General features: G+C 69.3%; 47 protein-coding genes (1 of these 47 running past the window's edge). 25 read left to right on the top strand and 22 right to left on the bottom strand.

What is annotated here, in order from left to right:
* Positions 1–306: 306 nt before the first annotated feature.
* The 3 genes from JIX56_RS15985 (at position 307) to hutH (ending at position 5,130) form a co-directional block, all read left to right on the top strand.
* Positions 307–1,146: an enoyl-CoA hydratase/isomerase family protein gene (locus tag JIX56_RS15985; protein WP_257541280.1), complete on the top strand. Its 840-nt coding sequence runs from the start codon at positions 307–309 to the stop codon at positions 1,144–1,146.
* A gap of 851 nt (positions 1,147–1,997) precedes the next feature.
* On the top strand, positions 1,998–3,167 hold the full coding sequence (locus tag JIX56_RS15980; protein ID WP_257541278.1) for a GGDEF domain-containing protein: 1,170 nt from the start codon (positions 1,998–2,000) through the stop codon (positions 3,165–3,167).
* A 388-nt stretch (positions 3,168–3,555) separates the two neighbouring features.
* Entirely contained in the window at positions 3,556–5,130 is a 1,575-nt protein-coding gene (hutH, locus tag JIX56_RS15975; RefSeq protein WP_443032042.1) for a histidine ammonia-lyase, read from the top strand.
* A gap of 29 nt (positions 5,131–5,159) precedes the next feature.
* Here hutH and JIX56_RS15970 read toward each other — a convergent pair whose 3' ends face one another.
* A complete protein-coding gene (locus JIX56_RS15970; protein WP_257541276.1) occupies positions 5,160–5,477 on the bottom strand; it encodes an LPXTG cell wall anchor domain-containing protein in 318 nt (105 codons plus the stop codon).
* A gap of 110 nt (positions 5,478–5,587) precedes the next feature.
* On the opposite strand from JIX56_RS15970, the gene JIX56_RS15965 reads away from it, so the two are divergent.
* The 5 genes from JIX56_RS15965 (at position 5,588) to JIX56_RS15945 (ending at position 13,615) form a co-directional block, all read left to right on the top strand.
* Positions 5,588–5,941 carry a hypothetical protein gene (locus tag JIX56_RS15965; RefSeq protein ID WP_257541274.1) on the top strand — a complete coding sequence of 118 codons (354 nt, stop codon included), beginning with the start codon at positions 5,588–5,590 and terminating at the stop codon, positions 5,939–5,941.
* 234 nt (positions 5,942–6,175) lie between these two features.
* Entirely contained in the window at positions 6,176–7,426 is a 1,251-nt protein-coding gene (locus JIX56_RS15960) for a L,D-transpeptidase (protein WP_257541272.1), read from the top strand.
* A gap of 184 nt (positions 7,427–7,610) precedes the next feature.
* Positions 7,611–9,107 (top strand): ABC transporter permease, encoded by a 1,497-nt coding sequence (locus JIX56_RS15955; protein ID WP_257541270.1) that lies wholly within the window; start codon positions 7,611–7,613, stop codon positions 9,105–9,107.
* A 197-nt stretch (positions 9,108–9,304) separates the two neighbouring features.
* Positions 9,305–9,988 (top strand): ABC transporter ATP-binding protein, encoded by a 684-nt coding sequence (locus tag JIX56_RS15950; RefSeq protein ID WP_257541268.1) that lies wholly within the window; start codon positions 9,305–9,307, stop codon positions 9,986–9,988.
* A 258-nt stretch (positions 9,989–10,246) separates the two neighbouring features.
* The gene (locus JIX56_RS15945; RefSeq protein ID WP_257550901.1) at positions 10,247–13,615 is read left to right on the top strand and encodes a S8 family peptidase; all 3,369 of its coding nucleotides are present in this window, start codon (positions 10,247–10,249) and stop codon (positions 13,613–13,615) included.
* A gap of 93 nt (positions 13,616–13,708) precedes the next feature.
* Here the strand turns inward: JIX56_RS15945 and JIX56_RS15940 are convergent, their stop codons facing one another.
* Complete coding sequence (locus tag JIX56_RS15940) at positions 13,709–14,647, bottom strand: helix-turn-helix domain-containing protein (protein ID WP_257541267.1); 939 nt, start codon at positions 14,645–14,647, stop codon at positions 13,709–13,711.
* 172 nt (positions 14,648–14,819) lie between these two features.
* Between JIX56_RS15940 and JIX56_RS15935 the strand changes: the two genes are divergently transcribed.
* Positions 14,820–15,863: an NAD(P)-dependent alcohol dehydrogenase gene (locus tag JIX56_RS15935; protein ID WP_257541265.1), complete on the top strand. Its 1,044-nt coding sequence runs from the start codon at positions 14,820–14,822 to the stop codon at positions 15,861–15,863.
* Between the two features lie 240 nt (positions 15,864–16,103).
* On the opposite strand, the gene JIX56_RS15930 is transcribed toward JIX56_RS15935, so the two are convergent.
* The 3 genes from JIX56_RS15930 to JIX56_RS15920 all read right to left on the bottom strand — a co-directional run bounded on the left by JIX56_RS15930 (position 16,104) and on the right by JIX56_RS15920 (position 19,401).
* Positions 16,104–17,156: a FecCD family ABC transporter permease gene (locus JIX56_RS15930; RefSeq protein ID WP_257541263.1), complete on the bottom strand. Its 1,053-nt coding sequence runs from the start codon at positions 17,154–17,156 to the stop codon at positions 16,104–16,106.
* Positions 17,157–17,245: 89 nt separating this feature from the next.
* Positions 17,246–18,223 (bottom strand): FecCD family ABC transporter permease, encoded by a 978-nt coding sequence (locus JIX56_RS15925; RefSeq protein WP_257550899.1) that lies wholly within the window; start codon positions 18,221–18,223, stop codon positions 17,246–17,248.
* A gap of 113 nt (positions 18,224–18,336) precedes the next feature.
* On the bottom strand, positions 18,337–19,401 hold the full coding sequence (locus JIX56_RS15920) for an ABC transporter substrate-binding protein (protein ID WP_257541261.1): 1,065 nt from the start codon (positions 19,399–19,401) through the stop codon (positions 18,337–18,339).
* Between the two features lie 121 nt (positions 19,402–19,522).
* Between JIX56_RS15920 and JIX56_RS15915 the strand changes: the two genes are divergently transcribed.
* On the top strand, positions 19,523–19,906 hold the full coding sequence (locus JIX56_RS15915) for a VOC family protein (RefSeq protein WP_257541259.1): 384 nt from the start codon (positions 19,523–19,525) through the stop codon (positions 19,904–19,906).
* Positions 19,907–19,913: 7 nt separating this feature from the next.
* Here JIX56_RS15915 and JIX56_RS15910 read toward each other — a convergent pair whose 3' ends face one another.
* The gene (locus JIX56_RS15910) at positions 19,914–20,738 is read right to left on the bottom strand and encodes a hypothetical protein (RefSeq protein ID WP_257541257.1); all 825 of its coding nucleotides are present in this window, start codon (positions 20,736–20,738) and stop codon (positions 19,914–19,916) included.
* A 171-nt stretch (positions 20,739–20,909) separates the two neighbouring features.
* On the opposite strand from JIX56_RS15910, the gene JIX56_RS15905 reads away from it, so the two are divergent.
* Positions 20,910–21,746 carry an MBL fold metallo-hydrolase gene (locus JIX56_RS15905; RefSeq protein ID WP_257541255.1) on the top strand — a complete coding sequence of 279 codons (837 nt, stop codon included), beginning with the start codon at positions 20,910–20,912 and terminating at the stop codon, positions 21,744–21,746.
* A gap of 131 nt (positions 21,747–21,877) precedes the next feature.
* Here JIX56_RS15905 and msrA read toward each other — a convergent pair whose 3' ends face one another.
* The 4 genes from msrA to JIX56_RS15885 form a co-directional block, all read right to left on the bottom strand.
* Positions 21,878–22,543: a peptide-methionine (S)-S-oxide reductase MsrA gene (gene msrA, locus JIX56_RS15900; RefSeq protein ID WP_257541253.1), complete on the bottom strand. Its 666-nt coding sequence runs from the start codon at positions 22,541–22,543 to the stop codon at positions 21,878–21,880.
* A 105-nt stretch (positions 22,544–22,648) separates the two neighbouring features.
* A complete protein-coding gene (locus tag JIX56_RS15895) occupies positions 22,649–23,746 on the bottom strand; it encodes a hypothetical protein (protein WP_257541251.1) in 1,098 nt (365 codons plus the stop codon).
* Positions 23,743–25,383, bottom strand: coding sequence for a M48 family metallopeptidase (locus JIX56_RS15890; RefSeq protein WP_257541249.1), 1,641 nt, complete (start codon positions 25,381–25,383; stop codon positions 23,743–23,745). Before JIX56_RS15890 ends, JIX56_RS15895 begins: the two co-directional genes overlap by 4 nt.
* A 281-nt stretch (positions 25,384–25,664) precedes the next feature.
* Positions 25,665–26,783, bottom strand: a complete 1,119-nt coding sequence (locus JIX56_RS15885) for a hypothetical protein (protein ID WP_257541247.1) — start codon at positions 26,781–26,783, stop codon at positions 25,665–25,667.
* Positions 26,784–27,031: 248 nt separating this feature from the next.
* On the opposite strand from JIX56_RS15885, the gene JIX56_RS15880 reads away from it, so the two are divergent.
* On the top strand, positions 27,032–28,186 hold the full coding sequence (locus tag JIX56_RS15880) for a cystathionine gamma-synthase (protein WP_257541245.1): 1,155 nt from the start codon (positions 27,032–27,034) through the stop codon (positions 28,184–28,186).
* A gap of 218 nt (positions 28,187–28,404) precedes the next feature.
* Here the strand turns inward: JIX56_RS15880 and JIX56_RS15875 are convergent, their stop codons facing one another.
* The 3 genes from JIX56_RS15875 to JIX56_RS15865 form a co-directional block, all read right to left on the bottom strand.
* Entirely contained in the window at positions 28,405–28,653 is a 249-nt protein-coding gene (locus JIX56_RS15875) for a hypothetical protein (protein ID WP_257541244.1), read from the bottom strand.
* Complete coding sequence (locus tag JIX56_RS15870; RefSeq protein ID WP_257541242.1) at positions 28,650–29,138, bottom strand: sigma factor-like helix-turn-helix DNA-binding protein; 489 nt, start codon at positions 29,136–29,138, stop codon at positions 28,650–28,652. Before JIX56_RS15870 ends, JIX56_RS15875 begins: the two co-directional genes overlap by 4 nt.
* A 126-nt stretch (positions 29,139–29,264) precedes the next feature.
* Complete coding sequence (locus JIX56_RS15865; RefSeq protein ID WP_257550897.1) at positions 29,265–29,759, bottom strand: MarR family winged helix-turn-helix transcriptional regulator; 495 nt, start codon at positions 29,757–29,759, stop codon at positions 29,265–29,267.
* Positions 29,760–29,923: 164 nt separating this feature from the next.
* Between JIX56_RS15865 and ilvA the strand changes: the two genes are divergently transcribed.
* From ilvA to JIX56_RS15850, 3 genes are all read left to right on the top strand, one after another.
* Positions 29,924–31,153, top strand: a complete 1,230-nt coding sequence (gene ilvA, locus JIX56_RS15860) for a threonine ammonia-lyase (protein ID WP_257541240.1) — start codon at positions 29,924–29,926, stop codon at positions 31,151–31,153.
* 172 nt (positions 31,154–31,325) lie between these two features.
* The gene (locus JIX56_RS15855; RefSeq protein ID WP_257541238.1) at positions 31,326–32,342 is read left to right on the top strand and encodes an ATP-binding cassette domain-containing protein; all 1,017 of its coding nucleotides are present in this window, start codon (positions 31,326–31,328) and stop codon (positions 32,340–32,342) included.
* Positions 32,339–33,184 carry an ABC transporter permease gene (locus tag JIX56_RS15850; RefSeq protein WP_257541236.1) on the top strand — a complete coding sequence of 282 codons (846 nt, stop codon included), beginning with the start codon at positions 32,339–32,341 and terminating at the stop codon, positions 33,182–33,184. Before JIX56_RS15855 ends, JIX56_RS15850 begins: the two co-directional genes overlap by 4 nt.
* Before the next feature lie 62 nt (positions 33,185–33,246).
* Here JIX56_RS15850 and greA read toward each other — a convergent pair whose 3' ends face one another.
* Positions 33,247–33,747, bottom strand: coding sequence for a transcription elongation factor GreA (gene greA / locus JIX56_RS15845; protein ID WP_257541234.1), 501 nt, complete (start codon positions 33,745–33,747; stop codon positions 33,247–33,249).
* Positions 33,748–33,943: 196 nt separating this feature from the next.
* Positions 33,944–34,342, bottom strand: coding sequence for a DUF4307 domain-containing protein (locus JIX56_RS15840; RefSeq protein WP_257541232.1), 399 nt, complete (start codon positions 34,340–34,342; stop codon positions 33,944–33,946).
* Between the two features lie 248 nt (positions 34,343–34,590).
* Between JIX56_RS15840 and mca the strand changes: the two genes are divergently transcribed.
* Complete coding sequence (gene mca / locus JIX56_RS15835) at positions 34,591–35,445, top strand: mycothiol conjugate amidase Mca (protein WP_257550895.1); 855 nt, start codon at positions 34,591–34,593, stop codon at positions 35,443–35,445.
* 21 nt (positions 35,446–35,466) lie between these two features.
* Positions 35,467–35,718, top strand: a complete 252-nt coding sequence (locus JIX56_RS15830; RefSeq protein WP_257541230.1) for a hypothetical protein — start codon at positions 35,467–35,469, stop codon at positions 35,716–35,718.
* A gap of 292 nt (positions 35,719–36,010) precedes the next feature.
* Here the strand turns inward: JIX56_RS15830 and JIX56_RS15825 are convergent, their stop codons facing one another.
* Positions 36,011–39,325, bottom strand: coding sequence for a tetratricopeptide repeat protein (locus JIX56_RS15825; protein ID WP_257541228.1), 3,315 nt, complete (start codon positions 39,323–39,325; stop codon positions 36,011–36,013).
* Between the two features lie 267 nt (positions 39,326–39,592).
* Here JIX56_RS15825 and JIX56_RS15820 point away from each other — a divergent pair, with 267 nt between their 5' ends.
* The 5 genes from JIX56_RS15820 to JIX56_RS15800 all read left to right on the top strand — a co-directional run bounded on the left by JIX56_RS15820 (position 39,593) and on the right by JIX56_RS15800 (position 48,542).
* A complete protein-coding gene (locus JIX56_RS15820) occupies positions 39,593–41,635 on the top strand; it encodes a thioredoxin domain-containing protein (RefSeq protein ID WP_257541226.1) in 2,043 nt (680 codons plus the stop codon).
* A 214-nt stretch (positions 41,636–41,849) separates the two neighbouring features.
* Positions 41,850–43,118 (top strand): glycosyltransferase, encoded by a 1,269-nt coding sequence (locus JIX56_RS15815; protein WP_257541224.1) that lies wholly within the window; start codon positions 41,850–41,852, stop codon positions 43,116–43,118.
* Complete coding sequence (locus JIX56_RS15810) at positions 43,115–44,857, top strand: ArnT family glycosyltransferase (protein ID WP_257541222.1); 1,743 nt, start codon at positions 43,115–43,117, stop codon at positions 44,855–44,857. The genes JIX56_RS15815 and JIX56_RS15810 overlap by 4 nt, the downstream gene beginning before the upstream one ends.
* Positions 44,854–46,080, top strand: a complete 1,227-nt coding sequence (locus JIX56_RS15805) for a glycosyltransferase (protein ID WP_257541220.1) — start codon at positions 44,854–44,856, stop codon at positions 46,078–46,080. The genes JIX56_RS15810 and JIX56_RS15805 overlap by 4 nt, the downstream gene beginning before the upstream one ends.
* A gap of 83 nt (positions 46,081–46,163) precedes the next feature.
* Positions 46,164–48,542, top strand: a complete 2,379-nt coding sequence (locus tag JIX56_RS15800; RefSeq protein ID WP_443032040.1) for a galactose oxidase-like domain-containing protein — start codon at positions 46,164–46,166, stop codon at positions 48,540–48,542.
* 174 nt (positions 48,543–48,716) lie between these two features.
* On the opposite strand, the gene JIX56_RS15795 is transcribed toward JIX56_RS15800, so the two are convergent.
* From JIX56_RS15795 to JIX56_RS15775, 5 genes are all read right to left on the bottom strand, one after another.
* On the bottom strand, positions 48,717–49,130 hold the full coding sequence (locus tag JIX56_RS15795; RefSeq protein ID WP_257541218.1) for a hypothetical protein: 414 nt from the start codon (positions 49,128–49,130) through the stop codon (positions 48,717–48,719).
* Positions 49,131–49,246: 116 nt separating this feature from the next.
* Positions 49,247–49,513, bottom strand: coding sequence for a hypothetical protein (locus tag JIX56_RS15790; RefSeq protein WP_257541216.1), 267 nt, complete (start codon positions 49,511–49,513; stop codon positions 49,247–49,249).
* Positions 49,510–49,713 carry a hypothetical protein gene (locus JIX56_RS15785; RefSeq protein WP_257541214.1) on the bottom strand — a complete coding sequence of 68 codons (204 nt, stop codon included), beginning with the start codon at positions 49,711–49,713 and terminating at the stop codon, positions 49,510–49,512. Before JIX56_RS15785 ends, JIX56_RS15790 begins: the two co-directional genes overlap by 4 nt.
* Positions 49,713–50,000 (bottom strand): hypothetical protein, encoded by a 288-nt coding sequence (locus JIX56_RS15780; protein ID WP_257541212.1) that lies wholly within the window; start codon positions 49,998–50,000, stop codon positions 49,713–49,715. Before JIX56_RS15780 ends, JIX56_RS15785 begins: the two co-directional genes overlap by 1 nt.
* 210 nt (positions 50,001–50,210) lie before the next feature.
* The gene (locus tag JIX56_RS15775; RefSeq protein ID WP_257541210.1) at positions 50,211–50,930 is read right to left on the bottom strand and encodes a GntR family transcriptional regulator; all 720 of its coding nucleotides are present in this window, start codon (positions 50,928–50,930) and stop codon (positions 50,211–50,213) included.
* A 60-nt stretch (positions 50,931–50,990) separates the two neighbouring features.
* Here JIX56_RS15775 and JIX56_RS15770 point away from each other — a divergent pair, with 60 nt between their 5' ends.
* The 3 genes from JIX56_RS15770 to JIX56_RS15755 all read left to right on the top strand — a co-directional run bounded on the left by JIX56_RS15770 (position 50,991) and on the right by JIX56_RS15755 (position 56,766).
* Positions 50,991–51,806, top strand: a complete 816-nt coding sequence (locus JIX56_RS15770) for a class I SAM-dependent methyltransferase (protein ID WP_257541208.1) — start codon at positions 50,991–50,993, stop codon at positions 51,804–51,806.
* A 319-nt stretch (positions 51,807–52,125) separates the two neighbouring features.
* Positions 52,126–52,596 (top strand): NUDIX domain-containing protein, encoded by a 471-nt coding sequence (locus JIX56_RS15760; protein ID WP_257541207.1) that lies wholly within the window; start codon positions 52,126–52,128, stop codon positions 52,594–52,596.
* Positions 52,597–53,403: 807 nt separating this feature from the next.
* The gene (locus tag JIX56_RS15755; RefSeq protein WP_257541205.1) at positions 53,404–56,766 is read left to right on the top strand and encodes a dsDNA nuclease domain-containing protein; all 3,363 of its coding nucleotides are present in this window, start codon (positions 53,404–53,406) and stop codon (positions 56,764–56,766) included.
* Between the two features lie 400 nt (positions 56,767–57,166).
* On the opposite strand, the gene JIX56_RS15750 is transcribed toward JIX56_RS15755, so the two are convergent.
* Positions 57,167–57,671, bottom strand: the 3' portion of a protein-coding gene (locus tag JIX56_RS15750) for a Mut7-C ubiquitin/RNAse domain-containing protein (RefSeq protein ID WP_257541203.1). 221 nt of this gene lie beyond the right edge of the window; only the last 505 of its 726 coding nucleotides appear in the window; the start codon falls outside the window, past its right edge — the gene reads right to left on this strand; its stop codon occupies positions 57,167–57,169.

The raw sequence follows: 57,671 nt of genomic DNA, 5'->3' as shown, positions 1-57,671 counted from the left end.
GTGTCGGCATGGTCGCCGTGTTCGTCGTCATGGTCCGTCCCTCCCCTGCGCGCCCGTGTCCCCCGGTGCGCCTGTGGCGGAGCGCAGGTTATGCGGCGTGATGGGCGGCGTGGCCGGACAAGGGGTGGATGTCACTCGAACGAGAAAACGGCCGCCGGGGTTGCCGTGGGGCCGTGCCCGCGATGTCACCGGCGAGTTGCTGCCCGTGAGATCACCGGGCACGTCCCCGCCCGGGCTTTCCCCGGAGGGGCCCGGCTGCGATGATCGGGACGACGGTAGTTAACCCGCGTTAACCGGGAGGGTGTCATGGGCGACGGCGCGGCAGTGGAGCGGGCGGCTGGGGCGGGGCAGGGGGACGAGCGGCGCTACGGCGAGTTCGTCGTCGTACGGCGGCACGCGTATGTCGCCGAGCTCGTCCTCGACCGGCCCAAGGCCATGAACGCGGTGTCGACCGAGATGGCCCGTTCCATCGCGGCGGCGTGCGAGGCGCTGGCCGCCGACCGGGACGTACGCGTGGTCGTGGTGACGTCGACGCATGAGCGGGCGTTCTGCGTGGGGGCGGATCTGAAGGAGCGGAACTCGTTCAGCGACGCCGATCTGGTGCGGCAGCGGCCCGTCGCTCGGGCGGCGTACACCGGTGTACTGGCGTTGCCGATGCCCACCGTCGCCGCCGTGCACGGCTTCGCGCTGGGCGGCGGCTTCGAACTCGCTCTGTCCTGCGACCTGATCGTGGCCGACCGTACGGCGGTGGTGGGGCTGCCCGAGGTGTCGGTGGGGGTGATTCCGGGCGGCGGGGGTACGCAGTTGCTGCCGCGTCGGGTGGGGGCCGCGCGTGCGGCCGAGCTGATCTTCACGGCGCGGCGGCTGGAGGCCGTGGAGGCGCTGGAGTCGGGGCTCGTGGACCAGTTGGTGGAGGAGGGGCGGGACCGGGACGAGGCGTTGGCGCTGGCCGCGCGGATCGCCGCGAACTCGCCCGTCGGGCTGCGCGCGGCCAAGCGGGCGCTGCGGCTCGGCCATGGGCTCGACCTGCGGGCCGGGCTGGAGATCGAGGACGCGGCATGGCGTTCGGTGGCGTTCTCGGGGGACCGGGCGGAGGGCGTCGCCGCCTTCAACGAGAAGCGGAAGCCAGACTGGCCGGGGGAGTGACCCACGCGGCTCGTGTGCGGCGTGGCCGGCCGGGGGAGTGACGCGCGGGGACATCGGCCTGTTCGGCCGGGAGTGACCCGCCGGGCCCCGTGCCCGATCTGGCGGGGGAGTGGCCCACGGGCTCGCCTGCGGCGTGACTGGCCGGGGGAGGGATGCGCGGGGACACCGGTTTGTTCGGCCGGGAGCGACCCAGCGGGCTCCCGTGCCGCAACTGGCCGGAGTAGTGACCTGTGGGGCACCAAGACTTGACCGGTCGGGTGTGACCCGCCGGCCCCCGAGGGCCGACTGGGTGTCCGACTGACCCCGGGGGGTGACCCGCGAGCTCGCCCACTGCCCCGGCTGGTCAGGCGCGACACGCGGGTCGCCTCGGAGCACGCCTGGCCAGGGGCGCCCTGCGGGCCTACCCGGAGTCCGACGACCTGCGGCACCCGGAGCCAGGCCGGCCGGACGTGACGCGGGGGCCCGCTCGGAGCCCGGCTGGCCGGGGGGTGCCCCAGGGGGCCCGCCCGGGAGTCCGACCGGCCGGGGGTGATCCATGCGCCCCCGGAGGCCGACGGCTTGCGGCACCCGGAGCCCGACGATCCGTGGACCTACCCGGAGTCCGACGACCCGCAGCGCCTGGAGCCAGGCCGGCCGGACGTGACGCGGGGGCCCGCCCGGACCCGGCTGGCCGAGGGGTGCCCCGGGGGACCCGCCCGGGAGTCCGACCGGCCGGGGGTGATCCATGCGCCCGCCCGGAGCGCGGTGGGTCGGCGCGCGGGCAGGGGCCGCACTCGCCGCTGCTCTCAACCCGTACCCCTGTTCGCCCCACCAACGTCCCAAATCGCCTCAAAGCTCCCTAGCCTGGGGTGATGGGAGAGGACAGACGGCTGAGGGCTGTGGTGGCGCTGGCGCGTGGGATGGCCGGGGCGCACACGCCGCGTGAGACGTGGTGGGCGGCCGCTGACGGCTCGTGCCGGGCCTTGTCGGGCAGTTTCGCCGCGCTGTCCGTGTGGGAGCGGGAGCGTGGGCTGCTGCGGGTGCTCGTCAATGTGGGGAAGCGGGCGGCGGACGAGGAGGAGTTCCCCGAGGACGAGACGTACCCGGTGCACGAGTTCCCGGAGATCGCGGAGTTTCTGCACGAGCGGTGGCTGGAGGGCGGCGAGCCCAACGCCTGGGTGGAGACGGCGGCCGGGCCGGTCGCCGGGCGGCGCCCCGGCGGCTACTGCCATCAGCGGGTCGCGGCGCTGCGCCGACGCGGGCGCGGCTGCTGCGTGGTGGCGCCCATCGTGCTGAACGGCAGGGCGTGGGGCGAGCTGTATGTGGCCCGACCCGCCGGGGAGCCCGTCTTCCACGGCGACGACGCCGCGTTCGCCACCGTGCTCGCCTCGGTCGTGGCGGCCGGGATCGCGCAGTCCGAGCGGCTGGAGGAGGCCCGGCGGCTCGCCTTCACCGACCCCCTCACCGGGCTCGGCAACCGGCGCGCGGTCGACCTCCGGCTCGACGAGGCGATGGAGGCGCACCGGCGCGACGGCACGGTGATCAGCCTCGTCGTCTGCGACCTCAACGGTCTGAAGAAGGTCAACGACTCCTTCGGGCACGCGGTGGGGGACCAACTGCTGGAGCGCTTCGGCTCCGTGCTCTCGCGTTGCGCGGCCGCCCTGCCCGAGGTGCTGGCCGCACGGCTCGGGGGTGACGAGTTCTGTCTGCTCGCGGTGGGGCCGTCGGCGGACGAGGTGGTACGGGTCGCCGGTGACCTCTGCGTACGGGCGCGGGAGCTGGAGCCGGGCGAGGGGGTCGCCTGCGGAGTGGCCTCCACCGGGGACCCGATCGGGCCGCTGCGCTCGGCCCGGCGGCTCTTCCGGCTCGCCGACGCCGCGCAGTACCGGGCCAAGGCCGCCGGTTCCGTGGAGCCGGTCGTGGCGGGCCGTGAGGGTGACGGGGGAGAGGACCCGGTGGTCAGCCTCGCCGACCGTCCGCCCGCTCCGGTCGATCCCGCTCACCCGGGGGACCGGCGCCGCATTCGAGGGCGCCGGTCCTAGGGCGGTCCGCGCGACGGGTCGAGTCGGCGCACGGTCCTGGCCGCCCACGGCCAAGGGGGGAGTGGGCCGTGGGCCGGTCCGGGGGTGAGGGAAAGTGCGGCGGAGGGGGCTCCGGCCGCGCGTCATCGCGTGCTTCGACCTTATGGGGAAGGGGCGCCAAAAGGGCTCTGACCTGCCGGATTCTGATCAACCTCGGAGGGTTCTCTGATTGTTCTCCGATGCGTTTCTGATCTACGCGGATAGCCTCGCCGTCGGGTGTCCGTGGCTGTTGGTGGCTGTCCGTGGCCACCGGAAGCGGCCCGCGGCCCGAGGTAAGGGCCTCTTCTGCCGTGCGGTCGTGACATTCGGCGATTCAGTCCCTACGATCCTGAATATGGATATGCACTCTGTGGGCACGGTGGTGCTCGGGACGTCCGGGGTCACCGCGGACGACGTCCTCGCCGTGGCGCGCGCCGGCGCCCGGGTCGAGCTCTCCGACGAGGCGGTGGCGGCCCTCGCCGCGGCCCGCGAGATCGTGGACGCGCTGGCGGCCAAGCCGGACCCCGTCTACGGGGTCTCCACCGGCTTCGGCGCCCTCGCGACCCGGCACATCAGCCAGGAACTGCGCGCCCGGCTCCAGCGCAACATCGTCCGCTCGCACGCCGCCGGCATGGGACCGCGGGTGGAGCGCGAGGTCGTACGGGCGCTGATGTTCCTGCGGCTGAAGACCGTCTGCTCCGGCCGCACCGGTGTACGGCCCGAGGTCGCGCAGGCCATGGCCGACATCCTCAACGCCAAGATCACCCCCGTCGTGCACGAATACGGCTCCCTCGGCTGCTCCGGCGATCTGGCGCCGCTGTCCCACTGCGCGCTCACGCTCATGGGCGAGGGTGACGCCGAAGGTCCTGACGGTGTCGTACGGCCGGCCGGTGAGCTGCTCGCCGAGCACGGCCTCGCGCCGGTCGAGCTGCGCGAGAAGGAGGGGCTGGCCCTCCTCAACGGCACCGACGGCATGCTCGGCATGCTGGTCATGGCGCTGGCCGACCTGGAGAAGCTGTACACGTCGGCCGACATCACCGCCGCGATCTCCCTGGAGGCGCTGCTCGGCAGCGACAAGGTCCTCGCGCCCGAGCTGCACGCCATCCGCCCGCACCCCGGGCAGGCGGCCTCCGCGGCCAACATGCTCGCCGTGCTGAAGGGTTCGGGGCTCACCGGGCACCATCAGGACGACGCGCCGCGTGTGCAGGACGCGTACTCCGTGCGGTGCGCTCCGCAGGTGGCCGGGGCCGGGCGCGACACGGTCGCGCACGCGCGGCTCGTCGCCGAGCGGGAGCTGGCGGCGGCGGTCGACAACCCCGTCGTCCTGCCTGGGGGCACCTCCCGCTCGAGCGAAGCCGAGAGTGGGGGAGGGCGGGTCGAGTCCAACGGCAACTTCCATGGCGCGCCGGTCGCGTACGTCCTCGACTTCCTGGCGATCGCGGTGGCGGATCTCGCGTCGATCGCGGAGCGGCGTACGGATCGGTTGCTCGACAAGAACCGGTCGCACGGGTTGCCGCCGTTCCTCGCGGACGACGCGGGGGTGGACTCCGGGCTGATGATCGCGCAGTACACGCAGGCGGCTCTGGTGAGCGAGTTGAAGCGGCTTGCCGTGCCGGCTTCCGCGGACTCGATTCCGTCCTCCGCGATGCAGGAGGATCATGTGTCGATGGGGTGGGCGGCGGCGCGGAAGCTGCGGACGGCGGTGGACAATCTCACGCGGGTGCTGGCCGTCGAGTTGTACGCCGGGACGCGTGCCGTCGAGTTGCGTGAGGGGTTGGCGCCCGCGCCGGCGACCCGGGCGGTTGTCGATGCCGTGCGTGAGGCCGGGGTGGAGGGGGCTGGGCCCGATCGGTTTCTCGCGCCCGATCTGGCGTTGGCCGATGCGTTCGTTCGGGATGGGCGGTTGGTGGCGGCCGCGGAGTCTGTTACCGGGGCGCTTGCCTGATCAAAAAGCAGGGGTGCGGGGAACTGCGACTACGCGCCGCCCAGTGGGCCGTAGTCCTCGCGTTCGCGGCGGATCGAGTAGGCGAGGAAACCCGCGCCCAGGCCCAGCATGGCCGTGCCGCCGATGACGTAGGGCGTGGTGTTGGGGCTGCCGGTGTCGGCCAGTTCGGTGTCCTTGCCGGTCTCCACGCCGGAGGCGCTCGTGGGCGTCTGCTGTCGTATGGCCGCCTCGTCCTGGGTCGCGTTGGCGGACGGCACGAACCAGAGGACACCCAGGAGGGTGCCCGCGGCGGTGGCGGTCAGCAGCGACCGGCGGGCGGTGGACGACGCGCGACGTGCGACGGACACGGAATATCGATCCCCTTGTGGCGCTGGCGAATTGGCCGTAGGGAGCGATGCTAATGAAAGGCGCGGGTCGTGGGAAAGTCGCGTGACCTGTGAGCCGTACGCTCCGGAGCATGAGTACAACTGAGACATCGCAGTTTGTCCGGCTTCGCGTCGAATTGGTGGTGGAGGTCGAGAACGTAGAGGCCATCACCGGGGCCGCTTTGGGACGGATCGCCGCCGACGCCGATATGCCTGCCGATGAGCGGGTACACGCCGAGAGCGCCGTGGCCGAGGACACGGCGGAGGCCCTCGCCTATCTGATCGACCCGTTCGACCTGGTCGGAGAGGTGCCGGGGGTCGAACTCGCCCAGGCCTCCTGGAGCAGTGAAGGTATCGACTACGACCCCGATTCGCCGGAATGGGGTCTCGACGAGGATGATGACCGCGAGGACGAAGAGGAAGACGGGGAAGACAGGGTCGGCTGAGCGGCCGGGGAGATTGATGGCCCCGGGCGGCAACCGCCGCCCGGGGTTTTCTCGTCTCATTGGTTCGCACGAGTCACTTGTGCACCGCCGCCGGGTCGCCGTCGATCCGATGCGGGTGGAGTGGCGTATCCCACATATCCGCGATCAGTGGAACGGCCCAGTGTCGTAGTGGTGTTTAAGTGCTTACGGGGATCTTCGGGGTTTGGGGATTCGGCAACGATGGAGAAGCGTGTGATGACGAACAGTAAGCGGCGCAAGGGCCTGTCGGTCGCGTCCGCACTGCTCGGCGGGGTGCTGGTGCTCTCTGCGTGCAGCGGAGGCGACAGTGACAGCGGGTCCGGGAACGGCGGGGACTCCTCGCAGGCCAAGGTCGACGAGGCGGCAGCCGAGAAGACCTCGGAGGCCGACATCGAGATCACGCCGAAGGACGGCTCCGACAACGCCTCCATCAACAACTCGGCCAAGGTCACCGTGAGCAAGGGCACGCTCACGGAGGTGACGATGACCACCGCGGAGGGCACCGCCGTCGAGGGCGAGATATCCGCCGACAAGAAGAGCTGGGCGCCCAGCGTGCAGCTGGAGCGGTCCACCAGCTACAAGATCACCGCCGCCGCTCAGGACTCCGAGGGGCGCGAGGCCCACGAGAACGCGGCGTTCACCACGGTCTCGCCCGCCAACAGCTTCATCGGCAACTTCACGCCGGAGGACGGCTCCACCGTCGGCGTCGGCATGCCGGTCTCGATCAACTTCGACAAGGCGATCACCAACAAGGCCGCCGTCCAGAAGGGGATCACCGTCTCCAGCACCTCCGGCCAGGAGGTCGTCGGGCACTGGTTCAACGCCAACCGCATCGACTTCCGCCCCGAGGACTACTGGCAGGAGGGCTCCACCGTCACCCTGAAGCTCGCGCTCGACGGGGTCGAGGGCGCCGAGGGTGTCTACGGTGTGCAGCAGAAGACGGTGACCTTCAAGATCGGCCGCAACCAGGTCTCGATCGTCGACGCCAAGACCAAGACGATGAAGGTCACGCAGGACGGCAAGGTCGTCAAGACCATCCCGATCTCCGCCGGTTCGCCCGAGAACAAGACGTACCAGGGCGTCATGGTGATGTCGGAGAAGTTCAAGGAGACGCGCATGAACGGCGCGACCGTGGGCTTCACCGACGACGACGGCAAGGGTGAGTACGACATCAAGGACGTGCCGCACGCCATCCGTCTCACCACCTCCGGGACGTTCCTCCACGGCAACTACTGGGGTGCCGACTCGATCTTCGGCAACGTCAACACCAGCCACGGCTGTGTCGGTCTGAACGACACCAAGGGTGCGAACGACCCCAACACCGAGGCCGCCTGGTTCTACAACAACTCGATCATCGGTGACGTCGTGGACATCAGGAACACCGGCGACAAGACGGTCGCCCCTGACAACGGCCTCAACGGCTGGAACCTGAGCTGGGCCGACTGGACGGCCGGCTCGGAGGCCTGATCCGCCGTGGTCTGATCCGCCGTGGTCTGATCCGCCGTCAGTTGGAGAACACCGATGTGACGCCGATGCCGTCCCCAAGGCTCTTGGGGACGGCATCGGTGTTTCCGGGGCTCCGCACAGGGTTCTCATCCGCCTCTTATCAAGGGCTTATCCCTTCATCACACGGCGTACCTAGCTTTCGGCCATGTTCTTCACCTACCTGAGGCGCGAACTGCGCCGCCGCAGAAAGGCGGCGCTCGTCGTCGCCTCCGGTCTCGCCCTGGGCATCGCGCTGGTGATCGTGGTCAGTTCCGTGTCGTCGGGCATGGAGAAGGCACAGGGAAAGGTGCTCGAATCCCTGTACGGCCTGGGCACGGACATGACCGTCACCAAGGCCGCCGCCGCGCCCGGCGAGAACGGCGGCGACCGCCCGCGGTTCGAGTTCGACGCCCAGGACAACGACTCCGACGAGGAGCAGAGCAGCGACCTCGTCCGGGTCCAGGGCTTCCAGACTCTCGCGAGCTCGACCGTCGCCAAGGTCGGTGAGCAGGACGGCGTTTCACAGGCCGTCGGCGGTCTCAGCCTCCAAGTCATCAAAGTGAACGGGCAGTTCCGGCAGGGGCAGTTCCAGCAGGAGGAAGGGGCCGACGGCCGGCAGCAGGGCGCGCCCGGCGGTCAGAACGGCGGGACCGGGCAGCCCGAGGGCCGTGTCGAGGGCGGCGGCGCCGAGTTCGACGTCGACAACTACTCCGTCTACGGCACGGATGTCACCCAGCCCGCCCTCGGCCCGCTGACCTCCTCGAAGATCACCAGCGGTCGTACCTTCAAGACGTCCGAGACGGACGCCGAGGTGGTCGTCGCGGACGCGTCGTACGCCAAGGAGAAGGAGCTGAAGGTCGGTGACAGCGTCACCGTCAACAGCGTCAAGTACAAGGTCATCGGGATCGCGACGCCCGACAGCGGGGATGCGGCGGCCAACCTCTACATGCCGCTGAAGCAGGCGCAGACGCTCAGCGACTCCAAGGACAAGGTCACCACGATCTACGTCAAGGCGAGCGACTCGCAGCGGATCGACAGCGTCAAGGCGGCCATCCAGAAGAACATCGACGGGACGACCGTCACGACCTCCGCCGACCTCGCCGAGACGGTCTCCGGGTCTCTCTCCACGGCCTCCGACCTCGCCTCCAACGTCGGCAAGTGGCTGTCGATCGCGGTGCTCGTCGCCGCGTTCCTGGTGGCCGGGCTGCTCACCTCTTCGGCCGTGTCCCGCCGGGTACGGGAGTTCGGCACGCTCAAGGCGCTCGGCTGGAAGTCCGGGCGGGTGACCCGGCAGGTCGTCGGTGAGGCCGTCGTCAACGGGCTTGTGGGGGGTGCGCTCGGTATCGCGCTGGGGCTCGGTGGGGCGTACCTCGTGACGGCGATCAGTCCTTCGCTGCAGGCGGAGATCGGTGCGGCCGGGGGTGGGTTCGGTGGTGGGCCGGGTGGTGGTGGTCCCGGTGGCTTCCCCGGTGGGGGCGGGGCCGGTGGCGGGCAGCAGGTGGCCTCGGATGCGCTGGAAGTGGCTCTCACGGCGCCTGTCAGTGTCAGCACGATCGCCGTCGCGGTGGGGCTTGCTGTCGCGGGTGGGCTGATCGCGGGGGCGTTCGGTGGGTGGCGGGCGTCCCGGCTGCGGCCGGCTGATGCGTTGCGGCGCGTGGAGTAGCCCTGCCGTGTCAGGCACCCGGGGCTGGGGCTGGGCGGGGGTGGGTCGCGCTTACCGGCGCCGGCAGGGTGCCGCCTGCGCCCACCCTCCTCCATCGCCCCAGCGGCACGACTGCCCGCAACCAGGGCAGGCCTGTCATGGCCGCTGCCCGCAGCTGAGTCCTTCATCAACGTCCTTACATCTCCCAGGAGTTGCACATGTACGTACTCGCCGGCGTGACCAAGCGCTACTCGCGTGGCAAGGACACCGTCACCGCGCTCGACGGGGTCGATCTCACCATCGCCGATGGTGACCGGCTGGTCATTCAGGGGCCGACCGGTGGGGGGAAGTCGACGTTGCTTCAGATGCTCGGGGGGCTGGACAAGCCGTCGGACGGGAGCATCGAGCTCGACGGTACGGATCTGGCGAAGTTGTCGGAGGCGAAGCTCACGACGGTGCGGAGCGAGAACATCGGGTTCGTGTTCCAGAGCTTCAATCTGATCCCGACGCTCACCGCTCAGGAGAACGTCGAGACGGCTCTCGTACCCCTCGGGGTGAAGGCGAAGGAGCGGCGGGAACGGGCCGCGGAGGCGTTGGAGTCGGTCGGGCTGGGGGAGCGGCTGGGGCATCTGCCGGCCGAGCTGTCGGGTGGTCAGCAGCAGCGTGTCGCCATCGCCCGGGCCCTGGTGAAGCGGCCGAAGGTGCTGCTCGCGGACGAGCCGACCGGCAACCTCGACGAGTCGATGCGCGACGAGATCATGGAGGTCCTGGAGACGCTGTGGAAGGAGCACGGGCTCACTTTCATCATGGTCACCCATGACTCGACGCTGGCGAAGAAGGCCCCTCGGGTCGCGACGATCCGCAAGGGGCGCATCACGGTGAAGGAGAACGCCGGGGCGTGAGGCGGCCCATGGTGGGGGCCGGCGTGGGGCGCCCATGGCATGGGGCGTGTGGGAGTGGAATCCGGGGCGCGTGTGGGTCGCGCGTCGCCCCGGGTTCGCCGCTTTGCGCCAGTCGCGAGGTATGTGGCCTGAGTTGACCCCCGGTCATACTGCGTAGACCGGGGGAATTGACGCGTATGTGTGCGGAAGGTCCCCCGGCCGGATCAAGGGGGGAACTTGCGCAGACACGTGAGAAGTGCGTGCACGGCCACCATCGCCATGGTGTCCGCCCTGGCACTGACGGCCGGACCGACCAGCCCGGCGTCCGCGATATCCGACCGCGCGACCGGCATGACCGGCGCGACCGGCGCGACCGGCATGACCGTGGCGGATTTCAACGCCGTGGCGGACCTCAAGGCCGGTGGCGCCGCCGGCACCAGGGCGAGCCATCGCATCACCCTCGTCACCGGCGACCGGGTCCTCGTCGACGCCGAAGGCCGGGTCCTCGGCCTGGAGCGGGCGAAGGGCCGGGAGGGCGTCCCGGTCCAGCTCCGCGAGGCCGACGGCCACACGTATGTCATACCCGCCGACGCGGCCCGGCTCCTCTCCACCGGAAGGGTCGACAAGCGGCTCTTCGACGTCACCGTGCTGAACCGGTCGGTGACCCGCACCTCCCAGAAGCAGGGCCTGAAGCTGATCGTCGGCTACTCGGGCACCGCCGCCGACGCCAAGGCCGACGTACGGGACGCGGGCGACACCAAGGTCCGCCGCACCCTTCGGACGCTGAACGCCGACGCGGTCCTCACCCCCAGGGACGACGCCGCCGAGCTGTGGAAGGCGGTGACCGACGCCGACGGCACCACCGCCACCGGGGTCGCGCACCTCTGGCTGGACGGCGTCCGCAAGGTCAGCCTCGACCGGTCCGTCCGGCGGATCGGCGCCCCGAAGGCATGGAAGGCCGGCTACGACGGCAAGGGCGTCACCATCGCCGTACTGGACACGGGGATCGACGCCACCCACCCGGATCTCAAGGGCCAGGTGACGGCCGACAAGAACTTCTCCACCTCGCCCGACACCACGGACAAGTTCGGCCACGGCACGCACGTCGCCTCCATCGCGGCGGGCACCGGGGCGCGGTCCAAGGGCAAGTACAAGGGCGTCGCGCCCGGCGCCGAGCTGCTCAACGCCAAGGTGCTGAGCGACGAGGGCTACGGCGACGACTCCGGGATCATCGCCGGCATGGAGTGGGCCGCCGAGCAGGGCGCCGACGTGGTCAACCTCAGCCTCGGCGGCCCCGACACCCCCGAGACCGACCCGATGGAGGCGGAGATCGACAAGCTCTCCGCCGAGAAGGGCATCCTCTTCGCGGTCGCCGCCGGCAACGAGGGCGAAGGGGGCGAGCGGACGGTCGGCTCACCGGGCAGCGCGGCCGCCGCGCTCACCGTCGGCGCGGTCGACGACAAGGACAAGCTCGCCTCGTTCTCCAGCCGGGGCCCCGGCCTCGACGGCCGGATCAAGCCCGACGTGACCGCGCCCGGTGTCGCCATCACCGCCGCCGCGGCCCCGGGCAGCGTCATCGAGCAGGAGGTCGGCCAGAAGCCCGAGGGCTACCTGACCATCTCCGGTACGTCGATGGCGACCCCGCATGTCGCGGGCGCCGCCGCCCTCCTCAAGCAACAGCACCCGGACTGGACGTACGCCGAACTGAAGGCCGCCCTCGTCGCGTCCGCCAAGGGCGGCACGTACACGCCGTTCGAGCAGGGTGCGGGCCGTATCCGGGTCGACAAGGCCGTCGAGCAGACCGTCGTCGCCGACCCGGTCTCGGTCGACTTCGGGGTCCAGGCGTGGCCGCACACCGACGACAAGCCGGTGTCCAGGAAACTCACCTACCGGAACCTCGGCACCAAGGCCGTCACCCTCGACCTCGCGGTGACCGCCACCGCCCCGAACGGCAAGCCCGCCCCGGCCGGCTTCTTCAAGCTCGCCGCCAAGAAGGTCACCGTCCCGGCGGGCGGCGAGGCCACGGTGAAGGTGATCGTCGACACCCGGCTCGGCGGCGGCCTCCATGGCGCCTACACCGCGTACGTGACCGCCACCGGCGGCGGCCAGAGCGTACGCACGGCGGCGGCCGTGCAGCGCGAGGTGGAGTCGTACGACGTCACGCTCAGGATGGTCGACGGGGACGGCAAGCCGGCCGTGAACCACATGCTCGACCTGACCGGTGTCTCCGGGCTCGCCGAGGGTGAATGGTTCACGCCGTACGACAAGGACGGCACGGTCGAGCTGCGGGTGCCGGAGGGGAACTACATCTTCAACGCCGGGATCGTCGTGGACCCGAAGGACTACGGCAAGGGTGCGGCCTGGCTGGCCCGGCCGACGCTCACCGTCGACCGGAAGATCTCCCTCACGCTGGACGCCCGCAAGACGAAACCCGTGGACATCACCGTGCCCGACTCCGGCCTCCCCGGCGTCCAATCGGCTTTCGCCGCACCGGACTTCACTCTCCGGACAGGCGGGAACAGCTACACCTTCGGCTGGCTGCTCGACACCTACGAAGGGTTCCGTACCGCCCACCTCGGCCCCCGGATCACCGGCGGCAGGCTCAGCCAGAGCTGGGCGGGCCAGTGGACCAAGGGCGACACCGCGCAGTACGCCGTCGCCACCGGAAGCAAGGTCGAGAAGCTCGCCACGGGCTACACCAAGCGCTGGAAGAAGGGCGAACTGGCCGCCGTGAAGACCGGTCTCGGCGCCTCCGCCGCCGGCAAGAAGGGGGCTGTCGTCCCCTGGGCCTGGCTCCCCGGCAGCTCCGGCTCACCCGCCGTCGGCGTCCCGCTGCCGCTGCCCGGCACCCGCACGCTGTACCTGTCCGCCACGGACGGGGTGAAGTGGACCCTCGACTTCGAGCAGTACGGCGGGGAGGACGCACAGGGGTTCCCGGTCCTGGACGCGTACTACACCATCGGCGACAGCCGGACCTTCAAGGCGGGCAAGACGTACGAACAGACCTTCAACGTCGGTGTCTTCGGCCCGAAGATCGCCGGGTTCCACGGCATCCGGCGTGACGGAAACCACCTCTACGGCCTGCTGCCGTTGTTCGCCGACGGGCAGGGGCACGCCGGGTCGTCCTTCTACGAGAAGGTCACGACCACCCTGTACCGCAACGGCAAGAAGTTCGCCTCGGGCGAGGACGCGCTGGACGGATCGGGCCAGTTCAAGGTCCCGGCGGGCCTCGCCACGTACCGGCTGACGACCTCCGTCTCGCGGTCCGCCGACCTGGCCACGGCCTCCTCCCGGATCGACGCGAGCTGGACCTTCACGTCGCGGAAGACCACGAGCGACACGAAATTGCCGGTCTCCACGGTCCGCTTCGGCGCCCCGTTCCTGGGCCTCGACAGCACGGCTCCGGCCGGAAAGAAGGCCGGCGTCTCTGTCACCGTGCAGGGTGCGGCCGCCGGCAAGAACCTCAAGTCGCTCGCGGTGTACGTATCGGACGACGGCAAGAAGTGGACCAAGGTCGCCGTCAAGAACGGCGAGTTCACCCACAGGACTCCGGCGGCGGGGAAGAGCGTGTCGCTGCGCGCCGAGGTGACCGACAAGAAGGGGAACGAGTCGAGGGTGACGATCCACGACGCGTATACCGGCAGGTGAGACACGCGTCTCGTTCCGGTGGGCGGTGCCGTGGCATCCGGCTACGGCGCCGCCCACCGGTGCTCGGTCATGGCGGCGCCCACCGGTCCTCGGCTACGGCGTCGTCGCCGGGGCCCGGGTCGCGTCCGTGCCCCAGCTGGCCAGCAGGCGGAGGGCGTCGGCCGAGGGGGAGCCCGGTTCGGCGTGGTAGGTGATCAGGGTCTGCTCGTGGTCGTCGGGGAGGTGGAACGTCTCGAAGGAGAGAGTGAGATCACCGACCAGGGGGTGGCGCATGCGCTTCACCCCGTGGCTCTTCTCCTTCACGTCGTGCGTCGCCCACAGCCGCCGGAACTCCTCGCTCTTCACCGACAACTCGCCCACCAGCGCCGACAGCAGCGGATCGTCCGGATGGCAGCCCGCGTCCATCCGCAGATAGCTGACCATGTCGGCCGCCTTCTGATCCCAGTCGACGTACAGATCACGGTAGTCGGGCCGCAGGAACACCATCCGCGCCCAGTTCCGCTCCTGCGCGGGCAGCGCCGACCAGTCGCCGAAGACCGCCGCCGCCATCCGGTTCCAGACGAGGATGTCCGAACGCCGGCCCGTGACGTACGCGGGAATGCCGTCCAGCGTGTCGACCAGCTGCCGCAGCGCACCGCGTACCTGCTGCGGACGGGCCGACCGCTTCTTCTTGTGCGCCTTCGGCTTGGCGAGGTGCGTGAGGTGCGCGTGCTCGGCGTCGTTCAGCTGAAGGGCGCGCGCGATGGCGTCGAGCACCTCCGCCGACACATTGCGCCCGTTGCCCTGCTCCAGCCGCGTGTAGTACGCCACCGACACACCCGCGAGCTGGGCCAGCTCCTCCCGGCGCAGCCCGGGCACCCGCCGGTGCCGCCCGAAGGCCGGCAGCCCCACGTCCTCCGGCTTCAGCCGGGCCCGCCGGGAGCGCAGGAACTCGCTGAGCTCGGCACGCCGGTCCAGGGCGCCGACGCCACCGGCGGCTCCCGTGGCCCCGTCGGCTCGCGGTTCCTGTACTGCTTCGGGCTGTTCGTCCATACGGGTAAGTATTCACGGTCGTACGTCTGCGAGCCTGACCCCGCCAGTGGTAGGACCAGCGGACGTACGCAAAGCCGTGACCTGGGTGACGTGAGGGATCTGGGGCAGGCTGGTATCCGCAGCCGGCCGGAAGGCAGGCCGGGTGCGGGACGACGATCAGGAGAATCCCGGCATGACCACCTCTGTTGCCGCCTACGCGGCACCCGCCGCCAAGGCTCCGCTGGAGCGCACCACCATCGAGCGCCGCGAAGTCGGTGAGTTCGACGTTCTGATCGACATCAAGTACGCCGGTATCTGTCACTCGGACATCCACCAGGCCCGCGAGGGCTGGGGCGAGGCGATCTTCCCGATGGTCCCGGGCCACGAGATCGCCGGTGTCGTCGAGGCCGTCGGCTCCGGCGTCACCAAGTTCGCCGTCGGCGACAAGGTCGGTGTCGGCTGCATGGTCGACTCCTGCCGCGAGTGCGAGAACTGCCAGGCGGGCCTGGAGCAGTACTGCCTCAAGGGCAACGTCGGCACGTACAACGCCGTCGGCAAGGACGGCGAGCCGACCTACGGCGGCTACTCGGAGAAGATCGTCGTCGACGAGGCCTTCACCGTGCGCATCCCCGACGGCATCTCCCTCGACGAGGCCGCGCCCCTGCTGTGCGCCGGCATCACCCTGTACTCCCCGCTCAAGCACTGGAACGCCGGCCCCGGCAAGAAGGTCGCCGTCGTCGGTCTCGGCGGCCTCGGCCACATGGGCGTCAAGATCGCGCACGCGCTCGGTGCCGAGGTGACCGTGCTGTCGCAGTCCCTCCGCAAGAGGGACGACGGGCTGAAGCTGGGCGCCGACCACTACTACGCGACCAGCGACGAGGCCACCTTCAAGGAGCTCGCCGGCACGTTCGACCTCATCGTGTCGACGGTCTCGGCTCCGCTGAGCCTCGACGCGTACCTGTCCCTGCTGAAGACCGACGGCGCCTTCGTGAACGTCGGCGCGCCCGAGGAGCCCGTCGCCCTCAACCTCTTCTCGGTCATCATGGGCCGCAAGACCCTCGCGGGTTCCGGTATCGGCGGCATCCAGGAGACCCAGGAAATGCTCGACTTCTGCGCCGAGCACGGCCTCGGCGCCGAGATCGAGCTGATCCGCGCGGACCAGATCAACGAGGCGTACGAGCGGGTGCTGGCGAGCGACGTCCGCTACCGGTTCGTGATCGACACGGCCACGATCTGACGACCGGGGGCTTTCTTCGCCCCCGCCGCCCCTACCCGTCCCATCCCCCAGGGGCGCTGCCCCTTCGACCCCGAGGGGTTCGTTGTCGGGTGCGGGTGGGTGGGGGCTTGTCGCGCAGTTCCCCGCGCCCCTGAAGGGGCGCGGGGAACTGCGCGAGCAACCACGACGGACCCGCGGTTGGGGGGCGAAGGGGCGCAGCCCCTGGGGATGGGAATGGGAAGGGGCGGCGGGGGCGAGGAGTCAGCCGGTGCGCCCGCCCCGCGCCCGGCCCAGCAGCCACAGCAAGTACGGCCCCCCGACCAGCGACGTCAGTGCCCCCACCGGGATCTCCAGTGGGGGCACCAGCGTGCGGGCCACGAGGTCGGCGGTGACGATGACGACCGCCCCGGTCAAGGCCGAGGAGATCAGCGGCAGTTGGGTCGTACGGGTGAGGCGCCGCGCCAACTGCGGGCTGGTCAGCGCCACGAACCCGATCGGCCCGCCCGCCCCCGTGGCGACGGCGGCGAGCACCACCCCCAGCGCCGTGAGCACCAACTGCACCCGATGCACCCGTACACCGAGCGCCGCAGCCGTGTCGGGGTCCAGCCCCAGCGGCTTCTGCACCCGGCCCGCCCAGACGAGCGCGGGCAGGGCGAGCAGAAGCACCACACCGAGCGGACCCGCCTGCTCCCACCCCCGCCCGTTCAGACTCCCGGTCAGCCACAGCTTGACCTGCTCGGCGGCGGCCAGCTCGCTCTCGGTCAGATAGAGCTGCACGACCGCTGACAGCGCGACCCCGATGCCCACCCCGGTCAGCACGAACCGGCTCGGCTGCATCCCGTGCCGCCAGGCCAGCACATACACGAGCGCGGCGGCCACCAGCCCGCCCGCCACGGAGACCGCCGGCAGCGCGGCGGGCGAGGCCGCCATCCCCATGGACAGCGCCAGCACCGTCGCCGCCGCGGCCCCGTGCCCGACGCCGATCACATCCGGGCTCGCCAGCGGATTCCGCGTCACGGTCTGCACGAGCGCCCCCGACACCCCGAGCGCCGCCCCCACCAACGCCCCGAGAGCGATCCGTGGCACCCGCAACTCCCCGACGATGAGCGCGTACGGCCCCGACCGGCCCCCCGACACCACCTCCCACACCTCCCCGGGCGACACGAACGTCTGCCCGACACACGCCGACAGCAGCATCAGCGCGGCGAGGAGGGGAAGCAGAAGCGCGGCGACCACGGCTGAGCGGCGATGGAGGAGAACCGAGTGGTTCCGGCCACGGAGGGCGGAGAGGCCGGCGGAGTGCGGATAGGACATGGTGGGGCGGCGGGCGGAGTGGGGGACAGGCCCGGCCTCAGAACCCCGCCCCGCACCCACCCCCGACGGTGTCCGTGTCCCTGCCCTCATCACCCGCTCACCCTCCTCCGCCGTACGAGCACCACCAGCACCGGCACCCCGACCAGCGCGGTCATCACGCCGGCCGGTATCTCCGCCGGGGCCCGCACCACCCGGCCCGCGACGTCGGCGGCGAGGAGGAGCGCGGCGCCGAGGAGGGCCGAGAGGGGGAGGGTCCAGCGGTGGCCGCCGGAGACGAGGCGGCGGGCGAGGTGAGGAACGGCGAGGCCGACGAAGGCGATGGGACCCGCGGCGGCGACGGCGGCCGCGGTCAGCAGGGTCGCGCCGAGCGCCGCGGCGGCCCGTACGAGAGGCACCCGGTGCCCCAGCGCGCGGGCCGTGTCGTCGCCGAGGGCGAGCGCGTCCAGCCCTCGGGCGCACAGGAACACCAGCACCGCGCCCACCGCCAGGAACGGCAGCATCCGCCCGACCGTCCCCGCGTCCCGCCCGCTGAGCGCCCCCACCTGCCAGAACCGGAACTGGTCCAGCGTCGCCGAACTCGACGTCAGCACCACGGTGTTGGCCCCCGCCGTCATCGCCCCGAACGCCGTCCCCGCCAGCGCCAGCTTCACCGGCGAGGCCCCGCCCCGCCCACGCGCCGCGATCGCGTACACCACGCACGCGGCGACGACGGCACCGCCGAACGCGTACCAGACGTACCCCGCGAAGCCGTGTCCGAGCCCGAGGGCGATGGCGAGGACGACACCCGCCGCCGCGCCCTGGCTCAGGCCGAGGATGCCCGGGTCGGCGAGCGGGTTGCGGGTGACCGCCTGCAACGCCGCGCCCGACAGCCCGAGCGCGGCCCCCGCCGCCAGTCCGACGGCGGTACGAGGGACCCGGAGCGACCGTACGACCAGGGCGTCCGGCGCATCCCCGCCGTGCAGGAGGGCATCGACGACGGTCGCCAACGGCACCGGACGCGTCCCCACGGCGAGGCTGAGGGCGACTGCGGTCCCGGTGAGGAGCAGAGCGAGGATCAGCAGGCCGATACGGACCCCGCCACCCCGCCGGCCGACGGACTTCACATCGGCCTCGGCCGCTTTCACCGCCTCTGCCCGGGCGCCCTTCGAAGCCTCGGCCGCCGCCCCCGCGCTCGTACCGCTCACCTGCCGATGTTCTCGGCGAGCTGCTCGATGACGAGGCGGGCGGCGGTCGGGCCGGCGTTGAGGTACCAGGGGTCGTCGTCGACCTCGACGGCGTGTCCTGCCTCGACGGCCTTCATCGACTTCCACAGGGGCCCGGCGAGCACGCTCGCGGCGTCGGTCTCGGCGGGGTCGCCCTGCACGGAGTAGAAGATCCAGTCGCCGTCGGCGGTGTCGACGCTCTCCGCGCCGATGTCCTCCGAGATGGCGTTGAACCGCTGCGACTTCGGCCGGCCGAGCCCCATGTCGACGGCGAGGGAGCCGGTGAAGGAGGAGACGCCGAACATCCGCGTACGGTCCGGGGTGAACCGCACCATCGAGACCTCGGTGCCCTCGCCGAGGCCCGCGCCCTTCTCCTCCGCCTCGCCGACGATGTCGTCGAGGAGCTGCCGCGCCTGCTGCCCCTTGCCGACGGCGTCGCCGACGAGCAGCAGGTCGCGCTTCCAGTTGACACCGTTGCCGGCGGTGATGACGGTGGGTGCGATCTTCGACAGCTTGGGGTAGAGGTCACCGAGCGAGTCGTTGGCGAGGATCAGGTCGGGCTCTGCCGTGGCCAGCGACTCCAGGTTGGGCGCCTGCCGCGTACCGGCGTCCGTCAGGTCCGCGAGCTTCGACTTCTCCTTGGGGAAGGCGTCCGCGAGGTAGTCCGGCACGAGCCCCGCGTTGTCGCCGCGCGTGGCGGCCGTGGGGACGAGGCCCAGCGACAGCAGGTCGTCCAGCTGCCCGGTGCTGAGCACCGCGATCCGCTGCGGCTCGCTCTTGATCTCGGTCGTGCCCTGGAAGTGCGTGACGCTCCGCGGGAACGCCCCGTCCGTGTCCTCGTCCGAGCCCATCCCCTCCGCAAGCTCGCTCGGCGCGGCGGACGGCCCCGCCGAGGCGCCCAGGACCGGGCTGCGCGACCCGTCGGAGGAGCCGCCGCTCTCCGCCGTACCGCCGCCGGAGGAACACCCGGCGACGAGCCCACCGACCACGACCACGGCCAGCACGGCCTTCGAACCCCACGTACGCACCGCTACTCCGATCATTTGCTTAGGTAAGGCTTACCTTAACCTTCGTTTCGGTGGGGGGACGTTCGGGGCCCGAGTAGCGTGGAAAAACACACGGACGTACGGGGAAACGACACGGACGTACGGGGAGGAGATCGCGATGTCCGTCGCGCTGAACCACACGATCGTCGCCGCTCACGACAAGCAGAGCTCGGCCCGGTTCCTGGCCGACATCCTGGGGCTGGAGGTGAGCCCGCCGTTCGGCCCGTTCATCCCCGTCGAGATCCCCAACGGGGTGACCCTCGACTACATGGACTCGCCCGACCCCATCACGCCCCAGCACTACGCCTTCCTGGTCACGGAGGACGAGTTCGACGAGATCTTCGCCCGCATCAAGCAGGCCGGCCTCACCTACTGGGCCGACCCCTTCCACCGTCGGACCATGGAGATCAACACCAACGACGGCGGCCGCGGCACGTACTTCGACGACCCGAACGGCCACAACCTGGAGATCATCACCAGGCCGTACGGGAGCGGGGCCTGAGCGCGCGCTACAGCTGGGGCCGGACCCTGGTCACACGCTCCGGGTCCCCGCTCAGCAGGTCGTCGTGGCTGATCGCGAAGTCGCCGTTGGGGAGGGTGCCGTCGAAGTGCCACCCGATGACCGTGCCGGGGAGGTAGTCGCGCAGACCGTGACGCATGGCGGGGTCGTACGCGACCGGCGCGCCCCAGTCGGCCGGGGCCTCGTCGCTGCCGAGGATCACCCAATGATCCACGGGGACGGGGGAGTCGAGGTCGGGCACGCCCCCGGTGTGGCAGTCGAGCGCGGGCAGGGTGAGCAGTTCGGGGTCGAGCGGCGGGTACCACATGAGCAGCGGTTTCGCCTGCGCCGCCTGCGCGTTGTCGAAGCAGCAGACGGCGATGGCGTGGCCGGGGTAGCGCTCGGCGTAGAACGTGAACAACTCCGGGTCGAGCGCGGGCCGTTGGCGCTCCGGCACCTCGGTGAGCGCCGCCGGTACGGCGCGCGGATCCCGGGCGAGGACGACGGTGTACACATCGTGCTCGAACACCTCGACGGCCGGCGGGGGGTCCCCTCCCATCCAGTCCATCGAGTCCTGGACCACCCCCGCGGACACCGGTCGTACGGCGTCCACCATCCGCTTCAGCAGATCGGAACTCCGCCCCACGGAAAGGAAGTGGCGACGGCTCATGCGCTGTGCCGGCAGGTGCAGCAGCATGGCGTTCGGGCCGTCGGCGAGGTTCGTTGCGGTGTTCTGGTAGCCGAGGACATGGATCAGCCCGTGGTCGGCGTGGTGCAGCCGCCCGCAGTACAGGGTCGTGCCGGAGAACTCGGCGGGAGCGAGGGAAACGCACATGCCGAGACGTTATCCCTCGGGTCGTGGGCCCGGGGCAGGGGGCTCGGGGCACGCGCTCGGGCCATGGGCTGCCCGGATGCGGGGCCGCCGGTACGGCCGGACGATGGAGGAGGGAGAGACAGGCGGCCGCGGCACGATCACCACCCGGGGGGCTTCAGAGATGTGATCGACATGCCCCTTCAAAAGGTCCGACCGGGCACGGTCCACAGGCTTCGCCCGGACATCAGCGTGCTGGCCGACAGCCTGGAGGTCCCCGGGATCGGACACATCCCGGTCAACGCCTTCGTCCTGCTGGCCGACCAGCCGGTCGTGGTCGACAGCGGCCTGGGCCTGCCCGACCGGAACTTCCTCGAGACGCTCGGCACGGTGCTGGACCCGGCGGACGTGCGCTGGATCTGGCTCACCCACCCCGACCGCGACCACACGGGCGGCATCTTCGACCTGCTGGCGGCGGCACCCGACGCGCGCGTCGTGACGACCTTCATCGGCGCGGGGATCCTGTCCTGCGAACGCCCACTGCCCCTCGACCGCTGCTATCTCCTCAACCCCGGCGAGACGATGGACATAGGCGACCGCACCCTCACCGGCTTCCGCCCGCCCCTGTTCGACAACCCCGCCACCGTCGGTTTCTTCGACGACCACTCCGGCGTCTGCTTCAGCTCCGACTGCTTCGGCGCACCCCTTCCCACGGCCGAACTCGCCCAGGCCGACGACGTCCGCGACGTCGCCATCGAGGACCTGCGCACCGCCCAGCTCCTCTGGGCCACGGTGGACAGCCCCTGGGTGAAGACGGTCGACATGGAGAAGTACCTGGCGACCTTCCAGCCCCTGAAGGACCGCAAGCCCGACCTGGTCCTCTCCACCCACCTCCCCCCGGCCGCCGGCATCAGCGGCTCCCTCCTGGACACCCTCACCTTCGCCCCGGACGCCCCACCTTTCATGGGGCCGGACCAGGAGGCGCTGGAACAGCTGCTGGCGGGGTTCGAGCCGGAGGGAGGCGGGCGCTGAAGCCGGTTCGCCCTCCGACGAAGCGGGGATGTGCACGACACATGTGGGCGAAGCGGGGATGTGCACGACACATGTGGGTCGCGGCGCAGCCGAGCGGGCAGGAGTGCCGTTCCGAGGCCCGCCCGGTGATGTCAGCCTTCGGCCTTGGCCACGCCGATCGGGCAGGACACCCCCGTGCCGCCGATGCCGCAGTAACCCGCCGGGTTCTTGTCCAGGTACTGCTGGTGGTAGCCCTCGGCGGGGTAGAAGGTGCGGCCCTCCGCCGGGAGGATCTCCGTGGTGATCTCGCCGTGGCCGGCGTCGGTGAGCACCTTCTGGTAGGCCTCGCGGGAGCCTTCGGCGGTCGCGGCCTGGGCCGGGGTGTGGGTGTAGACGGCGGAGCGGTACTGGGTGCCGACGTCGTTGCCCTGGCGGAAGCCCTGCGTGGGGTTGTGGGACTCCCAGAAGACCTGGAGGAGTCGCTCGTAGGAGATGAGGGCGGGGTCGTACACGACGCGGACGGCCTCGGTGTGGCCGGTCAGGCCGGAGCAGACCTCTTCGTAGGTGGGGTTCTCCGTGAAGCCGCCCTGGTAGCCGACGAGGGTGGTCCACACACCCGCCGGGAGCTGCCAGAACTTCCGCTCGGCGCCCCAGAAGCAGCCCAGGCCGAAGTCGGCGGTCTCCAGGTGCTCGGGGTAGGGGCCGAGGAGCGGGGTGCCGAGCACGGTGTGGCGGTCGGGCACGGTGAAGGGCAGCTCGGCGCGGCCACGCAGAGCCTGCTCGGGGGTGGGCAGCTGGGGCGTGCGGCCGAAGAGCATGGGGACTCCTACTGCTGTGGGTGCTTGGGGCGCCCGAAACGAGTGGGCGGTACCTGGAGAACGTTCCAGGTACCGCCCAACATTCCGTAGGGCGACCCCGCCGGCTCAGTCTGTCGGGGACGCCGCCGCCACCGCCTGTGCCGACGAGTTCCGGATACGGCAGTAGAACGCCGCCATCGCTTCGCCGTCGCCCTGATAGCGCCACGGCAGGGCGTCGACGTACCCGTCGACCAGCTTGAACTGTTCCAGCGCGGCGTCGTCGCGGTCCTGGAGGGAGAGGTAGTACGCGAGGAGGTGCCGCAGCTCGGGGAGGCGCGGGTGGGTCGGATCGGCCGCGGCGGCGTCGGCGAGACCGGCGTCCACGCGGCCGATCATCCTCGGCGTACGGTCGACGCTGTTGTCGTCCGACGTGTCGTGCTCGAAGTGCGCGATGAGCGGCAGGACCGTGAGCAGGCTGCCCAGCGGTGCCTGCGCCGCCGCGCGCTCGGCGAACTCCGTCGCCAGCTTCTCCGAGCCCCGCCATTTCGCACACCAGTACTGCAACGCCGAGAAGTGGGCCTCGTAGTGGTGCGGGTCCCGGGCGGTGATCTCCGCCCACAGCCGGTCCATCTCGGAGTGCGGATAGCCGAGCCCGAGCGCGACCCAGATCTCGGTGATGTACGGCGTGGGGTCGTCGGGGTTGAGTGCCGCCGCCCGGCCGATCTCCTCGCGGGAACGTTCCAGCATGCGGTGGAAGCCCCCGAACTGCTCACCGGTCGTGTGCTTCGCCAGCTTCGCCCCGCGCAGGTCCCAGGCCAGGATCACCGTGCTGCGGGCCCGGACGACGGCCGCGTCCGGGTCGTCGGGCCGGTCCGACTCCCAGGCGAGCAGCCAGTCGTCCTCCTTGGCCGCGATCTCGGCCAGCAGATACGCGGCCGAGGAGCGACGCTCCCAGTCCCGGCCGGTGTCCTGCATCAGCTTGGCGGCCGCCTTCCAGTCGCCGCCGCGCACGGCGGCGAGCGCCGACTCCAGGCCGGCCGGGAGCGGGCCCGCGAGCTGGGTGTTCTGCCGTTCCGCGGGCAGCAGCCCCATCGCCTCGGCGATGTCCGTGCCTTCATCGGCGCTGGGGGAGAAGAACTCCTTGAGGAAGACCCAGGCCATCCAGAGGCCGAAGAGCAGCGTCGGCACCGCCAGGACGGCCAGTATCCACAGCAGTACGGTCATCGCGGTGCGTCCGTTTCTCGGGCGGCGGGTCCTTGGGGAGCGGGCAGCAGCGCGCGCAGCGGCCCGGTGTCGGGGTGGTCGGCGACCGCCGCGTCGATCGCGGCGCCGAGGTCGGTCTCCGAGCCGTCCGGCGCGGGCGGCAGCCGCACCGAGGCCGGCTCCGACCAGGAGAACTCCCAGCGCAGCCGGGAGCGGGCGCTCAGCTCGGCCAGCACCATGCCCTGCAGCGCGTCCGCCAGCGCGGGCCGGACGAACTCGCGGAAGGCCCGGCCCTGCGCCTCGGCCGCCCGGTCCGACAGCGGCAGCCGCCGCGCCAGCTGCCACAGCTGACCGTCGTCGATCACCTTGAGCAGCGCGGGCAGGGACGGGTGGTCCTTGGTGTACATCGCCAGCGCCCGGTGCAGCGCGGTGTCGAGGCCGGCGAAGTTCGCGGCCATCGCACCGTCGAGCAGCTCCTGCCAGTCGCCGGTGCGCCGGAACCGCAGCACGTCCTCGTTGAGGACCGCGTCCTCCAACGCCTCCAGGGTCCGGTCCGGGTCGGCCAGCAGTCCGATCGCCGCGCCCTTGGCCTCGTCCGCCCGGCCGTCGGCGGGCAGCTCCTCGATGCGCCGGACCCGGTCGGCGATGGGCGGATGCGAGTCGTACGGCGACGAGGGCACGGTGGGCAACTCGGTGCGCAGGCCGATCAGTTCGAGCTGGCGGGCGGAGAGCATCCGACCGTAGCCGCCGAAGAACTCACCGCGCGGCGGCAACAGCCGCGCCTCGGCGCCGAGCGTGGCGTAGCTGTTCATGTAGAAGCCGAACGCGGCGTCCAGCGCCGGTATCTCGCGCAGCGCGGACGAGGTCGCCTCCCGCCCGGCGATCCGGGCGGCCGCCGCGTCGGCGGCGTACTCCTGGCGGCGCGATCCGGAGAGCGTGGCGCGGATGTACAGCTTGGCGTAGCCGATGTAGATCTTCGCCATCACGCGGTACGTGATGCCCGCGTGCCCGGTGTCGATCTCCTTGGTCTCCTTGCCCTTGGCCGCGGCCTTGGCGTTCTTCTTCTCCTGCCGCGCCCGCTCGCGCCCGGCGGTCCTGTCGGCCCGCTCCTCGAAGTGCCGGATGGTGCGCAGCACCTGCGCCCGGCCGCGCACGGTGATCGCGGCGAGCCGGGTGTCGGCGTTCGAGTAGTGGCCCAGCTCATGGGCGAGAACCGCGCGCAACTGCGCCTCGGTCAGGCCCTGCAGCAGCGGTACGCCGAGGTAGAGGCGGCGCGGGCCGGCCAGCAGGCCGAGCAGCCGGGCGTCCTCGCTGACGGCGGCGTTGACGTCGGCCGTCAGGACGATCCGGGACGGCGCCCGGGTGCCGACCTCGTCGGCCAGCTCCCGTACGGTCCGCCACAGTTCGGGCTCGTCGGCCTCCGTCACCGGCAGGCCCGGCAGTTCCTCGCCCTTCGGCGTCCGCAGCATGAACAGACCGCGGACCAGCGGGATCGCCAGCAGTACGGAGACCACGTACAGCTTGGCCGCCAGGCTGGTCGGGGCGTGCAGGTGGAGCAGGTAGTCGGCGCCGGCGAGCGCCGCGAGCAGGATCACGCCGAGCAGATAGAAGCCGGCGAGCAGCACGAGGGCGCGCAGTGCGCGCAGGGTCGCGCCCATTGGGCAGAGTTCCCCCCACGGGAAAGATCGCGAACGATCATTTAAGCGGTGAAATTGGGCGGTCTGGGACGTGTCCATGACCAAAAGGTGTGAGAGGCGGAGTATTTCTCACGGGTGTGGGGGGTTGCAAGGGCTTACCGGGGGACTGGGTCGCCCAATGGGGTGGGGGCATGGGTGGGTGTGGCGGCTGCCGGTCCGTGGTGGCTGCCGGTCCGTGGTGGCTTGTCGCGCCCCGCGGCGGAGCCGCATATGTCACGGCCCCGCGCCCCTTACCGGGCGCTTCAGTGCAGCAGCGTCGCCGGGTTTCCCCCGTTCGCCTCATAACCCGCCACCGCCAACGCCCGGTATATCGCGTAGTCCGCGGCCGGGTCGGAGGTGAGGGTCCAGGGGAGGGCGCCTACGTGGCCGTCGACGTGGACGAGCTGGTTCATGGCCTCGGACCAGCGCTCGGCACGGACCAGGAAGAAGATCAGCAGGTGGCGGACATGGGCCAGCATCGGGTCGTCGGGACGTGCCGCGTGCACCGCGAAGAGGGCGCCGTGGATCGCCTTGGTGACGACCTCGCTCTCGTAGAAGCCCTGCACCAGGTTCACCTCGGGCAGGTGCTCGAACACCGCGAAGAGCGGCATGGCCGCGAGGAGCGAGCCCTGCGGGGCGCGGGCCGCGGCCGCCTCGGCGAAGGACGACGCCAGGTCCCGCGAGCCGTGCCACTTCTCGCACCAGTAGTGCAGGGCCGCGAGATGCGCGCCCATGTGCGCCGGGGCCCGGTCCAGGATCTTCAGCCAGAGCTGCTCGAACTCCTCGCGGGAGTACGCCAGCCCGCGTGCCACCGACAGCTCGATGACGTACGGGATCGGGTCACCGGGGGCCAGCAGCGCCGCGTCGCCGCACGCCGACCTGGCCTCCTCCATGATGATCCGGAAGTCGTCCGTGCCCGGCGTCGACGTCCGCCACGCCTGCTGCACCAGGAACTCGGCGTGCACCGCCGCGCCGCCCGGGTCCTTGGGCGCCTCCGCGCGCCACACCCGCAGCCACTGCCCGCCCGGCGTCTCGCCCACCCCGCCGGGCCGCTGCGCCAGCTCCAGCGCCGCCGCGCCCGCGAACGCCTGCACCCGCTGCCACCGGACCTCGCCGTCCGCGTCCGTACCGGCCAGCAGCTGCTTCGCCGCCCGGTAGTCCTGCGAGCGCTGCACCACGTCCAGCACGTCCAGCAGATCCTGGTCCGGCCCCGGCATCCGTACGTCCAGCAGCTCCTGCCGCACGAACCCGTAGTTCGCCGGGTCCGCCGCGTCCGGATGCCCTGCCTCCACCTGCTGAATACCGGCCCGCCGACGCGCCACGATCGGCCACACCACGAACCCGACCATGAGCATCGCCATCAGGACCCAGAGAATCTCCATGCCACAAGGGTTCCAGACGCCGCCGACAATTGCCCAACCCGGTGGAGGCCCTGTGGACAACTCCGGGGACTGCAGCGCCGAAAGGGGCGCGGGGCTGTATCGATATGAGGCTCCGCCGCGTGGGCGCGACCAGCCACAGCCAACCCGCAGCCGCCCCCTCACAGATCCCCCCGAGCCGTAAGGCGCCCCGGCACTCGGTGGAGCCACAAGGCGCCCGGCACGCCCCGAACCGCTTACGCTCGACAACCATGAGCGACACGCACACCAGCCAACACTTCGAGACCCTCGCCATCCACGCGGGCAACACCGCGGATCCCCTCACCGGGGCTGTCGTCCCGCCGATCTACCAGGTCTCGACCTACAAGCAGGACGGCGTAGGAGGCCTGCGCGGCGGCTACGAGTACAGCCGCAGCGCCAACCCCACCCGCACCGCGCTGGAGGAGAACCTCGCCGCCCTGGAGGGCGGCCGCCGAGGCCTCGCGTTCGCGTCCGGGCTGGCCGCCGAGGACTGCCTGCTGCGTACGCTGCTCAGCCCCGGCGACCACGTGGTCATCCCCAACGACGCGTACGGCGGCACGTTCCGCCTCTTCGCGAAGGTCGTCTCCCGGTGGGGCGTGGACTGGTCCGTCGCCGACACCAGCGACCCCACGGCCGTCCGGGCCGCCATCACCCCCAAGACGAAGGTCGTCTGGGTGGAGACCCCCTCCAATCCACTGCTCGGCATCACCGACATCGCGGCCGTCGCCCAGGTCGCCCGTGAGGCCGGCGCGAAGCTGGTCGTCGACAACACCTTCGCCACCCCCTACCTCCAGCAGCCGCTCGCGCTCGGCGCGGACGTCGTCGTGCACTCGCTCACCAAGTACATGGGCGGTCACTCGGACGTCGTCGGCGGCGCCCTGATCGTCGGCGACCAGGACCTGGGCGAGGAGCTGGCGTACCACCAGAACGCGATGGGCGCGGTCGCCGGGCCGTTCGACGCCTGGCTGGTGCTGCGCGGCACCAAGACGCTCGCCGTCCGCATGGACCGGCACAGCGAGAACGCCACCAAGGTCGCCGACATGCTCACCCGGCACGCGCGCGTGTCCCGCGTCCTCTACCCGGGCCTGCCCGAGCACCCCGGGCACGAGGTCGCCGCCAAGCAGATGAAGGCGTTCGGCGGGATGGTGTCGTTCCAGGTCACCGGCGGCGAAGAAGCGGCGGTCGGGGTCTGCGACCGCGCCAAGGTGTTCACCCTCGGCGAGTCGCTGGGCGGCGTCGAGTCCCTGATCGAGCACCCGGGACGTATGACGCACGCCTCCGCGGCCGGCTCCGCCCTGGAGGTCCCCGCCGACCTCGTACGCCTCTCCGTGGGCATCGAGAACGTGGACGACCTCCTGGAGGACCTCCAGCAGGCCCTGGGCTAAAGCGGCGCCGGGGAAGTGGAGACACGCCCCCACGCCGCCCGGCACGCACTCTCGCCGCACCGGCCAAAGGCCCAAGTAGCTCCTCCCCCACTCTCGGCTTCGCTCGAGTGGGAGGTGCCCCCATCGAGGCCCTTCGTCCGGCACGCCGAGAGCACGCACCGAACGACGCGGGAACGCACCTCCACTTCCCCGGCGCCGCTAGGCCCTTGCCCGGGCGCTCACCAAACCGTCAGCGGTGGGGTCGTCTGCGACGGCGGCTCCACCCAGGGGCGGGCCGTCAGGGCCCACACGAAGAACGCGACCACGGCGGCCAGCAGCACCAGCCACATCAGATGCCGGGCCGCCGTCCGGCGCCGCAGCATGCGCCCGCCGCGCCGCACCGCGGCCGCGCACAGGTCGGGCGGCACCTGGGGCGGCGTCCGGTCCAGGATCCGCCGTACGGCCGCCTCGCGCTCCCGCAGACTCATGACGGCGCCACCTCCGCCACCCTGCGGGCGGCCTCGCGCGGGGGATGCAGGACGGTCGCCATCGCGCGCAGACAGATCGCCCGTACACGTTCGACGGGCAGCCCGAGGAGCGCCGCCGTCTGTTCCTCGGCGACGCCCTCGTAGAGCCTGAGGACGAGGATCAGCCGCTCCTGGGGGCTGAGCATGCCCAGGACGCCGCCGGGCGCGGGGCGGAAGAGGCCGTGGTGGTGCCAGGCCCCGCGCGCGAAACGGAGGGCCAGCTGCTGACGGGCCCGGTCGTAGGGGTCCTCGCCGCGCAGCCGGTCCCAGGTCGCGTACGTGTGGGCGAGGGCATGGGTCAGCAGCCGCCGCGCGCGCGGGTTGTCGTTCGGCGGTTCCGCCGTGAGCAGGGTGGCGGTCTGCGACAGCCGCCCCGCCGCACCCGCGACGAACGCCTCGAACTCCCGGGCCCGGCGGGCTCCTTGGGCCACACGCCGTTCTCGCACCGCGCCTCCCGCCTGAGGCCGACCCTGAGGAAACGGGACCCGGTCGCGTACGGACGCGTCTTCGTCCGCTATGTACGACGAGGGCCCGGTCTCATATGAGGCCAGGAGCGGGCGCCCGGTCAAGGGTCAGGACGCCGACGGTGCCTCCGGGGCTGCCGCCATGCGGGCGGAGAGCTCGGTGTTGAAACGGGTGAGGAGGGTGCAGAAGGCCTCGCGCTCCTCGGGGGCCCAGTCCTGGGTCAGCTCGGCCATCAACTGGCGCCTGGAGGAACGTACCTCCTCGAGCCGGGAGAGCCCGCGCGGCGACAACTGGAGCACGACCGCGCGGCCGTCCTCCGGGTGCGAGGTGCGCTTGACGAGACCGGTGTCCACGAGCGGCGCCACCTGACGGGTGACCGTCGAGGAGTCGATCCCCATGCTCGCCGCGAGCGCCTTGACGCCCATCGGGCCTTCCTTGTCGAGGCGGTTGAGCAGCAGATACGCGGCACGGTCCATGGAGTTGCGCACCTGCCCGACGCCGCCGAGCCGGGTCTGCTCGGCGCGGCGTGCGAACACCGCGACCTCGTGCTGCAGCGTGTCGAGAAGACCGTGGTCACCGACGGTCGTCATGTCCATCGACATTTCAGGTGTTGTGGGCATGGCCAAAGGCTCAATTCATGCGTGAGGCGCTGGGTTGGGGGACAGAGTACGCGGACCGGGCGTGAGGTGTGCGGGCCCCGCTGAAACCAGGTCCCGCCCCTTGGTCACACCCGCGTTCGGCCCCTGTGAACTGCGAGACTGTGGTCATGAGCTACAGCACGGCTGACTCCTTTCCGCGGGTGACGCTCGACGACGTGCGAGGCGCGCAGAAGATGCTTACGGGCATTTCACGTGTCACCGCCATGGAGGGCAGCAGGCATTTGACGCAGCTCGTCGGCGCGCCCGTGCACTTCAAGTGCGAGAACCTCCAGCGGACGGGCTCGTTCAAACTGCGCGGCGCGTATGTCCGTATAGCGGGTCTGCTGCCCGAGGAGCGTGCCGCCGGCGTCGTCGCCGCGAGCGCGGGCAACCACGCCCAGGGAGTCGCCCTCGCCTCCTCGCTGCTCGGCGTGCGCTCCACGGTCTTCATGCCGAAGGGCGCCCCCCTGCCGAAGATCAGCGCGACCGAGGAGTACGGCGCCGAGGTGCGCCTGCACGGCACGGTGGTCGACGAGACGCTGGCCGCCGCCCAGGAGTACGCGGACGAGACGGGCGCGGTGTTCATCCACCCGTTCGACCACCACGACATCATCGCAGGTCAGGGCACGGTCGGCCTGGAGATCCTGGAGCAGTGCCCCGAGGTGCGCACGATCGTCGTCGGCATCGGCGGGGGCGGGCTCGCGGCGGGCATCGCGGTCGCGGTGAAGTCGCTGCGGCCCGATGTGCGCGTCATCGGTGTCCAGGCGGAGGGCGCGGCCGCGTATCCGCCGTCGCTCGCCGCCGGGCTGCCCGTGGCCGTGGCGAACCCGGCGACGATGGCCGACGGCATCAAGGTCGGCCGGCCCGGGGACGTGCCGTTCGCGATCGTCGCGGACCTGGTGGACGAGGTCCGTACGGTCTCGGAGTACAACCTCTCCAGCGCCCTGCTGCTCTGCCTGGAGCGGGCCAAGCTGGTCGTGGAGCCGGCCGGCGCCAGCCCCGTCGCAGCCCTGTTGCGCGACCCGGAGTCCTTCGAGGGCCCGGTCGTCGCGGTGCTCTCCGGCGGCAACGTCGACCCGCTGCTGATGCAGCGCATCCTGCGGCACGGCATGGCCGCCGGTGGCCGCTACCTGCAGGTTCGTCTCCGCCTGACCGACCGCCCGGGCGCCCTCGCGACGCTTCTCGGGGTGTTGTCAGTGGTCGACGCTAATGTCCTCGACGTGAGCCATGTGCGGACGGACCCCCGGCTCGGGCTCACGGAGGTGGAGGTCGAACTGCACCTGGAGACAAGGGGACCGAAGCACTGCGCCGAGGTCAACCACGCCCTCCGCGAGGCGGGCTACACCGTCATCGACTGAGGTCGGCGCGGCTCTTGTCACCCGTTCGGGTAAGTCCATTGAGAGACGCGATACATCGCGTTATGGTGTGTCTCGTATCCGCTCGGCGGTGTGGCCCACGCCACTCGTCAGGCAGAGCGAAAAGTACAAACCCAAGCTTTGTGAAGGAACCCCAACGACGTGGAGAAATCACATGCCAGGCGCCATCCATGCCGAAGGCCTGGTGAAGACCTTCGGTGACGTAAAAGCCCTGGACGGCGTCGACCTCGATGTCCCCGAGGGCACCGTCCTGGGTCTGCTCGGGCCGAACGGCGCGGGTAAGACGACCACCGTCCGATGCCTCACCACCCTGCTGCGGCCCGACTCCGGCAAGGCCGTCGTCGCGGGCATCGACGTCCTGAAAGACCCCGACGCGGTACGCCGCTCGGTCGGCCTCTCCGGCCAGTTCGCCGCGGTCGACGAGTACCTGACGGGCCGTGAGAACCTGCAGATGGTCGGCCAGCTCTACCAGATGCGGGCCAAGGACGCGAAGGTGCGTGCGGGCGAGCTGCTGGAGCAGTTCCATCTCGCCGACGCCGCCGACCGGCCCGCCAAGACCTACTCCGGCGGTATGCGCCGCCGCCTCGACCTCGCTGCCGCGCTGGTGGTCTCGCCGCCGGTGATGTTCATGGACGAGCCGACCACCGGCCTCGATCCGCGCAACCGCCAGCAGCTGTGGGAGGTCATCAAACAGCTGGTCTCCGGCGGTACGACCCTGCTGCTCACCACCCAGTACCTCGAAGAGGCCGACCACCTCGCCCACGACATCGCCGTGGTCGACCACGGCCGCGTCATCGCCCGCGGCACCTCCGACCAGCTCAAGGCCCGCACAGGCGGCGAGCGCGTCGAGGTCGTCGTGCACGAGCGCGCGCACATTCCGACCGCCGTCGAGGTGCTGACCGGCTTCGGCAAGGGCGAGACCACCGTCGAGGAGCACACCCGCCGGCTCACCGTGCCCGTGGCCGGCGGCGCCAAGCTCCTCGCCGAGGTCATCCGCGAGCTGGACACCCGCGGCATCGAGATCGACGACATCGGCCTGCGCCGCCCCACCCTGGACGACGTGTTCCTCTCCCTGACGGGACACATCGCCGAGGCGAAGGACGAGGCCGAGGGGAACGGCGAGGCTGCCGACGCCAAGGGGCGGGGCCGCGGAAAGGAGACCGCGAGGTGAGCATCGTCAGCGGCACCGTGCGGGTCGCACCGCCCGGCAATCCGATCATCCGGTCCATCAGGGACTCCCTGGTCGTCGCCAAGCGGAATCTGATCCGCATGTCCCGGATCCCGGAAATGGTGATCTTCGGGCTCATCCAACCCGTCATGTTCGTGGTGCTGTTCAGCTACGTGTTCGGCGGCTCCATGAACGTCGGCGGTACCACGGACCCCGCCGTCTACCGCGAGTTCCTGATGGCCGGCATCTTCGCGCAGACCGTCACCTTCGCCACCGCCGGCGCCGGAGCGGGCATCGCCGACGACATGCACAAGGGGCTCATCGACCGCTTCCGCTCGCTGCCCATGGCGCGCGGGGCCGTGCTGACCGGACGAACACTCGCCGACCTGGTCCAGACGGCGCTCACCCTGGCCGTGCTGGCCGTGGTCGCCCTTCTGGTCGGCTGGCGCACCCACACCAGCATCGGCGAGGTCCTCGGCGCCTTCGGCCTGCTGCTCCTGCTCGGCTATGCGTTCACCTGGGTCGGCGCCCTCATCGGCCTCTCCGTGCGCACCCCCGAGGCGGCCACCTCAGGCGGGCTGATCTGGCTCTTCCCGGTCACGTTCATCTCGAACGCGTTCGTGGACTCCAGCCGTATGACGCCCTGGCTGCGGCATGTCGCCGACTGGAACCCGTTCAGCGCCACCGTCCAGGCCTGCCGCGTGCTGTTCGGCAACCCGGGGGTGTCGCCGTCGGACGCCTGGCCCATGCAGCACCCGGTCTGGGCCTCACTGATCTACTCGGTCCTGATCATCGTCATATTCCGGACCCTGTCCGTGCGGAAGTACCGCTCGGCGGCGGTATGACGAAGCCCCCGGCGCCGAGGGGCGCCGGGGGCTGGGCCGAGACAAGGGTGCGGCCGTGCGGCTCAGCTCTGATAGGGCACGGCCTTGAGGATCTTCACCGAGGCGAACTTGCCGTTCGGCAGCTCGTACTGGGCGTCCTCACCGACCTTCTTGCCGGTCACGCCCGAGCCCAGGGGGGACTGGGGGGAGTAGGTCTCGATATCGGAGCTCGCATACTCGCGGGAAGCGAGCAGGAACGTCAGGGTGTCGTCCTCGTCACCGTCGAAGGCGATCGTCACGACCATGCCCGGCGCCACCGCGCCGTCCGCCGACGCCGGCGCCTCGCCGACCTTGGCGTTCTCCAGGAGCTGGGTCAGCTGGCGCACACGGAGCTCCTGCTTGCCCTGCTCCTCCTTGGCCGCGTGGTACCCGCCGTTCTCGCGCAGGTCGCCCTCCTCGCGCGCGGCCGCGATCTTGGCGGCGATCTCCGTGCGCGCAGGACCAGACAGGTACTCCAGCTCGGCCTTGAGCTGGTTGTACGCCTCCTGGGTCAGCCAGGTGACGTTCTCGCTGGTCTGGGTCACAGGTGCTCCTCGTAGGTACTGGGAATACAAAGCATCGCCCTACCCAGAAGAATGTTCCTTCACGAGTGGGCGAAACCACGAGCCTAACAATTCAGCGGCGGAAGGGGGAGGACATAAAGCATAAGCGTTACGTCGCCGCAGGTCAGCGCAGTGATGCGGAGAGCCGGGGGTCCCCCGGGCGCCTCGGGGCCGGGGTTCAGCCGGCGTGACAGCCGAGCAGTTCGGCCGTGGTGCCGCGCGCGGTCGTCCTGAGGGTGACGACCTCGTCGATGTCCGTGGTGCCGGCGTCGAAGCGGAAGTCGGCGCGGCCGACCTCGGCGCCGTCCTCGGACTGGGAGCGCACGGTGCAGTAGCCCTCCACACCGGCGTCCTTGTCGCCCCTGAGGTGCACCTTCACCGAGGAGGCCGAGGTATCGAAGGTGTAGATCTCGACGCTGATCTTGTTTCCGGCGACGTAGTGGTAGGCGAACCAGCCGATGAGGACGAGGAGGGCGGCGCCCAGGACGGTGCCGATGACCTTGAGCTTGCGGTCGGCGCGCTCGTCCGCGGAGCGGCCGTAACGGCCCTCGGGCAGCTGAGTGCTCGCCGTGCTCATGGTCGTCCTCTCGGAAAGGGACCGGGAGCTTGCTCCCGGAAGGGGCGTCCAGGCTCTGGACCGGGAATATCCCGCCCCCCGATTCCGTCACTATAGAAGCCTCCGCCCAGCCCCTGACGGCCGCCCCACACGGGTGTCCTGGCGGGACGGCAGTATGGACTCTCCGGATCGCGCCGGACCGAGTCACCGAAGTACAGGCCGGGCGCCGACTTACGAGGGAATGAGTCTTGACTGACCAGCTGCGACTGATGGCCGTGCACGCGCACCCCGACGACGAGTCGAGCAAGGGTGCGGCCACCATGGCGAAGTATGTGTCCGAGGGGGTGGACGTGCTGGTTGTGACCTGCACGGGCGGCGAGCGCGGCTCCATCCTCAATCCCAAGCTGCAAGGCGACAAGTACATCGAGGAGCACATTCACGAGGTACGCAAGAAGGAGATGGACGAGGCCCGAGAGATCCTCGGGGTCGAGCAGGAGTGGCTCGGCTTCGTCGACTCCGGCCTCCCGGAGGGCGACCCCCTCCCGCCTCTTCCCGACGGCTGCTTCGCCCTGGAGGACATCGACAAGGCGGCCGGTGAGCTGGTCAGGAAGATCCGCGCGTTCCGTCCCCAGGTGATCACCACCTACGACGAGAACGGCGGGTACCCGCACCCCGACCACATCATGACCCACAAGATCTCCATGGTGGCGTTCGAGGGCGCGGCGGACACCGAGAAGTACCCCGAGGGCGAGTACGGCCCGGCGTACCAGCCGCAGAAGCTGTACTACAACCAGGGCTTCAACCGCCCCCGCACCGAGGCGCTGCACAACGCGCTGCTGGCGCGCGGCCTGGAGTCCCCGTACGGCGACTGGCTCAAGCGCTGGGACGAGTCCGGCATGGGAAGGGACCGCACCCTCACCACGCATGTGCCCTGCGCCGAGTTCTACGAGATCCGTGACAAGGCTCTCATCGCCCACGCCACGCAGATCGACCCCGACGGCGGCTGGTTCCGCGTTCCGATGGAGATCCAGAAGGAGGTCTGGCCCACCGAGGAGTACGAGCTCGCGAAGTCCCTCGTGGACACCTCCCTCCCCGAGGACGACCTCTTTGCGGGCATCCGCTAGCCCTGGGGGACAATGCCAGGCATGAGCGTAAGCCTGGCAGTCAGCACGCACCTCGGACCCCTCGTCCCTCTCGCCAAGGAGCTGGACAAGGACAAGGTCACCCCCGGCGTCCTCGGCTTCATCGTCTTCGCGGTGATGGCCCTGGCCGTCTGGGGTCTGATGAAGTCGATGAACAAGCACATGGGCAAGGTCGACTTCACGGAGACACCGGACGCCTCCGTCGAGGAGACGACGACGGACGCGGGCGGGAAGACGACGCCGGCGAAGGGCTGAGCGCCGACGCGATGGCTCGACGGTATGACTCCGTGACACCGGTCAGGTGTCACGGAGTCATACCGCGCCGCCGTGAGCGGCGGTCGCCGTAGAGGATCGGTCATGGTGAAGACCGGTCATGGTGAAGACCGGTCATGGTGAAGACCGGTCATGGTGAAGACCGGTCATGGTGAAGACCGGTCATGGTGAAGACCGGTCATGGTGAAGACCGGTCACGGTGAAGACCGGTCACGGTGAAGACCGGTCACGGTGGAGGTCGACCACGGTGGAGGTCGACCACCGAGACCTCCGCTCACCCCTGCCCGCCCGTCACCGGCACCCCCATCACCTCCCGCGCATGCCGGTTCGGCACCATTCCGAGGGTCCAGGCGCGCCAGCCGCCCTCCAGGTTCACGCCCCGCTCCAGCAGCAGCTGATACGCCTCGACGTATTCGGCGAGTTTCTCGTCGCGCAGGGGGTGGTCGGTGCGGGAGAGGTGGGCCAGTTCCTCCTCGGCGACGGCTGTGCCGATCTCGACTCCGCCGGGCGCCGCGTACGGCAGCAGCGTGCACCTCAGGAAGCGGGCCCAGTCCTCGCCCCGGCGGTCGCCGTACGACGTGAACAGCCTCGCCGCCTCGTCGCACAGGGCCAGCGCCTGTGGGGTGCGGGTGTTGCCCGCGTCCACCACGGCCAGCTCCAGGCAGGTCCAGGCCTCGCCGTGGGCCACGCCGATGCGCTGGAAGTCGGCGCGGGCGTCGACGAGGAGCTGGCGGGCGAAGCCGGAGTTCCGGAGCGAGCCGGTCTGGACGGCACGTTGGTCACGGGTGACCCGGGCCGAGTGGTGGCGGGCGCAGGCCAGGCCGTAGACGTCGCGCATGCGGGAGAACGCCGTGCGGGAGCGTTCCAGCTCGCGTACCGCCTGGTCGAGGTTGCCCGTCTCCTCCAGGGCCTGGCCCAGGTAGTAGCCGGTCCAGGCCTCGCCGCGGGCGTCCTCGTTGTCGCGGTGGTGGGAGAGGGCCTGGCGGAGGCCGTCGACGGCGGCGGAGGGATCGCCGGCGACGAGGCGGGCACGGGCGAGCTGGGTCATGGACCAGGCCTGGCCGCGGGCGTCGCGGGTGCGGCCGAACAGGTCCAGGGCGGTCCGCAGCTCACTCTCGGCGCGCGGGATCTCGCCCATGCGCAGCAGCAGCTGGCCGAGCTGGAAGTACGCCCAGCCCTCGCCGTGCAGGGACTCCTGCTGGCGGTGGATGACCAGGGCGCGGGTCAGCAGGTCCAGCGCGTCGGCCAGGTGGGCGCGGTCGCGTTCCACCGCCGCCAGGGCGTGCATCGTCCAGGCGCGGTCCGCCGCCAGTTCGGGGACCGACTGGAGCTGGAGGGCCTCCAGGAGCTTCGCCGCCGCCTCGGTCAGGTTGCCCTGGTGGTGGAGGGTGATGCCCAGGGAGCACAGGGCACGGGCGGCACCCGCGTCGTGGTTCGTCTCCCTGTAGAGGCCGACCACCGACGTCAGCGTCGTACGGGCCTTGTCCAGCTCGCCCAGCTGGCGGGCCGCGATACCCGTACGCCACTGGACCGAGCGGGTCAGCATGCCCTGGCCCACCGACTGGGCCAGCTCGTTCAGCTCACCGAGACGGTAGAGGTCGCCGCGCAGGAGGCAGTAGTCGCACAGGGCGCCGAGGAGGCTGAGGACCGCCGCCTCGTTCACGCCCTCCGCGTGCCGGAGCGTGGAGGTGATGAAGCTCGTCTCGTCGTCCAGCCAGCGCAGTGCCTCGTCCAGGGAGACGAAGCCGTGCTGGCCGAAGCGGTCCGAGCGGGTCGACATGTTGCCGTCGACCAGGCGGAGGACGGAGTCGGCGAGGTCCGCGTAGGTGACGATCAGGCGTTCCTGCGCGGCCGTGCGCTCGCTCGGCTCCTCCTCGTCGAGCAGGCGGGCCTGGGCGAAGGCGCGGACCAGGTCGTGCAGGCGGTAGCGGTTGCCGTGGACATGGTCGATCAGGCCGGCGCGGGCCAGCGCGGTGAGGTGGCGGGTCGCCTCCGTCTCGTCCGTGGCGAGGAGGGAGGCGGCGGCCGCCGCGCCCAGGGACGCGCGGCCCGCCAGCGCCAGGCGGCGCAGCAGACGGCGGGACGGGTCCGACTGGTCGGTGTAGCGCAGCCAGAGGGCGCGTTCGATCGGCTCGACCGGGCCGTACGCGCCGAGGTCGGCGGCGAGTTGGCCCGGCGTACGCGGCCCCAGGGACGAGCCCGCGATGCGTAAGGCGAGGGGCAGACCGCCGCACAACTGCTGGATCCGAGCGACGGATTCGGCGTCGTACGAGGGGGGCGACGACGCCCCCGGGGGCGTGACGGCCGCTGCCCCCGCGGATGCGCCCGCCGCTGCCCCGGCGGGCGCCCGGCCGGCCGACGCCCCCGCCGAGAGCACCGCGCCGTCCTGCGCCGCCGTGCTCAGCAGTTCGTGCGCGCCGTCGCCGTCGAGGGACTCGACGGGGAGCTGGTGGACCCAGGCGGGCAGGTCGGCGGGGAGGGCGAGCGGGGTGCGGGCGGTGACCAGGACGAGGCTGTCGGAGCGTTCGGGGACGAGGACGCGGACCTGCTCGGGGTCGGAGGCGTCGTCGAGGACGATCGTCACCGGCAGGGCGGTCAGATGCTGGTGGTACAGCTCGCTCAGCCGTTTGACCTGCTGGTCCTGGGAGGTGCGCTCACGGAAGAGGAGCTGGTCGCGAGGTGCGCCGAGACGATTCAGCAGATGCATCAGCGCGTCCCGCGTGGACAGCGGGGTCTCCTCCGGGCTGTCGGCGCGCAGGTCGACCACGCAGGCGCCACGGAAGTAGTCCCGAAGCTCGTGCGTCGCGCGGACGGCGAGGGCGGTACGGCCGGAGCCGGGCACGCCGTGCAGCACGACGACCGTCGGCCGGGTCTCGGTCTCGGCGCGGGCCGCCTGCACCCACTGGCGGATCTTCCCCATCTCCGCCCGCCGCCCCGCGAACCGGTCGTCCGTCTCCGGGAGTTGGGCGAACGACTGCTCCAGCACATTGCGGCGCCGCGCCGCCGCGCTCTTGTCGGCGCCGCGCAGCTGGACCGCCTTCTTCTTCGCTGTCGCGGTCGCCGTCGACGCGGCGAGTACGCGCTGCTGGTCCAGGAACGGCCGTATCCCGCGCACCTCCAGCGCCGTCAGCCACTGCAGCCGCAGCTGTTCGGGGCCGCCGGGCTGGCCGAGGGCGCCCGCGTGGTGGTGGTTCGCGGGGAGGTGGGAGGCGGTGACCTTCAGGACCGTGGCCACGGCGCTCGCGATGCCGACGATCACGCCGGTGCTGACGGCGGTGCCGGCGTCGACGCCGAAGGAGAGGTCGGCCACGACCGCCGTGCCGGCGGCCACGGCCGCGACCAGCAGGGGAGTTCCGGAGCCTTCCTTGGCGTAGCGCTGGCCGAAGGTGAGGCGGCCGGCCTCCGACTCGTCCAGTGCGCGGGTGTACGCCTCGTACTCCTCGGCCGCGTTCTGGGCCATCGTGTCCAGGGCGGCGCGGGCGCGGCCCAGGAGGACCACGCCGTCGGTACGGCCGCCGGACCTGCGGACCTCCTCCTCGACCGCCCGGACCAAGATCCGTTCGGCCTCCCCCCGGTGGCTGTCCCGCATCACAACGTCCCCCTTCGCCGAAACGGTTGCCTCCGGCCAGTGTGCGGCGAATAGTCGGACTAGGCGATAGGGCGTGATCCTCTGCCGGGGACGAGGTTCGGGGTTTCGCCGTGGGTGGTGGGGTTGTTCGCCGACCGCAGGTTTGCCGTGGTTGCTCGCGCAGTTCCCCGCGTCCCTTTCGGGGAGCGCCCGGTGACCCGGTGCCGAGAACGGGACGCGCCCCCGTGCTGAACTGCGATTCCCGGGTACTGGGGAATGATGGTGCCCATGGCGAATCGACTGGCCCACGAGACCTCCCCCTATCTCCTCCAGCACGCCGACAACCCGGTGGACTGGTGGCCCTGGTCGGCCGAGGCGTTCGAGGAGGCGCGGCGGCGGGGGGTGCCCGTGCTGCTCAGCGTGGGGTACAGCTCGTGTCACTGGTGTCATGTGATGGCGCACGAGTCGTTCGAGGACCGGGAGACCGCCGAGTACCTCAACGCCCACTTCGTCAGCGTGAAGGTCGATAGGGAGGAGCGGCCCGACGTCGACGCCGTCTATATGGAGGCCGTGCAGGCGGCCACCGGGCAGGGCGGCTGGCCCATGACCGTGTTTCTGACGCCGGAGGGGGAGCCGTTCTACTTCGGTACGTACTTCCCGCCGGCGCCGCGCCACGGGATGCCCTCCTTCCGGCAGGTGCTGGAGGGCGTACGGGCGGCCTGGGTGGACCGGCGGGACGAGGTCGCCGAGGTGGCCGAGAAGATCGTGCGGGATCTGGCCGGGCGGGAGCTGAAGTTCGCGGCCATGGACGTGCCCAGCGAGGAGGAGCTCGCGCAGGCGCTGCTGGGGCTCACCCGGGAGTACGACGCGGCGCGGGGCGGGTTCGGCAGGGCGCCGAAGTTCCCGCCGTCGATGGTGATCGAGTTCCTGCTGCGGCACGCGGCGCGCACGGGCTCCGAGGGCGCGCTGCAGATGGCGCGGGACACCTGTGAACGCATGGCCCGCGGGGGCATCTACGACCAGCTCGGCGGCGGCTTCGCCCGGTACTCCGTCGACCGTGAGTGGGTCGTGCCGCACTTCGAGAAGATGCTGTACGACAACGCCCTGCTCTGCCGGGTCTACGCCCACCTGTGGCGGGCCACCGGCTCCGACCATGCCCGGCGGGTGGCGCTGGAGACGGCCGACTTCATGGTCCGCGAACTCCGTACCACCGAGGGCGGGTTCGCCTCCGCGCTGGACGCCGACAGCGACGACGGGACCGGGAAGCACGTGGAGGGGGCGTACTACGTCTGGACTCCGGAGCAGCTGACCGAGGTCCTTGGGGAGGAGGACGCCCGGCTCGCCATGCAGTACTTCGGGGTCACGGAGGAGGGCACCTTCGAGGAGGGGGCGTCCGTACTGCAACTCCCGCAGCAGGAGGGCGTCTTCGATGCCGAAAGGATCGAGTCGGTCAAGGACCGGCTGAATGAGGCCCGTTCGCGGCGCCCCGCGCCCGGTCGCGACGACAAGGTGGTCGCCGCCTGGAACGGGCTCGCGATCGCCGCGCTCGCCGAGACCGGCGCCTACTTCGACCGCCCCGACCTGGTGGAGGCCGCGATCGCCGCCGCCGACCTCCTCGTACGACTGCACCTGGACGAGAAGGCGCGGCTCGCGCGGACCAGCAAGGACGGGCAGGTCGGCGCCAACGCGGGGGTGCTGGAGGACTACGCGGATGTCGCGGAGGGGTTCCTCGCGCTGGCGTCGGTCACGGGGGAGGGGGTGTGGCTGGAGTTCGCGGGGTTCCTGCTCGACCATGTGCTCGTACGGTTCGTCGATGAGGAGTCGGGGGCGCTGTACGACACCGCGGTCGACGCGGAGAAGCTGATCCGGCGGCCCCAGGATCCGACCGACAACGCCGTGCCGTCCGGGTGGAGCGCGGCCGCGGGAGCGCTGCTCAGCTATGCCGCGCACACCGGTTCCGAGCCCCATCGGGCCGCCGCCGAGCGGGCGTTGGGCGTGGTGAAGGCGTTGGGGCCGCGGGCGCCCCGGTTCATCGGATGGGGGCTCGCCACGGCGGAGGCGTTGCTCGACGGGCCGCGTGAGGTGGCGGTCGTCGGGCCGGAGGGACATCCGGGGACGAAGGAACTGCACCGGACGGCGTTGCTGGGGACCGCGCCGGGTGCCGTGGTGGCCGTGGGGACCACGGACAGTGACGAACTGCCGTTGCTGGCCGACCGTCCGCTCGTGGGCGGTGAACCGACCGCGTACGTCTGCCGTAACTTCACCTGTGACGCTCCCACGACCGATGTCGACCGGTTGCGTACGGTTCTCGAAACGGCGTCAAGCGGCTGAAACACGTCGGATCAGGGCCGGGAGAAGCTGAACAACTGTCATGAATTGGGCTTGTGTTCGGACACGTCCGCTTACATGTTCCCCCGAACGGAAACACGGTTTTTATCGGAAGGGTCCCCGAGGTTCACAGTTTCCCCCTACTCTCCTCACAGTGACGCGACGGGCGTAACCGCCCGTCGCGACAGGGGGTATTGGGGATCCGGGGGGATCTATCTTGCTGACGTCTGTCTTCATCGTCGTCGTCTCGCTGTCCTTGTTCTGGATGGCGGCGTTCACCCTGTGGTGGCAGATGCACGCGTGGCGTACGCCCGAAGTGCTCGCTTCCACCCGTTTCAGCAGACCGGACGGCGACGAGCATGTGTCGTTCTCGCTGCTCCTGCCGGCACGCCATGAACAGGCCGTGCTGGACCACACCATCCAACGACTGCTCGAATCGAGCCACGACGACTTCGAGATCATCGTGATCGTCGGGCACGACGACCCGGAGACCACCGAGGTGGCCCGGGCCGCCGAGGCGCGCGACCCGCGCGTCCGCGTGGTGGTCGACCACCACGAGAAGAAGAACAAGCCGAAGGCCATGAACACGGCGTTGCCGCACTGCCGCGGTGACGTCGTCGGGGTCTTCGACGCGGAGGACCAGGTCCATCCGGAGCTGCTGACGCACGTCGACCACGCCTTCCTCACCACGGGCGCGGACGTCGTGCAGGGCGGGGTGCAGCTCATCAACTTCAACTCCAGCTGGTACAGCCTGCGCAACTGCCTGGAGTACTTCTTCTGGTTCCGCTCCCGGCTGCACCTGCACGCGCAGAAAGGGTTCATCCCGCTCGGGGGCAACACCGTCTTCGTCCGCACCGATGTGCTGCGCGAGGCCGACGGCTGGGACCCCGACTGCCTCGCCGAGGACTGCGACCTGGGCGTGAGGCTGTCGAGCGTCGGCAAGAAGGTCGTCGTCGCCTACGACTCCGACATGGTGACCCGGGAGGAGACCCCCGGCAGCCTGATGTCGCTGATGAAGCAGCGCACCCGCTGGAACCAGGGCTTCCTCCAGGTCTACCGGAAGAAGGACTGGAAGCAACTGCCCAGCTTCCGGCAGCGGTTGCTCGCCCGCTACACGCTGATGACGCCGTATCTCCAGGCCATCTCCGGCGTGATCATCCCGCTCAACGTGGCCATCGCGCTCTTCCTCGACGTGCCCGTCGGCGTCGCCTTCATCACCTTCCTGCCGGCCGTCACCGCCCTCGTCACCTTCGTGTTCGAGATCGTCGGACTGCACGACTTCGGCAAGCAGTACGGCCTCCGCGTCCGGTTCGTCCACTACGCCAAGCTCGTCGTGGGCGGCCCCTTCTACCAGGTGCTCCTCGCCTTCGCCGCCGTACGCGCGGTGTGGCGCGAGCAACGCGGCCGCAACGACTGGGAGTTGACCAGTCACGTCGGCGCGCATCTCGTGAACGCGAACGTGAACCGAGAGGACGTTCCTGCGTGACCTCCACACTTCCCGCGGCGACCAAGACACAAGTCAAGGTCCCCGCGCAGCGGACAGCTGCGCCCACAGCCGGTTCGACCAGTCGAACAACCGCTTCCGGTTCCGCTTCCGCCCCGCCGAAGCGCCTGCGCGACTCGCGCCCCGACCTCATCCTCTGCGGTGTCCTCCTCGTCGCGATCCTGATCGTGCAGGGCTGGAACATCGCCGACTACCCGACCCTCAGCGACGACGAGGGCACCTACCTCGCGCAGGCCTGGGCCGTGCAGGAGGGCCGAGGGCTCGCCCACTACACCTACTGGTACGACCACCCGCCCTTCGGCTGGATCCAGATCGCCGTACTGACCTGGATCCCCGCCCAGCTCGCCCCCGAGTCGATGACCGTCGGCTCGATGCGCGCGGTGATGCTGGTGATCAGCGCGATCAGCGCCGTCCTCGTCTACGTCCTCGGCCGCCGCCTCTCGCTGCCCCGCTGGGCCGCCGGCCTCGGCATGGCCCTCTTCGGGCTCTCCCCGCTGTCGGTGGTGCTCCAGCGGGAGATCTTCCTCGACAACATCGCGGTGATGTGGACGCTGCTCGCGTTCTGCCTCGCCGCCTCACCGAACCGTCACCTCTGGCACCACTTCGGCGCGGGGCTGGCCGCCGCCGCGGCCGTGCTCACCAAGGAGACGATGCTCCTCGTCCTGCCCGCCGTGCTGCTCACCATGTGGCGGCACAGCCACCGCGACACCCGGAAGTTCGCCATCACCGGCGCCGTCACCGCCTGCACCCTGATCGGCGTCTCGTACCCGCTGTTCGCCCTGCTCAAGGGCGAGTTGATGCCCGGCGACGGCCATGTGTCGCTGTGGGACGGCATCGTCTACCAGATGAGCCGCCCCGGCTCCGGCTTCATCCTCACCGAGGGCACGGGCTCCTACGGCGTCCTGCAGTCCTGGCTCTACTACGACCGCGTCCTGCCCCTCGGCGGACTCGCCGGCGCACTGCTCCTCCTGGTCACCTGGCGCTGGTCGGTGACCGCGAGAGCCCTCGCCGGCCCCGCGCTCGCCGTCGCGATCCTCGCCGGAATGGCTCTGCGCCCCGGCTATCTGCCCGCGATGTACGTCCTCCAGGCCCTGCCCTTCCTCGCCCTCGTCCTCGCGGGCGGCACTGCGAGCGTCACGCACGGCGTACTGCGCAGGTGGCGGAGTACGACGGAGAAACGTTCCCTGACGTGGGCGCGCCACGGGGTCGCCCTCGTCCTCGCGGCCGCCGCCGCCGTGTACGTCGTCCCGCGCTGGTACGACGGCAACCACACCGCGATGACGTTCAACGCCAACGCGCCCTACGAGCAGGCCTCCAAGTGGCTCGGCTCCGAGATCGACAACCCCGGTGACACCCGGGTCCTCGTCGACGACGCGCTCTGGCTCGACCTCGTCCACGAGGGCTACAAGCCGGGGCTCGGCGTCATCTGGTTCTACAAGGCGGACCTCGACCCCGCGGTGACGAAGACGATGCCGCGTGGCTGGCGCGACCTCGACTACGTGGTCGCCTCCCCGACGGTACGGCGCGACGCGGTCGACCTGCCCAACGTGAAGGCCGCGATGGAGAACTCCACACCGGTCGCCACCTTCGGCACCGGCGAGGACCGCATCGAGATCCGCAAGATCGAGGCCGCCGGCGGAGACGACCGGGCGCGCGAGACCGAGGCGGCCGGCGACGACGACCGCATCCGCGAGACCGAGGCCGCTGGAGGCGACCGATGACCAGCGGAAGTTATGAGTCCACCGTCCCCGATGAACTCGGCGACCCGGCCGTGCGAGGGGCCGAAGTCCCCGAGCCCGCGGCCGTCACCATCGTCGTACCGACCTTCAACGAGTCCGCCAACGTACGGGAGCTGCTGCACCAGATCACCGAGACGGTGCCCGGGCGGCTGCCCTGCGAGGTCGTCTTCGTGGACGACTCCACCGACGACACCCCCGACGTCATCAACGTGGCCGCGCAGGACTGCCCGTTCCCGGTGACCGTGCTGCACCGCGACGAACCGGTCGGCGGACTCGGCGGCGCGGTCGTGGAAGGCATCAAGGCGGCCGGCTCCGACTGGATCGTCGTCATGGACGGCGACCTCCAGCATCCGCCGTCCCTGGTACCGGACCTGGTGGCGACCGGGGAGCGGTCGTCAGCGAGTCTGGTGGTCGCCTCCCGCTACATCAAGGGCGGCAGCCGGGCCGGACTCGCGGGCAGCTACCGCGTCGCCGTCTCACGCGGCGCGACCTGGCTCACCAAGTCCCTCTTCCCACGCCGGCTGCACGGCATCAGCGACCCGATGAGCGGCTTCTTCGCGATCCGCCGCAGCGCGGTCACCGCCGACATCCTCCAGCCGCTCGGCTACAAGATCCTCCTCGAACTCGCCGTGCGCAGCCGCCCGCGCCAGGTCACGGAGGTGCCGTTCGTCTTCCAGGACCGGTTCGCCGGCGAGTCCAAGTCGACCGCGCAGGAGGGCCTGAGATTCCTGCGCCACCTCGTCGGACTGCGCACCGCCTCACCGCTGGCCCGCATGTTGGTCTTCGGACTGATCGGCGTCACCGGCTTCCTGCCGAACCTCGCGGGCCTGTACGCCCTGACCTCGGCCGGTATGCACTACGTCCCCGCCGAGATCCTCGCCAACCAGCTCGGCGTGCTCTGGAACTTCTACCTCATCGAGCACCTGTGCTTCCGCGAGCGACGCAAGTACCGCAAGCGATGGGACCGCGTCGGCCGGTTCGCGTTGCTGGCCAACGCCGACCTGGTGCTGCGCATCCCGCTGATCGCCCTGTTCGTCGGCAGGTTCGAGATGCATGCCCTGACCGCCACCGCGCTCGCGCTGGTGATGACGTTCGTCCTGCGCTTCGTCGGGACCGAAGCGCTGGTCTATCTGCCGCGCAAGAACTCTCGCCGCGGGGAGCGCGGCGAGAAGAAGCAGGCCGAGCCCGCAAGGAGAGCCGCGTGAAGAAACACTGGACGTTGCGTTTGCCGAACCGTTCGAAGTTCCGGGTCAGACCCAGACCCAGACGCAGAACGGCCCTGCTGGCCGTGGGCGCCCTGGCCTCCGGCCTTCTTCTGATCTCACCCCAACCCGCGTCCGCCGCCAACCTCATCCAGAACCCCGGCTTCGAGACCGCCGGTACGGGCGACATGCCGTACTGCTGGGAGAAGTCGGGCTGGGGCGACAACGACTTCACCTTCACCACGGTGGCGGACGCCCACTCTGGCTCCAAGGCCATGAAGGTAGAGCTGACCCGCCGGGTCTCCGGCGACCGCAAGGCCCTGATCACCGAGTCGGCGGCCTGCGCGCCGACGGTCTCGGTGGGCAAGCAGTACGACCTGGGCCTCTGGTACAAGTCGACGACCCCCGACACGTCCCTCACCCTCTTCCGGCACGACACCACGGCCGGCTGGCAGTACTGGACCGACCTCAAGACGCTGGAGATGGCGGGGAGTTGGACCGAGGCGACGGTCCGCACCCCCGAGGTCCCGGCGGGCACCGACCGGATCAGCTGGGGTGTCTCCGTCTACGGCACCGGCTCCGTCACCACCGACGACTACACGATGGACCAGGTCGCCGACCCCGTCCCCGAGCCGGCCTGCACGGGCACGCCGGAAGAATGCCAGAACGGCCGCTGGGACGTCCTGCCCACCCAGAACCCCGTCCGCTCCATGCACTCCGTCGTCCTCAACAACGGCAAGGTCCTGCTGATCGCCGGCTCCGGCAACAGCGAGCAGATGTTCGAGGCAGGCACGTTCACCAGCGCGGTGTACGACCCGAAGAACGGCACGTACAAGCAGATCCCGACACCGGACGACATGTTCTGCGCGGGTCATGTGCAGCTCGACGACGGCCGGGTCCTGGTCATGAGCGGCAACAAGGCGTACCCGGCGGCCGACGGCTCGCACGGCTACGAGGGCTACAAGGACTCGTACGTCTTCGACCCGGTGACGGAGACCTACACCAAGACGAACGACATGAACGACGGCCACTGGTACCCGTCGGCGACGATCCTCGGTAACGGTGACGTCATCTCGTTCGGCGGCCTCCGCGAGGACTCCACCGGTTCGGTGGCGGCCGAGCTGTGGTCGGACGCCGAGCAGAAGTGGCTCGAACTCTGGAAGGTCAACCAGACCTGGTCGTACTGGGGCCTGTACCCGTCGATGATCCTCATGCAGGACGGCCGCCTCTTCTACTCCGGCAGCCATGTCTTCGGCAACAACATCCCGGGTACGGGTTCGGCGATCTACGACTACGGCGCCAACACGATCACGCAGGTCCCCGGCCTCCAGAACAAGGACGAACGCGACCAGTCCGCGAGCGTTCTCCTGCCCCCCGCCCAGGACCAGAAAGTCCTGACGATCGGTGGCGGCAACATCGAATCCAACCCGGAGGCGAACCGCCTGACGGACGTCATCGACCTGAAGGCCGCGAACCCGTCGTACGTCGCGGGCCCGCCGATCCCGCAGGGCACGGTGGACCTGGGCAACGGCAAGATCGCCCAGACCGGCAACCAGGGCAAGATGTACGTCTCGGCGGTCCTGCTGCCCGACGGCAAGGTCCTGGAGACGGGCGGCGCCCTGCACAACCGCGCCAACCCGGTCTACGAGACGTCGATCTACGACCCGGCCACCAACACCTTCGACCCGGTGGCCACGGACCCGGAGGAGCGCGGCTACCACTCCTCGGCGTTCTTGCTGCCGGACGGCCGCGTCATGACCACCGGCGACAACCCGGGCAACGGCACGTGGAACCACGACGTGTCGATCTACACCCCGCCGTACCTGCTGAAGGGCCCCCGCCCGAAGATCACGTCGTTGATCGACAAGGAGTGGGTGTACGGCGACACGCAGCGCATCACGGTGGACCGCCCGATCGCGAAGGCGGAACTGATCCGTCCCGCAGCGGTCACCCACTCCTCCGACCCGAACCAGCGCTTCGTGGACCTGCCGCTGTCCGTCGACGGCAACAACGTCGACCTGAACGTGACGAGCAACCCGAACCTGGCCCCGCCCGGTTGGTACATGCTCTTCGCGGTCGACGCCAACGGCGTCCCGTCGGTGGCGGAATGGGTCCACCTCCAGGGCCCGTCCGCCCTGGCCGCCGCTTCCGGCGAAGCCCCCTCGGCCCACGTCCACGACTTCGCGGACGCCCCGAAGGGCAAGACCACCGGCCCGGGCAAGAAGACCAAGTCCAAGAAGGTCAGCCCGACCATCTCCGGCTGCGACCGCCACTACGGCACGGCGAACGTCTGCGTCCCGACGACCTTCCCGGACGAGGTCAAGAAGACGACGGCGTCCCGCTGCGAGTGGCTGAAGGAGAACAACTACGGCCGCCTGAAGGTCAACGGCAAGGACGACCCGCTGAAGCTGGACCGCAACAGGGATGGTCTGGCGTGTGGGAAGGCGGATCTGAAGAGAACGTAGGGGCGGGCGCGGGGCACTGCGCGACCAGCCCCATACGGCCCGCAGCGCCCCGCTAACCCGAACTCCTCAACAGGGCACCCCACTTCAGGGCCACGGCCCCGTACCCGACGATTGTCCATCGGGCACGGGGCCGTGGCCTGACCTGTGTCGGTACACACCTCATTTCATTTACATCTACGCCTGGATCCACCGCCTCAGTGCCTCGACCGTGTCCTCCGGCGTCGTGTTGAAGCACAGCCGGATCCCGGGCGCCGCCTCGGTGAGCACGTTGACCAGCCGCTCGAACAGCAGGGTGTTCTCCGGCAGCATCCGTACGCCACCGCCGATCATCGCCAAGCCGAACGCGTGCTCCCGGAGCTGCTCCCGCACGGCCGCCTCGGCCCGATCCGGAGAGACGTCGATCAGACACGGAACAGCATCGAACCCCGCTTCGCGCAGCGCCGCGTTCGCCGCCTCGATCCGGGCAGTGAGCACCGCCTCGTCGACACCGTCGGGCATCCGGCTGTAGTCGAGCGCACTCGGATGCAGACCGATGGACAGTACCTTCGTGTTGCCAGGCAGCGGAGTCACGGTTGTCGGTCGGCCCATGGGCGATGTCCTCTCTGCACATGTCACGGTGATCTCCTCGGCATATCACGGAAGTTGAGCAGAGGGCTCGCCCGTTTCAACTGCTCGGTACGGGGTCGTGGCCTGATCTGTGTCGGTTACGCGCGACCGACGATGCGCGCGGCCCCGGGCGAGGCTTGAACGGGTTGACGACAGTCCGGCGCGGCCGGGGGCACCGGTTGGCCGTCGAGGGCACGGCACAGAGCAGCGTGGAGGTGTTCGGCTTCGGCGAGGCTGAGGGTCAGCTCGGTGTCCGTCGAGTGTCCGCGGGGACCGGTACGCGTCAGCCGTAGCGGTACGGCGAGACGATCGTCGTCGGTGCGGCGTACCGGCCGCCCGGGTGTGCGCTCGATGGTCCAGCTCATGATGTGGTCCCGCCTTTCCCGATGCGCGCCAGGCGGTACGTGCCCCACAGCTGCCGTCCGTCCTCGCACCCGTCCTGGGCTCTGGGGCTGCCCTTGCAGCCGTCGGCGCACTTGCGGGTGTGCTCGAACCACAGCCGGTAGGCGCGGAGCATGGGGATCTCGGCCTGCTGGACGGTGGCCCGTACTCGTCCCTCGGTCATCAGCTCGCCTCCGCGAACTGCCGTGCCTGCCTGATCTGCTGGCGTACCTCGGAGGTCAGGACGTACGCGCCGACGAGGGTGCTGGCGATGTCGGCGGCGGTGATTTCGGGCAGTTCGGTGCGAGGCCACGGACATCGGGCTCGGGCTCTGCGCCGCCGGGCGCTCGCAAGGAAGGCGGCCCACATCTCGGGGGAGGGCTGGTTGACGGACGGGCCTGGGGCGGTAGCCGGTGCCGTGTCCGGTTCCTGGGCCGCGCGGTCGGATTCTGGCGGCGGCCCGAAGAGCACCGCCCTCACCCTTACGAGTGCCCGTGATACAAGGTGCAATGTCGGTCTCCTTGTCAGATCGGCCATGCCCCGGGACCGTGACGGCGGTCGCCGGGGTCTGCCTTGCCCGTTGCCGGGGGTGGAGTGACTGCGTCGCGAAAGCGATCCTGTGCGGCACAAAAAAGAGACTGGACCGGTGGACCGGTCCAGTCAAGCGAAACGTCAGTTTCCCTACCTCATGGGGTAGTTGTCGACCTGCTCGAACACATGCGAGGCCGTCACTCCCTCTTCGCAGACGAGCGGTCGGTGACTCTCGTCAAAGGCCACGTGCAGCACGACAGCCACCGCCGCCGGCTGTTCCACCTCCAACAGGCGGGCCTCTTCGTCGTCGGCCAGCCGTACCGTCGTCGTGTCCGTCCCCTCCACCGGGATACGGCCCGTCTCACGTCGCACGTAGTGCGTGGTCCCCTCCGCGATGGGCCCCTTCAGAGCCAGGCGCGGGGCCGCGTCAGCGACGGCCGGAGGGAACCAGGCCGTCACCAGCGTGTGCGGGGAGCCGTCGTCGAGCAACACGAGCCGGATTCTCCGCAGCGCTTCCTCGCCCGGCTTCAGCCCCAGGGCGTCCACCACACGAGGGGGCGGCACCGCACGGTCCGGGATGCCGAGACGTCGATAGGGAGCGCCGCCTGTCACACGGGTGGAGTCGGCTCTGCGGGCGCCCGCGGGCCGAGCGACCGGAGTCTCGGCGACGGTGAATCCGGCGCCCTGCCGAGCGGCCACCAGGCCGTCATTGCGCAGGACGTCGTACGCCTTCACGACGGTGGCTCTGGACACGTCCCACTGCTCGGCCAGATCGCGGCCGGAGGGCAGCAAGTCACCGGGACCGAACTCGCCGTTCGCGATCCGAGTGCGTAGGTCCTCGGCGATCTGCTCGTACTTCAGCTGCGGCATGGGTTGGGTCTCGTTTCCGATCACTGGACTGGTCCACCGGTGCGCGTCCAGAATGCCCGCATGACGAGCCCTGAGGTAGCGCCGGAGATCGTGAGGTTCTACACCGAGACCATCGACGAGGCGGACCGGCTGTCGACGACGGCGGACGGCCGCCTGGAACTGATCCGCACACAGGAGTTGCTGCGCCGTCACCTGCCGCCCCCACCCGCCCGGATTCTCGACGTGGGCGGCGGCCCAGGCACCCACGCCCGCTGGCTCGTGGCGGACGGCTACCACGTCCACCTCGTCGACCCGATCCCCCGCCACCTCACCCAGGCGGAACGGATCGGCGCCACAGTCGAGTTGGGCGACGCCCGCCACCTCACGGCCGAGGACGCCTCGTACGACGTAGTCCTCCTCCTCGGCCCCCTCTACCACCTCCCCGACCGCCCCGACCGCGACCGCGCCCTCGCCGAGGCCCACCGCGTCCTCAAGCCGGGCGGCCTCCTCGCGGCGGCCGGCATCAACCGCTACGCCTCCCTCTTCGAACACACCGCCTTCGCCCACCTCCACAAGGAGCCCCTGCGCGAGAGCATCTCCGGCATCCTCGCCACCCAGATCCACGACGGAAAGAAGGCGTTCACGAAGGCGTACTTCCACAGCGCCGCCCAACTCCTCGACGAGGTAACCACCGCCGACTTCACCCACACCCACGTCTACGGCATCGAAGGCCCCGCCTGGTCCCTCCTGGCCGCCACCGAACGCCACACCGGCAAGCCCCTCACCGACTCCCCACTCTTCGAGTCGGCCCTGACCGCAGCGCGCATGGCAGAGCCCTACCCGGAGCTGCTGTCAGCGAGCTCCCATCTACTGGCAGTCGGCAACCGGCCGACATGACCGGTTGCCTTCACCACCAACCGCATCACCGGGTCGATCCGCCCCGTGATCTTCCTGCTGCTCGCACACGGCCAGGCGCCGAACTCCCGGCGTGCGCACGCCACTTGAAGCGTCGGTTGTCCCAGCGGACCGGACACGCCTCCCCCAGCGGGTACGCGCGGTCTTTTTCCACGAGGCATATCCGCGGATGAACGACCCACTGCCGCGAGCGAGCGGCCGAAGGCTGCGCCGTCCGCGTCGCGCTGGGCAACGCCGAGAGCGAGTATGTCCAAGTGCGTGGCCGAGAGACGGCCGCACCGGCACACCAGGACGGGTGACCGTGACACGCACCGAGTACTACGACGACCCGAACGCGCCCGAGCCGAACCGCATGGTGGTCGCGGCCTCAGCCGTCGTCACGGACGAGCAGGGCCGCATCCTGCTCCAGCGTCGACGGGACAACGACCTGTGGGCTCTGCCCGGCGGCGGCATGGACCTCACGGACTCGCTACCCGGCACGGCGGTACGAGAGGTCAAGGAAGAGACCGGCCTGGACGTGGAGATCACCGGCCTGGTCGGTACCTACACCGACCCCAAACACATCATCGCCTACACGGACGGCGAAGTCCGCAGACAGTTCAACGTCTGCTTCACCGCCCGCATCATCGGCGGCCACCTCGAAATCTCCGACGAGTCCACGGAACTACGCTTCGTACCGCCCGCCGAGCTGGACCAATTCCCCATGCACCACACCCAACAGCTCCGGCTTCAACACTTTCTTGAGCATCGTGAACGGCCCTATCTCGGTTGAGCGCGGGAGGGGAAGCGATCTCCGTCACCGTCGCCCCCGCCAGCACTGCCAGAACAGCCCGGTATCTCTGCTCGACAACCGACAACTCCACCAGGCCAATCCCGGCCTCCCCACACGCACCGCAACGACGCGCACAGAAGAGCCGATCACGGCCACCGTCAACCATCAGCTGGGATCGAAGTGTCAAGCATCTCCCGGGACTGGACACCCCCCAGCAGACCGACTGAGTTACGACTTTCTCTACTGGTTCAAGGCGGCCCGCCTACGGCGGTCCGCGCGCGCTGGCGGCCCGAGGCCGCCGCTCCTTGTCTCCGCCACGGCTCCGGCGGCCCCGCCCGCTCAGCGCGCAGTACCACCAAGCCGAGCAGCCGGATCAGAAAGTGCCTCGACTAGTTCGAGGACCAGGACCAGGACCAGGACCAGGCCGACGCCGGCCACGCGACGCTGGGCCGTCCGATCGGCCGCCGCGCGACGGACGGGAGACGTCTCGGCCGCAGGAACAGCCGTGATCTTCAGTGACCGCATCGATCACGGCCTCGCCGGAGAGTGGCGAGGACCGTGACGGAAAGGGTGGCGTGGCTGATGTGCGTGGGTGGTTGCTGGAGACACACGTGACGGGTGATCGCTCGGCGCACCCGCCGTCGTGGCTGACTTTCGTCGGCACAGGTCACAATCCCTCTTCGTTGCCCTGGAGAGCTGAGGTGACCTATTGAGGTATCGCGCCCTCATCTGGTGTGGGCACCTCTTGCCTTACATTACTGGCTGCTGGAATGATGTCACAGAAACTGCCTGTTCAGGGGGAAACCAGTGACTATCCGAGACGTTGCTAACTTGGCCCGAGCACTCATCTCGGAGCCAACAGAAGACGCGGGATCTGATACCGCTTCCAGGTATAACTTCCAGCATCAGTGCGCGGCTCGGCACTGCTTTGCGTTGCTTCAAGACTCTGCCCTTGAAGCCATCGTCTGCGAGTGGCATGTAGACTATGTGCTTGTTTACAGCGATGGGCAGAATGAATTGGTATCAGTCAAGCACCGAGAGTCTCACCTAGGGCCATGGTCCTTCTCTGAGCTCTGGAAAGGAGGGGGCCTAGTAACCCTCTACGAGCGCTGGAAGTGCGTAAGGCAGGCGAAGTGCAGACTCGTCACTAACGCGCCAATGAAGGCAGCGAAAGACAGGGCGCGAAACTTTTCAAAGGCTTTGAGTAACCAGGTCGTTGAAGAGTTTATAGACGAGTCTGCTGTCGCTTTGAAGTGTAGCCCTCAGGACGCGCGTCAGTTTTTGCTCAGCCTGCGGATTGAGCACGGAGTGCAAGACCGAGTTGCTTTGCGGGCATATCAAATAGTTAACCTGGTTCAGCCAACTCTAGTTGCAACAGGTTTTGAGTACATTGATGCAGCACAAGCATGGGATAACGTCGTCGATCTCGTCGCCGTAAAGTCACGAGACTTCAATAACCGCGATTTTTCCTCGATTGATCTAGCAGCGCCAAACGCGTTGGATGCTGAAGCATTGACTTTGTCTAAGATCGCTAGGAGGACAATCAAGCGTGACGACGTGAAGGCGGCGTTCTCTGCGAAGCCGGCAGCTCAGGTTAGTCGCCCCCTTGCCTCAAATCTGTGGAGGCGGGAACCAAGCGTTGTTTTCGTGGGGCGAGAAGAGCACGTTGGGGAAATAGACGAGTATCTTGAATCCGACGTACCAAAAGGTCCTGCCTTGGCTGTAGTCGGTATGAGTGGAGTCGGGAAAAGTGAGCTCTTGGCGCAATACGCCTGGAAGAACTCTGAGAGGTACGAGTTCGTTTGGTGGGTGCGCGGCGAGTCTTGGCACTCCATAGTGTCCGACCTCACCTCGCTAGCGGAGGAAGTTGGTCTGCCAGCTCCGGATTCAGATGATGGACTACAACGAATCAGGCAGTACTTCATGCAACACCGTGGTCTCGTCTTGCTTGACGGGGTTTCAGCGGGCAACGACGTCGTGAGTTTCATTCCTAAAGTTGCGGAGACACGTTTCCTTCTTTCGAGTCTTGATCAAAATTGGGCCACTCATGCGCAGGTTATCCAGCTGGCTCCTTTGACTGACGAGGACTCCGGTCATCTACTGTCTTCCATCCTCTCTAATTCATCTGATGCAAACCTGGAAGTCCTCAACAGGGCTTTGGGTGGATTGCCACTGGCTCTCAAGCAAGCTGCCGGATACATCAACGCTTCGGGTATGCCTGTCGAGATGTATTCGACTATGATCCGTGATCGCGCAAGGGACCTGCTAAGCAGGGCAGCTCCCCCGGAACATCTCGGTCTAGCGGCTGCCCTATCCATCACGATTGAGCGTTTGCACGAGTCTCACACAAGTGCTTTTAAGCTCTTGAGCGTACTTGCTTTCCTTGCTCCGCAAGAATTCCCAACGGAGATCTTCACGCTGGAGATTCCGTCAGGAGAACGGACAGGTTCTGAAGGTGAGATAGAGCAGCGTGAGATGATGGAAGTGGAGTGGCTCGCTGCTGAGGAGGTCAGAGGGTTCTCTCAAGATGGATTAACACTGATCAGGGACCTTGAGGATCACTTGACTCTGTTCGATGCTGTGGCAGATCTTCAACGATTCTCGATAATTGATTCCCAACCCAGTGGGTTGAGCAGCCATGCTCTTACTCAAGCTGTAGTGCGCCAGTCACTCTCCGACGCGCAGACAACATCAGCCATTGAAGTCGGCACGGCCTTGCTTAACAAAGTTACCGCTCTTAGTCCTTTTGACGCTCGGTTTTGGCCCCACTACCGGCACATGATGCCGCACTTCGAAGCCTTGCTCGGCTATCTAGAAGCACGTCAGACGTGTAAGGTCAACACTCTCAAATTCTATCTGACGATCGCCGTACATCTAGGTACACAAGGAAACAATGAAGCAAGTTATTCCTGTGCCGAGAAGGCAGTGAGAGCAACTGGGCGCTTGAATGGTATGGGGGTGGAAACCGTCGCCTTTGCGCGCACTATTCTTGTTGAGGCGCTAATTGGGATGGATCTGTGGGACGATGCACTTCGCATCGTTGATGAAAGTCTGCTGCTTGCGGAGAACGAGCCAGCGAACTGGTTTGTGATGTCTAACCTGCATATGAAAAAGGCGAGTGTTTGTCACTTGCAAGGTGACTTGACCGAGGCGATCGCGGAGCTCGATAAAGCAGAGTTTCACGTGGGCACGAGTGAGAACTCCGAGGAAACGTCGATGCCTCGACGGGTGATTAAGGCCAGCATGGCAAATCTGCGGCGCGAAGCTGGCGACGCTCTCGGTGCAATCTCGGAGCTTGAGGATCTGATTGCTGAGTATCCTGATGATGCGTCACGTAATGGGCTCGCCGCACTGTACAGCAACCTGTCACTCGCCTATCTAGATACGACTGACTTTACCCGTTCTCTGCATGCTTCGAAGAAGGCTCTGGACCTTGATCTCGAAGATTCTGATGGTGTTCATGCGGATGGGGCTCGTGATTGGAATAACGCTGGACTCGCCCTACTCGAACTGAACAAACCAAGTGATGCCGCAGCGGCTTTTAGTGTTTCCTTGCGCATTCATGAGAAGCTTAGCGATAAGGCGTCTACCCGGTACCTTATCGTCCGAATGAACCTTGGCCGAGCACAGTTGGCGCAAGAAGATTATGTAACGGCTCGGAAGACCTTCGAAGAGACTCTCAAGGATCAAGAGAAGGTACTGGGAGAAAATCATCGAGAGGTAGCCTCGACGCTGGTAAACCTTTCTGTTGCATATTCGGCGCTCCGACTATTCGGTGATGCGGTCAAGGCGGCTCATCGAGCAGTCAAGATTGATGTAGCAGTGTATGGAGAGGGGCATCCTGAGCTAGTTCCTGACTATAATAATCTGGGTGGTGCTTTGATGTTGGCGGGCAGCCATGGTGCCGCACTCAAATGGTTTACTAAAGCTTATAAGTGTGCACGTGTTGCTTTCGGTGAAAAAAATTTGAGAGTCGCCATGTGTCTGCAAAAGATGGCGATCTGCAAGTACGCTCTTGGTGCGGTAGCCGAGGCCCTTAAGTCCATGCGAGAGGCTGTGGCAATATTCGATGTCACGGTGGATCGGGATTACCCAGAAGCGCAATTTTCTCGTTCGCTGCTGCGGCAGATGCTACAAGGAAGAGCTACTCTGAATTTCGCAGAGATCTAACTTGGTAGTTGGCATAGTCTTGCTTGACAGACCGACTCTGCTGACGTGGACGGCGAGACCGAGGCGCCGTCGGCATCGCCCGAGGATGTCACCCCCGCACTACAAGCGCACCAGGTGGGGCGGGGAACACCGGGGAATCACAGTGCGAACGACCAGGGCCGATGAGGTCCTGATCTGGGTGCTCAACGTGCGCAAGCGCCGTGAAAGATCGCAGCTTCCCAGGCTGATGTTCAAGGCGTGCGGCTGCGGTCGAATACTCCAGACACACAATCAGGGTCTCCCGGGAGATCGATGTGTTGCCGCTGTTTGAATGGACAGCAGTAGATCTGGCCGACCAGTTCCTCGCCGCAACCCCGAGTAACGCCAACCGCCAACGACGCCCAGGCGATCGGCGCCCAACTCACCCCGTACGCATCCTCAACGCCTCCCGCACGATCGCCTCCAACTGCTCATGATGCGCGCCCTTCCAATAAGCCCGCCCGCACTCATCACACTGCGCGAACACGTCGTACGACCGCTGCGTCCCGCCCTCCAACCGATCGGCGACCTCCTCCTTCGTCGCCGGCTTCAGCAGCCCGTTGCAGGCGGTGCACCGAGTCCACGGCCGCAGCTCGGGCGCGAACCGGTCGAGCACATCCCGGAGTTGGTCCTCCGGCCGCGTGCTGTAGATGAACGCCCCCGCCCACAACTCACGCCGCCGCAGCAACCCCCGATCGCGGCTCAGCATCACGCGCTGCTCGGCGGCCGACAGCGCGGACAGCGCGGCGTCGCCGATGTCCGTGGACTCGTATGCCGCGTCCACCCCCAGCAGGCGCAGCCTCCGTGCGAGCGTGCCGAGGTGGACGTCGAGGAGGAAGCGGAGGGGGGCGCCCGGCACACGTTGGGGACGGGAGACCGGACGTACG

The sequence above is a fragment of the Streptomyces sp. CA-210063 genome (assembly GCF_024612015.1).
Classification (GTDB): Bacteria; Actinomycetota; Actinomycetes; order Streptomycetales; family Streptomycetaceae; genus Streptomyces.
Note: the sequence above shows the minus strand (reverse complement) of the source record. Positions and strands in the feature narration are given on the sequence as shown.

Coding starts and splice junctions, on each gene's coding strand:
- JIX56_RS15985 (WP_257541280.1), top strand. CDS start 307: ATGGGCGACGGCGCGGCAGTGGAGCGGGCGGCTGGGGCGGGGCAGGGG.
- JIX56_RS15980 (WP_257541278.1), top strand. CDS start 1,998: ATGGGAGAGGACAGACGGCTGAGGGCTGTGGTGGCGCTGGCGCGTGGG.
- JIX56_RS15965 (WP_257541274.1), top strand. CDS start 5,588: ATGAGTACAACTGAGACATCGCAGTTTGTCCGGCTTCGCGTCGAATTG.
- JIX56_RS15960 (WP_257541272.1), top strand. CDS start 6,176: ATGACGAACAGTAAGCGGCGCAAGGGCCTGTCGGTCGCGTCCGCACTG.
- JIX56_RS15955 (WP_257541270.1), top strand. CDS start 7,611: ATGTTCTTCACCTACCTGAGGCGCGAACTGCGCCGCCGCAGAAAGGCG.
- JIX56_RS15950 (WP_257541268.1), top strand. CDS start 9,305: ATGTACGTACTCGCCGGCGTGACCAAGCGCTACTCGCGTGGCAAGGAC.
- JIX56_RS15945 (WP_257550901.1), top strand. CDS start 10,247: ATGGTGTCCGCCCTGGCACTGACGGCCGGACCGACCAGCCCGGCGTCC.
- JIX56_RS15940 (WP_257541267.1), bottom strand. CDS start 14,647: ATGGACGAACAGCCCGAAGCAGTACAGGAACCGCGAGCCGACGGGGCC.
- JIX56_RS15935 (WP_257541265.1), top strand. CDS start 14,820: ATGACCACCTCTGTTGCCGCCTACGCGGCACCCGCCGCCAAGGCTCCG.
- JIX56_RS15930 (WP_257541263.1), bottom strand. CDS start 17,156: ATGTCCTATCCGCACTCCGCCGGCCTCTCCGCCCTCCGTGGCCGGAAC.
- JIX56_RS15920 (WP_257541261.1), bottom strand. CDS start 19,401: ATGATCGGAGTAGCGGTGCGTACGTGGGGTTCGAAGGCCGTGCTGGCC.
- JIX56_RS15915 (WP_257541259.1), top strand. CDS start 19,523: ATGTCCGTCGCGCTGAACCACACGATCGTCGCCGCTCACGACAAGCAG.
- JIX56_RS15910 (WP_257541257.1), bottom strand. CDS start 20,738: ATGTGCGTTTCCCTCGCTCCCGCCGAGTTCTCCGGCACGACCCTGTAC.
- JIX56_RS15905 (WP_257541255.1), top strand. CDS start 20,910: ATGCCCCTTCAAAAGGTCCGACCGGGCACGGTCCACAGGCTTCGCCCG.
- msrA (WP_257541253.1), bottom strand. CDS start 22,543: ATGCTCTTCGGCCGCACGCCCCAGCTGCCCACCCCCGAGCAGGCTCTG.
- JIX56_RS15895 (WP_257541251.1), bottom strand. CDS start 23,746: ATGACCGTACTGCTGTGGATACTGGCCGTCCTGGCGGTGCCGACGCTG.
- JIX56_RS15890 (WP_257541249.1), bottom strand. CDS start 25,383: ATGGGCGCGACCCTGCGCGCACTGCGCGCCCTCGTGCTGCTCGCCGGC.
- JIX56_RS15885 (WP_257541247.1), bottom strand. CDS start 26,783: ATGGAGATTCTCTGGGTCCTGATGGCGATGCTCATGGTCGGGTTCGTG.
- JIX56_RS15880 (WP_257541245.1), top strand. CDS start 27,032: ATGAGCGACACGCACACCAGCCAACACTTCGAGACCCTCGCCATCCAC.
- JIX56_RS15875 (WP_257541244.1), bottom strand. CDS start 28,653: ATGAGTCTGCGGGAGCGCGAGGCGGCCGTACGGCGGATCCTGGACCGG.
- JIX56_RS15865 (WP_257550897.1), bottom strand. CDS start 29,759: ATGTCGATGGACATGACGACCGTCGGTGACCACGGTCTTCTCGACACG.
- ilvA (WP_257541240.1), top strand. CDS start 29,924: ATGAGCTACAGCACGGCTGACTCCTTTCCGCGGGTGACGCTCGACGAC.
- JIX56_RS15855 (WP_257541238.1), top strand. CDS start 31,326: ATGCCAGGCGCCATCCATGCCGAAGGCCTGGTGAAGACCTTCGGTGAC.
- JIX56_RS15840 (WP_257541232.1), bottom strand. CDS start 34,342: ATGAGCACGGCGAGCACTCAGCTGCCCGAGGGCCGTTACGGCCGCTCC.
- mca (WP_257550895.1), top strand. CDS start 34,591: ATGGCCGTGCACGCGCACCCCGACGACGAGTCGAGCAAGGGTGCGGCC.
- JIX56_RS15830 (WP_257541230.1), top strand. CDS start 35,467: ATGAGCGTAAGCCTGGCAGTCAGCACGCACCTCGGACCCCTCGTCCCT.
- JIX56_RS15825 (WP_257541228.1), bottom strand. CDS start 39,325: ATGCGGGACAGCCACCGGGGGGAGGCCGAACGGATCTTGGTCCGGGCG.
- JIX56_RS15820 (WP_257541226.1), top strand. CDS start 39,593: ATGGCGAATCGACTGGCCCACGAGACCTCCCCCTATCTCCTCCAGCAC.
- JIX56_RS15805 (WP_257541220.1), top strand. CDS start 44,854: ATGACCAGCGGAAGTTATGAGTCCACCGTCCCCGATGAACTCGGCGAC.
- JIX56_RS15795 (WP_257541218.1), bottom strand. CDS start 49,130: ATGGGCCGACCGACAACCGTGACTCCGCTGCCTGGCAACACGAAGGTA.
- JIX56_RS15790 (WP_257541216.1), bottom strand. CDS start 49,513: ATGAGCTGGACCATCGAGCGCACACCCGGGCGGCCGGTACGCCGCACC.
- JIX56_RS15785 (WP_257541214.1), bottom strand. CDS start 49,713: ATGACCGAGGGACGAGTACGGGCCACCGTCCAGCAGGCCGAGATCCCC.
- JIX56_RS15775 (WP_257541210.1), bottom strand. CDS start 50,930: ATGCCGCAGCTGAAGTACGAGCAGATCGCCGAGGACCTACGCACTCGG.
- JIX56_RS15770 (WP_257541208.1), top strand. CDS start 50,991: ATGACGAGCCCTGAGGTAGCGCCGGAGATCGTGAGGTTCTACACCGAG.